The sequence below is a fragment of the Niveibacterium umoris genome (assembly GCF_014197015.1).
Classification (GTDB): Bacteria; Pseudomonadota; Gammaproteobacteria; order Burkholderiales; family Rhodocyclaceae; genus Niveibacterium; species Niveibacterium umoris.
On sequence record NZ_JACIET010000001.1, the window covers coordinates 2,351,647 to 2,409,317 of the forward strand.

Below are 57,671 nucleotides of genomic sequence, written 5' to 3' on the forward strand. Positions count from 1 at the left end.
CGGGCACACTTCACCCGGGTGGCTGGCGACGTACTGCGCGGCCTTGACCTTGCGCAGCAGCTCTTCGGCGTTGCGGCCGATGCCGCCGGCGTTCACTTCGATGATCTGGATCTTCCCCTGCGGGTCGATCACGAAGGTGCCACGCTCGGCGAGGCCGGCCTCTTCGATCAGCACGCCGAAGTTGCGCGACAGCAGGTGGGTCGGGTCACCGATCAGCGGGTACTTGATCTTGCCGATGGTCTCCGACGTGTCGTGCCAGGCCTTGTGCGTGAAGTGCGTGTCGGTCGACACGCCGTAGATCTCCACCCCCAGCTTCTGGAACTCGGCGTAGTTGTCGGCCAGGTCGCCCAGCTCGGTCGGGCACACGAAGGTGAAGTCGGCCGGGTAGAAGAAGAAGACCGACCACTTGGCCTTGGTATCGGCATCCGACACCTCGACGAACTTGCCGTTGTGGAAGGCGGTGGCCTTGAAGGGCTTGATTTCGGTGTTGATGAGGGAAGCGCTCATGGTGTTTCTCCTGTGCTGTTCGAGGTGAAGAGACAAAGTGTTGTGCGACGGAGTGCAGATTAAGGATTCGGACAAAATCAATCCAATTGATCGCACCGATAACATGCATAGCCACAACCTATCGATTACTCGTCAGCTTCCACCCACGCAGCCTGGGTCCAGGGCACCACGCACACCAGCGTCATCGTTCTGTCGCACACGGGCAACATCTCTGCAGCATGCTGCTCGCCTGGAGGATGTTTGATGCGCCTGCTGTTCGCCCTGATCACCCTTTCCGCGTCCGGCTGCGCGCTGGCGCAGGACCCGCTGCATTGCGCTTCGACGATCCGCGAACTGCGTCAGGTCGCGGGCGACCCGGCCTTCCCGCTGCGCTGGGAAGAAACCTCGATGGACGACGGCAAACCGATGATCGTCTCGATCCTCGAGCGCAACGGCCTGCTGATGCTCGAATTCATGAAGACCGGCGAGAGCCTGTGGGCCGAAGGCGCGGGCGTCATCTGCCGTAGCGGCACCGATCTCGAAGCGCGCCTCAGCAAGGACCAGTTCCGCCTGGGGCCCGCCGCCAACTGGCTGGCCCGCCTGGCGTTGTCCGACGGCGGCGCCTTCACCCTGCGCCGCCGCGTCAGCAACCAGCTGCACATCGCCACCCGCGGCTGGAGCGGACGCTTCGTGCCGACGGCAGTCGAGTAACCGAGCTGCGTTACCGGGGTTCAGATCGTGCGAAACGGCGGCGAACCGCCATCGGGCGTTGTGTCGGCGACGGTTTTGACTTGGGGTCCCGTCGAGAGCGCCGAGTGGCGCAGCGGGGTCGGGGGATCGGCGCGGAGCGCCGACGGCGAGGACTGTCTGAGGCCCAAAGGGCCGAGTTCCGCAGCCGTCCGACTTCTCGAGCACGCGAGGGTAGTCAGGTGCGCCGCACCTGACCGCGAACGGCGTAAGCGGGGGTTCGCGGAGCACTGCTCCGCGCCGCTGGAGCGGGCAGTGTGTGCAAACACTGCACGATTTCGGGTCGCCTTTTCTTGGTTACCTCTTTTGGCAAAGCAAAAGAAGTAACACGCCCGCCGGGTGCGGGAACCCGGCCAACGATCCTGCGCGATGGCGTTGCCGATGATAGTGACGTTGGGCTTCGCCGCGCTCAGCCCAACCTACGGCCCTGAATGCAATGAAGCTCAACCTACCGGGCTACGGACGGCACACAAGCGTTGTGTCGGCGATGGTTTTGACTTTGGGTCCCGTCGAGAGCGCCGAGTAGCGGAGCGCGACCGGGAAGAAGGCCGAGGACTGTCTGAGCACCGAGCGCAGCGAGGGCGAGTTCCGCAGGCCCCCGGTCGCGCGAGCAACGCAGGGAAGTCAGGTGCTCCGCACCTGACCGCGAACGCCGGGTCGTCTTTTCTTGGTTACTTCTTTTGACGAAGCAAAAGAAGTAACACGCCCGCCGGGTGCGGGAACCCGGCCAACGCACGGCTGCAAGAACCATACGATGTGGCTTTGGCAATTCGTTGGGCTTCGCAAAGCTCAGCCTAACCCACGGCCCTCACGCCGGTTTCACGCGAGGGCGCCTACTCACCTCGATCTTCGATAAGTCGAATGGAGATGGGAACACTGATACCGACGATTTCTTGTACAACGAAATTTCAAATTCGCGCCCACTTAGGTCTTTAGCAAGAAACTCAATCGATGAGTAGCTTCTGCTAACGCTGAACTTGGCGTCACAAATATCTACAACCAACATTTCATTGCGCTCAGTCCACGCTAATGCACACAACAGAATGTCATTTTTCATTTTTGTCGCACGCAATTCATTGACAAGAATGAAAGGAAGGACAGCCCAAAAAACTTCCGCAATCCAAATTGCACATTCTTTTAGGCTGGCCATGCGCCACCCCTCAAAAAACCCAGCGACAGCGAGAATGAGCCACGAAGTGTAAAGGTGCCGCACAGGTCATTTGCAATTCGCCGTATAAATGGAATTCGGGTCGTCATTTAGTGATTTCACTATTTTTGAGGCCACTGAAGCCGCTTCGCACGAATCGGCCCAAAGGTTCTTTGAGGGTTTAGAGTCAGTTCTCGCATAATTGCATCGCACTCTCTGACAACTCGCAACGCGGCCACGTGTCCCACCAGGTTGGTCCGAGCCTGAAAGCCCAATAGCCACGGTGCAGGTACGCCTTCAGCGGGGCGCTCATGACGCCCCGCCTTTCTTTTGCTGCCCTTGGCAGATCAGCCATCCCCCTTCGGCTTCGTCATCCCCTCCCGAATCAAATTCCCCAGCAGCACATCCACCAGCGTGCCGCCCTGCCCGCTGCCGCCGCCTGCAACGATATCGGGCACCAGCTTCACGCCGGCTTTCGCGAGCGCTTCGGCGACCTGCACCATCGCGTAGTTGCCGGATTCCATCGAGGCGATCTTGAGCTTGATGACTTCGGCTTCGGCGCCACCCACGGCCTGGGTCTTCGCGGCTTCGGCTTCGCCCACGGTGCGCAGCACGGTGGCGTCGGCTTCGGCGTTGATCTTCTTCGACTGGGCCTGGCCTTCGGCTGCCTTCACGGTGGCCTTGGCGTTGAAGTCCGCAATCGTGACCTGCCGCTCGGCGTCCACCACGCGGGCCTGCGTGGCGGCGAGTGCGGTGGCCTGCTCGAGTTCCTGCTTCACGACCTGCGCCTGGCGCTGGGTGTCGTAGGTGACGCGCTCCTGCTCGGCGATCTTGCGGTCGGTGAGCGTCTTCATCAGCTCGTCCGGCGGCACGATGTCGCCAATCAGCGTATCGACCGCGCCGACGTTGTATTCCTTCAGCGCCGCGGCGATTGCCTGACGCGCTTCGTCCTGCCGCTTCGAGCGGTTTTTCAGGAAGTCGATGATGTCCGAACCCTGCGCGGCGTTGCGGAAGTAGTTGCCGATCGTCGGTTCGAGCACCTGAGTAACCAGCGCCGCCATGCCGCCGAAGCGCGCGATGACCTTGGGCGCGTCGTTGCGCGGGATGTGGATGATCTGCGAGACGTCGAGGTTGAACTTGAAGCCGTCCGCCGAACGCACCGTGATCGTCGACAGGTTCGCGTCGAGCTTGTGCGCCTCGGTCTTGCCGGTCGCCCAGTTCAGCACCACGTTCGCGGTCGGCACGTTGCTGACCTTGTGGGTATAGGGGTTGATCGGGTACTTGCCGGGGTCCAGCGGGTCGACCCACACGCCCTTCTCGCCGCGGCTGACGAGGTTGCCGTGGCGGAAGGATTCGCCGGTGACGTCGTGGCCTTCGCGGCCGACATAGGCGATCACCACGCCCACATTGGCGATCGGCACCTCCACCATGTCGACCACTTCCACCGTCGCGAAGCGCGGGTTGATGAAGTAGCGGCCGGCGAGCAGCACTTGCTCCTGCAGGCCCTTGCTACCGCCGTTGTCGACGAAGGCCTGCGGGTTCTGGAACATGTTGTGGCCGGCGACTTCCGGGCCGGCGATTTCGCCGGTGACCAGCGGCTTGCCTTCCTTGGTCGTGATGATGCCGACCTTGTTTTCGGGGATGTCGACCACTTCGGCCAGATGCACCTCGAACAGCGCCGGGTTGATGCGGTACGTCCCCGGCGTAATGACCGACATCTGCGGGCCGCGCTCGCCACCGCCGGCCAGGAAGGCCGCGCCGTCCTGGAAGGAATCACAGACGACCTGCCGCGCAATCACGCGGCCACTGGGCAGCGGTGCGCCATCGAGCGCTTCGACAATACCCAGCTTGCCCTGCGGAATGCTCACCGCCGGCTTGAGGTCGACCTTGAACAGCAGCGTGTTGATCCGGTAGGTGCCAGGCGGAATCAGCGCCATCTGCGGGCCGCGCTCGCCGTTGTTCTGCAGGAAGGCACGCGCATCCTGGTAGGTGTCGCACTCGACCTGCTTGGCGATGATGCGGCCGCTGGGCAGCGGGTTGCCGTCGCAAGCTTCGACCACGCCGACTTCGCCCTGCGGCACGGTGAAGAACTTGACCAGCTCCACCGTGTATTGCCAGGGCCACAGCGCCACATGCAGGCCCGGTGCAAGCGTATCGGCCTGGTAACCGGCCTCGCCGTTGAGCGCGATGATGCGGCCGTCCGGCAGGTTGCGGTTGGCGCCGAACAGCACGAATTTCTTGGTGACCACGCCAAGGCTGTCGTCCGGCACGATGATCACGCCGAACAGCCACAGCACCCACTTGTAGCCGATCGCCACGACGATCAGGCCGATGAGGACGAACAGCCAGGTGGCATGCCCGACCAGGGATTCGAAAAAGTCCATGAGTTCCTGTCTCGCTTGAGTGAGGGGAAGGCAGGATCCTCGGACGATTTACACCCGCACGCCCTGCAGCAGATCAAGCCCGCAGCGAGCATAGGAGCGCCACGCGTTAAGGCATGCCAACAAGCGCACACTGCGCCGCCGGCCCGCGATCGTGCGTCACTCGTCGATGGGGCGATCGACCCGCTCGGCTGATTCCCACAACGACCACGCCACCGAGATACCGGCGGTGATGTTGTTGTGCTGCCGCACCAGCGGGCTGTCTTCAAAGGCAGCGCCGGCTACCGTGCTGCCGCGAACGAAGCTGCCGAACCAGGCCCGCCCCATGCGGCGCGACAGTGTCAGCGTGAGCTGGGCACCGCCGTAGCCGGACTTTGCCGCGTAGGCGGGGCGATCTGGCCGCGCGTATTCCGGGGCCACGTCATACACATAGGCATGGCTGGCGCGGTCGCCGAAGTAAGGCCCGCCGGAGACCGCAAAACGCCAGCCCGGCACCGGCTGATCGAAGATGTCGAAGGCCAGCGTCGGCGTGCTCGCCCAGCCGGCATCCTGTGCGGTGCCGATCGCAACCACCTTGCGGATCGGCAGCCGCGCCATCAGGCGATAGCCGTCTTCCCAACTGCCGGCAATCCGCCACACCAATTGCGGGCCGATCTCGATCGTCGGCTTGAGGTCGGGCATTCCGGCGCGGGCGGCGTTGTCGTTGCTGCGCACCGGCACGCCGGCCGAAAGGCTGATATCGAGTTCCAGCCGATCGGAATCGAACAGCTTGCCGCGCAGGCCATCGCGATCGGCACGCAGGCGATCGCCGCGATACACCACGAAGGGCACCGGCAGCAGATAGGCATGCTGCTCATCCGACCCGCGGTAATCAGGGAGCGTCATCGCGCCGACGCCGAGGCCAAGTTCCCACTTGGGCAGATCGGCGGCGCGTGCAGGCGCGCTCAGCGCCACGGCGAGCGACGCCAGCAAGGGGAAAAGCTTCATGCGCGGCGGCTCCACAAAGGGCGTGATTCTAGGGCCGGTTTGCCGCGCCACGCGCCCCGCTGTTCAGTCAAGCGCCAGCGCCGCCTCGTCGTGACCGAGCAACTGGGCCAGCCCGGCCACCACCAGTTCATGGTCCGCCCGTTGCGGCAGACCCGACACCGTAACGGTGCCGATCATCCCTGCGGCCGCCACGCGGATCGGGAAACAGCCGCCGTGCCAGGCGTAGTCACGCAGCGGCAGGCCCATCTTCTCGTCCAGCCCCTTGCCGTCGCGCCGGCATTCCAGCGATACCGCGTAGGAACTGCGCTGCATCAGCGTGACCACGTTGTGCTTGCGCCGCGCCCAGTCGGCATTGGCCGGCGTGGTGCCCGGCATGGCGTGCAGGAAGACGATGTCCTCCCCACGGCGGATCACGATCGTCACCGCCTGGCCTGCTGCCCTTGCACGTACACGCAGCGCTTCGCCCAACTGCCACGCAAGATCTTCGTCAAACGCGGGGAAGATCAGCGTCTCTTCCTGACGCGCGAGTTTTTCCAGTTCGTGTTCGAAGTCCATGTCTCACCTCAATCCAGACCAACGACAGGCGCGACACGCCCTTCGCGGAAGCTGGCGAGCCCGAGGTCGATGAGTTGCATCACTTTCAGCGCATCGCTGGCCGGCACCGGGTTCGACGCGCCCTGCAGGATCGCGTCGCGCACCGCGGCGTAGTAGCGGCTGTAGTCGCCCCGCTCACCGGCAAATTCGCGGGAAATCAACGCATCGCCTTCGCTGGTCGTGAGCGTGCCGGGGCGCGGGTCGACACCCCAGTCCGCAGCGCCGGGGCGACCACCCAGCTTCAGCGCATCTTCTTGCGGATCGAGGCCGAACTTGCTGAAGCTGCCGCGCGTGCCGTGCAGCGCAAAGCGTGGGCCAAGGTCGCCAACCAGCGCGCTGGCATGCAGGATCACCCGCAGGCCGTCGTAGCGCAGCACGGCGTGGAACCAGTCGTCCGCTGCGGCGCCGTCGCGCTGCTTGGCCAGATCCAGCGAAATGATCTGCGGCGTACCGAACAGTTGCAGCGCCTGATCCAGCAGGTGCGAACCGAGGTCGTACCAGAGGCCGCTGCCGGGTGCGCCGGATTCACGCCATCGCTGACGCACCAGCGGGCGGAAGCGATCAAAGTGCGACTCGAAGTGGGTCAGGCGGCCCAGTTCGCCGCTGGCGAGGATCTGCTTGACGGTCAGGAAGTCGGCGTCCCAGCGCCGGTTGTGGAACACCGATAGCACCCGCCCGGCGGCGTCGGCACGGGCGATCAGGTCACGGGCTTCGGCTGCGTCGAGTGTGAAGGGTTTGTCCACCACGACGTGCTTGCCCGCCGCGAGCGCTTTCACCGCGAGCGGATAGTGCGTCTCGTTCGGCGTCGGGATCACGACCAGATCGATGTCCGGCCGCGCGAAGAGCGCATCGGGCGATTCGCAGGTGTCGACCTGCGGCCACGCGGCCCGCACCTTGGCCGGATCGCTCGAGGATATCGCCGTAAGCGCCAAGCCCGGCACGGATGCGATCAGGGGCGCATGGAAGGTGGCGGTGGCAAAACCAAAACCGACCACGCCAACCTTGAGGGTGGAATTCATGTAGGCACTCCTGGCAAGAACCCGAGGCAAATGCGCACTGGCGGCCCGTGGCGTAAAAGCTCAAGCGGCCAATAACAGGCCATGGGCAAGCGGATCAAGCTGCTGCGACGCAACAATTTGATTTGCCTCTCTACTTTGGATCGAGCGTCGATCTTATACTCCCCATTGCGGTTTACCCTGAATTTTGCCAAGCACTCACCGCCCCTTCCCCCAAGGGCGTGCGCGGCGAAAAGGCCCCCCATGCACGCCCCGATGTACCTTCCCTGGCTGGCCCGCAAGGCCGGCATCAGCGACACCCAGGCGCTGGAGTACTGGCACGAAGCATTGCGCCACGCCACCGAAAGCACCGGCTGGGTCGGCGGATCCGACTACTGGGCGGCTGCCCACGATCGCCTGCTCGAACTGACCGACGCGGCGCGTCGACGCCATTCGACGCCGCACATCGTGCGCATGGTGCGCACCCAGCATCACCTCGCCCAGTTGCCGCTACAGGCGTTTGAAGACCTGCTCGGCGGCCTGCGCGCCAGCTTTCAGCGCCCGGCCTGAGTTCGCACGCCCGCCCGGCAAGCCAGGCCGGGCGTCGTTGTTCCGCACCGCAGCGCACGGGCGGTAGAATGCGTGTTTTCGCCTTTCTGCCGCGAGCGCACGCCCATGCTGGACAACAAGTACGACCACAAACAGGTCGAAAGCACCGCCCAAACCCATTGGGATACCACCCAGGCCTTCGAGGTCTCCCGGGACGATTCGCTCCCGAAGTACTACTGCCTGTCGATGTTCCCCTACCCCTCGGGCAAGCTGCACATGGGGCACGTGCGCAACTACACGATCGGCGATGTGCTGTCGCGCTCGCACAAGATGCGCGGCTACAACGTGCTGCAGCCGATGGGCTGGGACGCCTTCGGCCTGCCGGCCGAGAACGCGGCAATCAAGAACGGCGTGCCGCCGGCCAAGTGGACGCGCGAAAACATCGCCTACATGAAGATGCAGCTCAAGTCGCTCGGTTTCGCGATCGACTGGAGCCGCGAGCTCGCCACCTGCGACGCCAGCTACTACAAATGGAACCAGTGGCTGTTCCTGCGCATGCTCGAAAAGGGCATCGCCTACAAGAAGACCCAGGTCGTGAACTGGGACCCGGTCGACCAGACCGTGCTCGCCAACGAGCAGGTGATCGACGGCCGCGGCTGGCGCACCGGCGCGGTGGTCGAGAAACGCGAGATTCCCGGCTACTACCTCGGCATCACCCAGTACGCCGAAGAACTGCTGGGTGACCTCGATGAGCTGACCGGCTGGCCGGAACGCGTAAAGCTGATGCAGGCCAACTGGATCGGCAAGAGCATCGGCGTGCGCTTTGCATTTCCGCACGAGATTTCGGACGAGTCCGGCCTGATCGGCGACGGCAAGCTGTGGGTCTTCACCACCCGCGCCGACACGATCATGGGCGTGACCTTCTGCGCCGTGGCCGCCGAGCACCCGCTCGCCACCCACGCCGCGCAGAACAACCCCGAACTCGCCGCCTTCATCGACAAGTGCAAGCACGGCTCAGTGATGGAAGCCGACATGGCGACGATGGAGAAGGAAGGCCTGCCGACCGGACTCTTCGTCACCCACCCGCTGACCGGCAAGCAAGTCGAAGTCTGGGTCGGCAACTATGTGCTGATGAGCTACGGCGACGGCGCGGTGATGGGCGTGCCGGCCCACGACGAGCGCGACTTTGCCTTTGCGAAGAAGTACGGCATCGCGATCGAGCAGGTCGTACAGGTCGAGGGCGAACAGTTCTCGCTCGACGCCTGGAAACCCTGGTACGGCGACAAGGAACGCGGCGTCAATGTAAATTCCGGCGTGCTCGACGGGCTCGGCTACGAAGCGGCGGTGAACAAGGTCGCCGAGTTGCTGGAAGCCCGCGGCATCGGCGAGAAGAAGGTGCAGTGGCGACTGCGCGACTGGGGCATCTCGCGCCAGCGCTATTGGGGCTGCCCGATCCCGATCATCCACTGCGATGACTGCGGCTCGGTGCCGGTGCCGGATGATCAGTTGCCGGTCGTGCTGCCGGAAGACTGCGTGCCGGATGGCTCGGGCAATCCGCTCAACAAGCTCGAGAGCTTCCTCGCCTGCAACTGCCCGAAGTGCGGCAAGCCGGCGCGCCGCGAGACGGACACGATGGACACCTTCGTCGATTCGTCCTGGTACTACGCCCGCTATGGCAGCAGCTTCAGCGACACTGCGATGGTGGATGCCGAGACCAACTACTGGATGACCGTCGACCAGTACATCGGCGGCATCGAACACGCGATCCTGCACCTGCTGTATTCGCGTTTCTGGACCAAGGTGATGCGCGACTGCGGCCTGGTGAATTACCGCGAGCCTTTCTCGCGCCTGCTGACGCAAGGCATGGTGCTGAACACCGCGTTCTCCCACAAGCCGGAGAGCGGCGGCAAGAACTACTACTGGGAAGAGGAAGTCGACCTGGTGCGCAATGCGCACGGCCAGATCACCGGCGCCACGCTGAAGAAGGACGGCACGCCGCTGGATTTCGAGATGACCACGATGTCGAAGTCCAAGAGCAACGGCGTCGATCCGCAGGCCATCATCGACCAGTACGGCGCCGACACGGCGCGCTTCTTCATGATGTTCGCCGCGCCGCCCGAGCAAACGCTGGAATGGTCCGATGCCGGCGTTGAAGGCGCCTACCGCTTCCTGCGCCGCGTGTGGGGCTTCGGCCATGTCTTCGCGAGCGAGCTGAAGGCGCAGCTGCCGGCCGAGCGCACGCTCGCCGCGACCAAGCTGCCGGCCGATCTCGCGGCCGTGCGGCGCGAAATCCACCTGCTGCTCAAGCAAGCCAACTACGATTTGGGCAAACAGCAGTTCAACACCGTCGCCTCGGCCACGATGAAGATGCTCAATGCGATCGAGAAGGCCCCGCGTGACACGCCGCTGGCGGCCGAGGTGCTGGAAGAGTGCTTCGGCATCCTGCTGCGCGTACTTTCGCCGATTACCCCGCACGTCACCCACGCGCTGTGGCGCGAACTGGGATTCGGTGACGACATTCTCCACGCCGCCTGGCCGGAACCTCAGGACGAAGCGCTGATCCAGGACGAAATCGAACTGGTGCTGCAGGTGCTGGGCAAGACCCGCGGCAGCATCACGGTGCCCGCATCGGCCGACAAGGCGGCGATCGAGGCCGCTGCGGTCGCGTCGGAAGTCGCGCAGAAGTTCATGGAAGGCAAACCGGCGAAGAAGGTCATCGTCGTGCCGGGTCGCCTGGTGAACATTGTCTGCTGACGTGGGGGTTACGATCAGGATTCGCCGCGCGGAGCCGGGCGACGCCGCCGCGTTCGCCCGCGTGCTGGCGCCGGTCGAGGTCTTCGCCAACACGCTGCAGCAGCCCTACCCCTCGGTCGAACACTGGAAGGCCCGACTGGCAAGCAACGCACCAATCGAAGCGCCATTGATCGCCGAGGTCGACGGCGAGGTCGTCGGCTTCGCCGGCCTGCATCGCGAGACCGGTCCGCGACGTGCCCACGCGGCACACCTCGGCATTACTGTGGATCGCGACTGGCAGGGCAAGGGCATCGGCCGCGCGCTGATGCACGCCTTGCTCGATGTCGCCGATAACTGGCTGGGCTTGCAGCGGATCGAGCTGGGCGTGTTCTCCGACAACGCGCGCGCGATCAAACTCTACGAATCCTGCGGATTCGTGCGCGAAGCGGTGCTGCGCGGCGATGCGCTGCGCAACGGCCAGTTCGCCGACACCGTTGTGATGGCACGCCTGCATCCCAACCCGCCGCAGCTCCCGACCGAGGAAAACACGTGACGCGACTTCGCTCTGCCCTGCTGCTCGGCTGCATCGCACTGTTGAGCGCATGCGGTTTTCACCTGCGCGGTGCGCAACCGCTGCCCTTCAAATCGATTCACCTCGGCGTGTCGGCCTACAGCGAGGCGGGCGCAAACTTGCGCCGCCAGATCGCGGCCAACGGCGGCACACAGGTGATGGAAAAGGCCGATGACGCTGAGGTCAGCCTGATCATCGTCCAGGATGTGAAGGAGCGGATCATCCTGACGCTGAACACCGATGGCCGGGTGCGCGAGTACGAACTGCGCGACCGCATCGTGTTCAAGGTGGTCGACCGCAAGGGCCGCGAGGTAATCCCCGCAACCGAACTGACCGCCAGACGCGAGATCACCTTCAACGATTCGCTGGTGCTGGCCAAGGAACAGGAAGAAGCGCAGTACCACCGCGAAATGGAAAACGATCTGGTGCAGCGCATCCTGCGCCGCATGGCCAGCGCACCCTGGCCGCTGCCCGAAATCCCCGCCACGCAGTCCGCCCCGGCCCGCTGAGCATTTGATGGCGCTGCGTGCGGAACAACTGATCGCGCAACTCGACAAGGGTCTCGCGCCGCTCTACGTCGTGCATGGCGATGAGCCCCTGCTGGTGCTCGAGGCGACCGATGCCATCCGCAGTGCCGCACGCACGCGAGGCATCGACGAACGCGAAGTGCTGGTGGTCACCCATGGTTTCAAGTGGAACACGCTGGAGATGGCCGCGGGCAACTTGTCGCTGTTTGGCTCCAGCAAGCTGATCGACCTGCGCATCCCCACCGGCAAGCCGGGCCGCGAGGGCGGCGAGGCGCTGCAGCGCTATGTCAAGCACCTCGACCCTCAGGGCGTCATCACGCTGATCACCCTGCCGCAACTCGACTGGGCAGCGCGCAAGGCGGCGTGGTTCGTCGCGCTGCTCGAAGCGGCCGTCGAAGTCGAATGCAACGCACCGCCATTCGCCCAACTGCCCGACTGGCTGGCCGGGCGGCTGGCGCGACAGAAGCAGCGCGCACCACAAGAGGCGCTCGAATTCATCGCCCAGCATGTCGAAGGCAATCTGCTGGCGGCGCATCAGGAACTGCAGAAACTCGCGCTGCTGTTCGAGCCGGGCGAACTCACGCTGGCCCAGGTGCAGGATGCGGTGCTGAATGTCGCGCGCTACGACACCGAGAAATTGCGCCTCGCCCTGCTGGAGGGCGACCCCGCACGACTGACGCGGCTGATCGAAGGCCTGCAGGGCGAAGGCGCCGCACCGCCGCTGGTGCTGTGGGCGATGACGGCGGAAATCCGCTCGCTTGCGCTGTTGCGCGCCGGACAGGATAGCGGGCAGCCGCTCGCGGCGCTGTTCAAGCGCGAACGCGTCTTCGATCGTGATAAGCAGGCACTGATCCAGCGCGCATTGCCAAGGCTGTCGCTTGGTGCGCTGCGCGCCGCGCTGATGCACGCCGCCCGCGTCGACCGCATCATCAAGGGCGTCGGCGAAGGCGAGTTGTGGAACGAGTTCCTGCAACTCGCGCTGCGCCTGGCGAACACCCCGAAACGCCGCCGCGCCTGATCCACCCGTGAACCTGCAGGACAAAAAAATGGCGACCTGAGGTCGCCGAGCTTTTGTTATTCACTCCGCCACCGGGGCGGCTGGAGTGTCGATACGCGCAGTCCGTTGTTTGAGGCGAGCGGATCACTTGCTCGCCGTTGTGTGACAGGAACACCCCGGAAGGCCCGGCGGGCGTCATGACAGGGGGAGCAGCCATGCGCAACCCGGTGCGGGGAGGGAGGGATTTCACCGGAGGCCTATTGCGCTCCCGGGTGTCCGTCGGGGTTAACCCTAAGTCACCCCTCGAACAAAAGCAATACAACGCCCATTCAATCTTTTTATGACACCGTAAAGGAAACGCGGCGGCTCCGAAGAGCCGCCGCATCCCAGTCAGTCTCCCCCGAGACTTCCTTACTTTTTCTTCATCGGCGGCAGGTCGGTACAGGTGCCTTCGAAAACCTCTGCCGTCATGCCGATCGACTCACCCAGCGTCGGGTGCGGGTGGATGGTCTTGCCGATATCCACCGCGTCACAACCCATCTCGATCGCCAGCGCGATCTCGCCGATCATGTCGCCCGCGTTGGGGCCGACGATGCTGCCACCGACCACGCGATGTGTCTCTTCGTCGAAGATCAGCTTGGTGAAGCCGTAGTCACAGCCGTTCGCGATGGCGCGACCGGACGCTGCCCACGGGAATTTCGCCACGTTGATCTTGCGGCCGCTCGCCTTCGCTTCGATCTCGGTCACGCCCACCCAGGCCACTTCCGGCTCGGTGTAGGCCACCGACGGAATGATCGTCGCGTCGAAGAAGGACTTCTGGCCGGCTGCCACTTCCGCGGCGACGTGTGCTTCATGCACGCCCTTGTGCGCCAGCATCGGCTGGCCGACGATGTCGCCGATGCCGAAGATGTGCGGCACATTGGTGCGCTGCTGCTTGTCTACCGGGATGAAGCCGCGATCGGTGACATGCACGCCGGCCTTCTCGGCGCCAATCTTCTTGCCGTTCGGGCTGCGGCCCACGGCGGAGAGGATCAGGTCGTACTTCTGCTCGTCGGCCGGAGCGTTCTCGCCTTCGAACTTCACCAGGATGCCATCCGGCCGGCAGGTCACACCCACCGTGCGGGTCTTCAGCATGACCTTGTCGAAGCGGTGCAGGTTCTGTTTTTCCCAGACCTTGACCGCATCGCGGTCGGCACCGGTCATCAGGCCTTCCAGCGCTTCGACCACGTCGATGCGTGCGCCCAGCGCGGAATACACCGTCGCCATTTCAAGGCCGATGATGCCACCGCCGATCACCAGCATGCGCTTCGGAACCTGGCGCAGTTCCAGCGCGCCGGTGGAATCGACAATACGCGGATCGTCCGGCAGGAAGGGCAGCTTCACCGCCTGCGAGCCGGCGGCGATGATCGCCTTCTGGAAGCGGATGACCTTCTTCTCGCCGCTCAGCTCGGAGCCCGAGCCGGTGGTCAGCGCCACTTCAAGGTGGTAGGCGTCGAGGAACTGACCGTAGCCGCGAACGATATCGACCTTGCGCGCCTTGGCCATGCCGGCGAGGCCACCGGTCAGCTTGCCGATGACCTTTTCCTTGTGCGCACGCAGGCGGTTCAGATCCACCGTCGGCTTGTCGAAGGCGACGCCCACGTCGGCAAAGTGCGAGGCCTCCTCGATCACGTTTGCCACGTGCAGCAACGCCTTGGACGGGATACAGCCGACGTTCAGGCACACGCCGCCCAGTGTCGGGTAGCGTTCGACCATCACCGTCTTCATGCCGAGGTCGGCCGAGCGGAAGGCGGCGGAGTAGCCGCCGGGGCCTGCGCCCAGCACCAGCATTTCGCACTCGATATCGACTGCGCCGCTGTAGCTGCCGGCAGGCAGCGGGGCCGCCGGAGCTGCTGCAGGAGCCGGGGCGGCAGAGGGCGCTGCGGGCTTCGGCGCTTCGGCGGCAGCTTGGGAAACTGAGGCAGCAGCAGCCGCTTCCAGCGTCAGCACCACGGCACCTTCGCCTACGCGGTCGCCCACCTTGACCTTGAGCTCCTTGACGACGCCGGCGGCCGGGCTCGGCACATCCATCGTCGCCTTGTCGGATTCGAGCGTCAGCAGCGCGTCTTCGGCCTTGACGGTGTCACCCGGCTTGACCGCGATCTCGATGATCGGCACATCCTTGAAGTCGCCGATGTCCGGCACCTTCACTTCGATAATCTGGCTCATCCTTGAGGTCTCCGGCTCAGAGCAGCACGCGGCGGAAGTCCTGCAGCACGCCGGCGAAGTAAGCATTGAAACGGGCAGCCTCGGCACCGTCGATGACGCGGTGATCCCACGACAGCGACAGCGGCAGCATCAGACGCGGCACAAAGGCCGAGCCGTCCCACACCGGGCGGATCTGCGACTTGCAGACACCCATGATGGCGACTTCCGGCGCGTTGATGATCGGCGTGAAGTAGACGCCACCGATACCGCCCAGCGAGCTGATCGTGAAGCAACCGCCCTGCATCTGGTCCGGCTTGAGCTTGCCGTCGCGCGCGAGCTTCGCCAGTTCGCCCATTTCCTGCGCGATTGCGGAGACGCCCTTCTTGTCCGCATCACGAATCACCGGCACAACCAGGCCGTTCGGCGTGTCGGCAGCGAAACCGATGTGGTAGTACTGCTTGAGCACCAGGTTGTCGCCGTCGAGCGAGGCGTTGAAGGTCGGGAACTTCTTCAGCGCCGCAACCGCCGCCTTGATCATGAACGCGAGCATGGTCAGCTTGACGCCGCTCTTCTCGAGTTCCTTGTTCATCTGCACGCGGAAGGCTTCGAGGTCGGTGATGTCCGCGTCGTCATGGTTGGTGACGTGCGGGATCTGGACCCAGTTGCGGTGCAGGTTGGCGCCAGAGATCTTCTTGATGCGCGACAGCGGCTTGGCATCAACCGGGCCGAACTTGCTGAAGTCGACCTTGGGCCACGGCAGCAGGTTGAGTTCGCCACCACCGGTGACGCCACCGCCGGCAGCGCCCGCCGAACCGGCCGGTACGAGCGCGCCGGTCGAAATCTGGCTGAACACGCCCTTGATGAAGTTCTGCACGTCTTCGTGCAGGACGCGGCCCTTCGGACCGGTGCCCGGCACCTTGGCGATGTCGACGCCCAGTTCGCGTGCAAAGCGGCGCACCGACGGGCTGGCGTGCGCCTTGCCGGCCGGCGCGGTGACCGCGGGCGCAGCGGCCACCGGAGCGGCCACGGCAGGCGCCGGAGCAGCGGCCGGTGCAGGTGCTGCCGCTGCGGGCGCGGCGGCGGCCACCGGCGCCGGAGCGGCAACCGGAGCAGCGCCAGCGGCTTCCACAACCAGGATCAGCGCGCCCTGCGACACGCGGTCGCCGACCTTGACGCGCACTTCCTTGACCACGCCGGCAACCGGCGTCGGCACATCCATCGTCGCCTTGTCCGACTCCAGCGTGACCACGGCCGCATCGGCGGCGACCACATCGCCAACCTTGACGGCGATCTCGATCACCGGCACGTCGGCGAAGTCGCCGATGTCCGGCACGGTCACTTCAACCAGCTCACCACCCGCGGCGGGTGCGGCAGCCGGAGCCGGGGCCGCTGCCAACGGGGCAGGCGCCGGAGCGGCGGGTGCCGGTGCTGCTGCGGGTGCGGCCGGGGCTACTACGGTCGCGGCGGCTTCCAGCACCACGACCAGCGCGCCTTCGGCAACCTTGTCACCGACAGCAACCTTGATTTCCTTGACGACACCGGCGGCCGGGCTTGGCACGTCCATCGTCGCCTTGTCGGACTCCAGTGTGATCAGCGTGGCCTCGGCGGCGACGGTATCGCCGACCTTCACCGCGATCTCGATCACCGGCACGTCCTTGAAGTCACCGATATCGGGGACCTTCACTTCAATCAGTTGGCTCATGTGCGTTCCTCGTCGGGACGCGCTCCCCCACGGCGCTTGCGCGCCGTCGCGGCCGGCTGCAACCGGGCAGCGGCCGCGCGGGGGAGTCGCATCAGGCGGTGATGGGGTTCGGCTTGTTGATGTCGATGCCGTACTTGGCAATCGCTTCGGCAACCTTCTCGCGATCGATCGTGCCTTCGTCGGCCAGTGCCTTCAGCGCAGCAACCGTGACCCAGCGGCGATCCACCTCGAAGTGGTTGCGCAGCGCCTCGCGGGTGTCCGAGCGGCCGAAACCGTCGGTACCCAGCGTGACATAACGACCCGGCACGAAGGGGCGGATCTGCTCGGCGAACAGCTTCACATAGTCGGTCGCGGCGATCACCGGGCCACTGGTGTCTTTGAGCAGGCGCTCGACATGCGACACGCGCGGCGTCTCGATCGGATGCAGCAGGTTCCAGCGCGCCGCATCCTGGCCGTCGCGGGCCAGCAGGTTGAAGCTCGGGCAACCCCAGATGTCGGCTTCGACGCCCCAGTCGGACTTGAGCAGGTCGGCAGCGGCGATGACCTCGCGGAAGATCGTGCCGGAACCGAGCAATTGCACGCGCGGCTGCTTGCCCTTGGTAGCGCCGCCCTCGCGGAACTTGTACATCCCCTTGAGGATGTCGGCCGCGGCACCTTCCGGCATCGCCGGGTGCTCGTAGTTCTCGTTCATCACCGTGATGTAGTAATGAACATCTTCCTGCTCGACATACATGCGGCGCAGGCCGTCCTGCACGATGACCGCGACTTCGTAGGCGAAAGTCGGGTCGTACGAGAGGCAGTTCGGGACCAGGTTGGCGAGGATCAGCGAGTGGCCGTCCTCGTGCTGCAGGCCTTCACCGTTCAGCGTCGTGCGGCCGGCAGTGCCGCCCAGCAGGAAGCCGCGCGCACGCGAGTCGCCCGCCGCCCACACCAGGTCCATCACGCGCTGGTGACCGAACATCGAGTAGTAGATGTAGAACGGGATCATCGGCACGTTGTGCACCGAGTACGAGGTCGCCGCGGCGATCCACGAACTCATCGCTCCGGCTTCGTTGATGCCCTCCTGCAGGATCTGCCCTTCGCGGCTTTCCTTGTAGAACATCAGCTGGTCGTGATCCTGCGGCACGTACTTCTGGCCGAACTGGTTCCAGATGCCGAACTGGCGGAACATGCCCTCCATGCCGAAGGTACGCGACTCGTCGGGCACGATCGGCACGATGTGACGGCCGATGTTCTTGTCCTTGAGCAGGGTGTTCAGGATGCGCACGAAGGCCATCGTGGTCGAGAACTCGCGGCCTTCGCCGGAAGCCTTCAGCTGCGCCTCGAAGGCCTCCAGCCCCGGCGCCTGCAGCGTGTCGCCCTTGGTGCGGCGGCTGGGCAGGTAGCCACCCAGGTCCATGCGACGCTGGCGCATGTAGCTCAGTTCCGGCGAACCTTCTTCGAACTTCACCAGCGGCATTTCGTCGACCTTGTCGTCGGCGACCGGAATGTCGAAGCGATCGCGGAACCGCAACAGCGATTCGTGCGTCATCTTCTTCTGCTGGTGGGTGATGTTCTGCGCTTCGCCCGATGCGCCCATGCCGAAGCCCTTGATGGTCTTGGCGAGGATCAGCGTCGGCTGGCCCTTGTGCTCGGTCGCCGCCTTGTAGGCCGCGAAGACCTTGAAGAGATCGTGGCCGCCGCGGTTCAGGCGCCAGATGTCGTCATCGGTCCAGTCAGCGACCAGCGCCTTGAGTTCCGGCGTGTTGAAGAAGTATTCGCGAACGTAGGCACCGTCCTTCGACTTGAAGGTCTGGTACTCGCCGTCCACCGCCTCGAGCATGCGCTTCTTGAGGATGCCCTTGGTGTCACGCTGCAACAGCGTGTCCCAGTGCGTGCCCCAGATGACCTTGATGACGTTCCAGCCGGCGCCGCGGAACTCGGCTTCGAGTTCCTGGATGATCTTCGCGTTGCCGCGCACCGGACCGTCGAGGCGCTGCAGGTTGCAGTTCACGACGAAGACCAGGTTGTCGAGCTGTTCGCGGCCGGCCACGCCGATCGCGCCCATCGAATCGACCTCGTCCATCTCGCCATCGCCGAGGAAGGCCCAGACCTTGCGGCCTTCAGTCTTCGCCAGGCCGCGGTTGTCGAGGTACTTCATGAAGCGGGCCTGGTAGATGGCCTGCAGCGGCCCGAGGCCCATCGACACGGTCGGGAATTGCCAGAAATCCGGCATCAGCCAAGGGTGCGGGTAGGACGACACGCCCTTGCCGGCGGTTTCCTGGCGGAAGTTGTCGAGTTGCTCGTCGGTCAGTCGGCCGAGCATGTGCGCACGGGCATAGACGCCCGGCACCGAGTGGCCCTGGAAGAAGATCAGGTCGCCGCCATCGGGATTCGAGGGCGACTTCCAGAACCAGTTGAAGCCGACGTCGTACAACGTCGCGGCCGAGGCGTAGGACGCGATGTGGCCACCGACGTTGGTGTCCTTGTTCGCACGCACGACCATCGCCATCGCGTTCCAGCGCAGGAAGGCCTGGATGCGCTGCTCGATGTTCACGTCGCCGGGGTACTTGGGCTGCTGATCCGCCGGGATCGTGTTGATGTAGCCGGTATTGGCGCTGTACGGGATGTCGACACCCTCTTCACGGGCGCCTTCGATCAGGCGTTCGATCAGGTAGTGGGCCCGTTCCGGACCTTCCTGGGCGAGCACGCCGGCAAGCGCTTCCAGCCATTCCTGGGTCTCGAGCGCATCGGTATCGGACTGCAACAGCACGTTGGGCAGAGCGGCCATCAGTGCGTTCTCCTTCCTCGTTTGATTCGGACAACCAAAAAGCCCGCCGCCTCGTCGGGCGGCGGTTGCGAGTTCAGTCCTGAGGCGCAGCCCGGAGGCGCGCCAGCAGTCCTAGCTTAATCCGTGGCGAGAGCGGCAGCCAGCGGCAAAATTCAACGATTTTTCAAAAGATAAAACAGCTTCTCGCATTGTGCAATAGAAAATTGCTCAAACAGGGAAGTCGGGGTTTTCAAACGTTCGTTTGCAAGTCGTTGATGCGACGCAGCATTTTGCGCGCCGTACATCCAAACGGCGTCACGCACTCTCATCTGGTCGGCCGGCAGCGCCGCTCGGATCGCCTATCGACGCGTTACGCATGCCACCCGGCGAAACCCACAAGTCCGTTGTACCCCAAGACCCCCAAAATGCCGCGTCGCACTCGCGTTTCCGCGCGCTCCGACAGGCATTGCCGCAAATTCCCGATGCGCAGATGGCGTCAAGCGACGCCTCCTCCGCTATCCTTCGCCCATCACGGTCGCAGTAACGTGCCGATACGACGGCACGGCAACCGACCCGCCCCGAGCGCCGGCGTATACAACCCAAGATGGCCCTTCGATCCCGATCAGGACAGGACGGCTCAAGCCGCCTGGAACTGTTTTCCACCGCACCCTATGTGGCGGTGGTGGTGTTCGCGCTCGCAATGCTCGCCGTGGTGTGGATGCTGCAGACGCAGGAAGCGCTGGTCGAACGCAACGCGCTGGGCCGCGACGTCCAGTGGGCTGAGCGAACGATGCGCACGCATTTCGTGACCAACGAGGATTTCCTCAACGAATTGGCGCGTGACGTGGCGGCGGGCACCATCGACGGCGAAACCTTCCAGATGCGCACCAACCAGTACCTGGCGAACAACCCGGAACTGCTCAACGTCGTGTGGATCGACGCAGGCGGCAAGGTGCGCTGGTCGGCGCCTTTCGATACCTCCGACTGGTTGCCCGGCGACACCATGACACCGGCGCAGGGCCAGGTCGCCCGCCACGCGCGCGAACTCGGCCGCGCCGCGTATGGCCAGCCCTACCGCGGCGCCGGTGGGTCGGCGCTGGTCGAGATCTTCATTCCGGTTCAACGCGGGCGCTCGCCCTGGGGCATGGTCGCCGCCGTCTATTCGGTCGACGGCCTGCTGCATCACCTGGTGCCCTCGTGGTTTTCCGACAAGTACCGCCTCACGCTGACCGATGGCAATGGCGAGCCGCTCGCCTCGAACGCGACTTCAACCAATGCGACCGACGCAACCCTCTCATCCCTGATCGTCTTCGACCCGCCCGGCAACGGCCTCGCGCTGCGCGCAACAGCCTTCCGCGGCGATGCGGAATTGCCCTCGGCGCTGCCGGTTTCGCTGATCATCGGGCTCTCGGTGCTGGTGTTCTGGAGCCTGTGGGCACAGCGCGGCCACATGCTGCGCCGGATCAAGGTCGAGAAGGATCGCGACCGCATCTTCAACCTCTCGCTCGACGTGCTGTGCACGCTGACGCTGGACGGGCACTACCGGCGCCTCAACCCGGCCTTCGAGCGCATCCTCGGCTACCCGGCAGACGACATGATCGGCCGCAAGCTGGTCGATCTGGTGCACCCCGACGATCTCGAATCCGCGCGCGAGCAGATGCAACTGCTCGCAGAGGGCAAGCCCGCCACCTTCGAAGCGCGCATGGGCTGTTCGGACGGTCGCTACAAATGGCTGGTATGGAGCGCCAACCCGGTGCCCGAAGAGCGGCTGATCTACGCGGTCGCCCACAACGTCACCGATCGCAAGATCGCGGAAGATGCCTGGCGTGCCGAATCTGCCTTCCGGCGCGCGATGGAAGAGTCGGTGCTGACCGGATTGCGCGCCACCGACATGAAGGGCCGGATCATTTATGTGAACCGCGCCTTCTGCGAGCTGACCGGATTCTCGGAATCCGATCTGGTCGGCATCGACGCGCCCTTCCCTTACTGGCCGGAAGACGAAGTCGACCAGAACCAGCACAACCTCGCCCTGTCACTGGTTGGCGCAGCACCGGTCGATGGCTTCGAGCTGCGCATCCGCAAGAAAGACGGCAGTTTTGCACTGGTGCGCCTGATGGTCTCGCCGCTGATCGATGCCTCCGGCAAGCAGACCGGCTGGATGGCGGCGATGAGCGACATCACCGAAGCCAAGCGCATCCACGCCGAACTGGAAGCCGCGCACGAGCGCTTCGTCGCCGTGCTCGATGGCCTGGACACCGCCGTGTATGTGGCCGATGCGCAGAGCGACACGATCCTGTATGCCAACCGCGCGTTCCTGGCGACCTTCGGCGTCGATGCCGTCGGTCGCACGACCCATCGCCTGCCCTTGCCTCAGCCCGAACTCGGCGACTATCCGCTCGACCCGCGCCGGCTGTCGCCCGAGCAGCTTCCGCGCGAGCTCTTCGACGGCGAACTACAGCAACCGCTTTCGGCGCGCTGGTACCACGTGCGAGAACGTGCCGCCCGCTGGGTCGACGGCCGCGTGGTGCGCATGGCCGTGGCCACCGACATCACCGACCGCAAGACGGTCGAAGAACTCAACCGGCAACAGGAAGAGCGGCTGCAACGCACATCGCGCCTGATCACGATGGGCGAAATGGCCTCGACGCTGGCGCATGAACTCAACCAACCGCTCTCGGCGATCGCGAACTACAGTTCAGGTTGCGTGAACCGCCTGCAGAGCGGGCGCTACAAGCCCGACGAGTTGCTCGTCGCCATGCAGAAAGCCGCTCACCAGGCCGATCGCGCCGGCAAGATCATCCGCCGTGTGCGGGATTTCGTGCGCAAGAGCGAGCCGCGACGCGGCGCTGTGAGGCTGATCGACGTCGTTGAAGATGCCCTCGGCTTTGCGGAGATCGACGCACGCAAGCACGGCGCCCGCATCGACAACCGTATCAGCGCCGACCTGCCCGCGATCTACGCCGACCGCATCATGATCGAACAGGTGGTGCTGAACCTGGTGAAGAATGGCATCGAATCGATGAAGGACAGCGAAGAGGATCGCCGCACGCTGACCGTCACCGCGCGCATCGTCGAGAACATGGTCGAGGTCTCGGTGCATGACCACGGCCATGGCATCAGCGCCGAAGACCGCGAGAAACTCTTCAACGCTTTCTACACCACCAAGAGCGACGGCATGGGCATGGGCCTGAACATCTGCCGCTCGATCATCGAATTCCACAACGGGCGCCTGTGGGTGGACAGCAACCCCGAAGGCGGCTCGATCTTCCGATTCACACTCCCGATGGAGAAATCCCTTGAACACCTCGGCGAACCTGCCTGAACAGACCGTCCATATCGTCGACGATGACGAGGCCCTGCGCGATTCCCTGATCTGGTTGCTTGAATCGGAAGGCTATGCGGTTGCCACCTATGCCTCGGCGGAAGAGTTTCTCGCCGCCTGGAGCCCCGCGCTGGCCGGCTGCCTGCTGCTCGATGTCCGCATGCCCGGCATGAGCGGACTCGAGTTGTACGAAAAGCTGGCGGCCCAGCACTCGACGCTGCCGGTCATCTTCATCACCGGCCATGGCGACGTGCCGATGGCGGTGTCGGCGCTCAAGAAAGGCGCCGTCGACTTCATCGAGAAGCCCTTCAACGATCAGGACATGCTGCGCCTGATCGCGAACTGCCTCGAAGCGGAGCGCAGTGAGCGCACCCAGCGGCGGCAAGACGCCGAGACCGCGCGCCGCCTCGACCAGCTGACCACGCGCGAACGCGAGGTGCTCGACCTGATCGTCGCTGGCCGGCTCAACAAGCAGATCGCCGACGACCTGGGCATCAGCATCAAGACCGTTGAGGTGCACCGCGCCCGCGTGATGGAGAAAATGGACGTTTCCAGCCTCGCGGAACTGGTGCAGATGGTGATGAGCGCCGGAAAGTAGCCGCCCGTCACCCACGATGGTAGACTGCCCGGTTTTCCTGAATATTCCGGGACTTAGCCCATGACCGCCCGCATTCTCGATGGCAAGGCAATCGCCGAACAGGTCCGCGAAGACATCGCCCTGAAGGCAGCCCAACTCACCGCGCAAGGCACCCAGCCCTGCCTCGCCGTGATCCTCGTCGGCTCGGACCCCGCCTCGGCGGTGTACGTCCGCAACAAGGTCGCCGCCTGCGAGAAAGCGGGTTTCCGCTCGCTGAAGTTCGAATACGCGGCTGACGCCCAGCCCGAAACGGTGCTGGCCAAGATCGCCGAACTCAATGCCGACGCGAGCGTGCACGGCATCCTGGTGCAACTGCCCCTGCCCAAGCAATTCGATGAAGAGGCCGTGCTCGAAGCGATCGACCCAGCCAAGGATGTCGACGGCTTCCACGCCGAGAACTTCGGCATGCTGCTGCAGGGCCGCGAGAGCTTCTACCCCTGCACCCCGTGGGGCGTGATGAAGATGCTGGAAGTCGGCGGCGTTCAGGTACAGGGCGCCGACGCGGTCGTGATCGGCCGCAGCAACATCGTTGGCAAGCCGATGGCCGTGATGCTGCTCTCCGCCGGCGCCACGGTCACCGTGTGCCATTCCAAGACCAAGGATCTCGCCGGCCATGTGAAGCGCGCCGACATCGTCGTCGCCGCGGTGGGCCGCCCGAACTTCGTCACCGGCGACATGCTCAAGCCCGGCGCGGTGGTGATCGACGTCGGCATCAATCGCCTGCCCTCGGGCAAGCTTTGCGGCGACGTCGATTTCGAATCCGCCAGCCAGGTCGCCTCGCTGATCACGCCGGTGCCCGGCGGCGTCGGCCCGATGACGATCACGATGCTGCTCGGCAACACCCTGCTTGCCGCACAACGCGCGGCCGCCAAGGCCTGAACACCCGCCCCCGCGGACATGCGGATGAGGCGTGACCACGCACGCCCATCCGCGATCTTGCTTCTCTGGAAGAAAAAATGAACGAACAACCCGTTGTCGGCATCGTGATGGGCTCCAACTCGGACTGGCCGACGATGCAGGCCGCCGCCCGCATCCTCAAGGAATTCGGCGTGCCTTTCGAAGCGCGCGTCGTCTCCGCCCACCGCACGCCGGACCTGATGTTCGAATATGCCGAAGCGGCGCGCGACCGCGGCCTGCAGGTGATCATCGCGGGCGCTGGCGGTGCAGCCCATCTGCCGGGCATGCTGGCCGCCAAGACCACCGTGCCGGTGCTCGGCGTGCCGGTGCAAAGCAAGGCGCTCTCGGGCGTTGATTCGCTGCACTCGATCGTGCAGATGCCCAAGGGCATCCCGGTTGCCACCTTCGCGATCGGCGAAGCGGGTGCGGCCAACGCCGGCCTCTTCGCGGTTGCGATGCTGGCCAACGAGAACAGCCGCCTGCGGATCATGCTCGACGCCTTCCGCGCCAAGCAGACGCAGAGCGTGCTGGAAATGAAACTCGACGAAGTCTGAACTTCTCGCCGACGGACTGAGCAGATGAGCGCAATCCTCCCGCCCGCCACCCTGGGCATGCTTGGCGGTGGCCAGCTCGGCCGCTTCTTTGTGCTGGCCGCCCATGAAATGGGCTACAAGGTCTGGGTGCTCGACCCGGATCCCAACAGCCCGGCCGGCGTCGCCGCCGATCGCCACCTGAAAGCGGAGTTCGACGACTACGCCGCGCTGGATCAGCTGGCCGCCGGCTGCGCGGCAATCACCACCGAGTTCGAGAACGTGCCGGCCGGCACCCTCGACTACCTCGCCAAGTTCGTGCCGGTGCGCCCCTCGGCGGACGCCGTTGCGATCTGCCAGAACCGCGTTGCCGAGAAGACCTTTCTCGCGAACAACGGCATCCCGCACGCCCCCTTCGCGCCGATCAATACGGAAGCCGATGTGCGCAACGCGCCGTCCGTGCTCTTCCCCGGCATCCTGAAGGTCGCCCGCTTCGGCTACGACGGCAAGGGCCAGGCGCGCGTCGCGAATCACGACGAAGCGCTCGCCGCCTTCCAGGCCTTCAAGGGCGAAGCCTGCGTGCTGGAGCAGATGCTCAAGCTCGACTACGAAGTGTCGGTGGTGCTGGCGCGCGACGAGCACGGCAAGGTGAAGTGCTTCCCGACCGCTGAGAACGCGCACGCACGCGGCATCCTCGATGTATCGATCGCACCGGCGCGCGCCTCCGGCTGCCAGCGCGATACCGCTGAAGAGCTGGCCGAGCGCATCGCCGAGCAGCTCGACTACATCGGCACCATGGCGGTCGAGTTCTTCGTTTCGCGTGGCGAGCTGTATGTGAACGAGATGGCGCCGCGCCCGCACAACAGCGGCCACTACACGATCGACGCCTGTGTCACCGACCAGTTCGAACAGCAGGTGCGCGCCCTGGTCGGCCTGCCGCTGGGTGACGCTCGCGCGCACAGCGCCGCGGTGATGGTGAACCTGCTTGGCGACATCTGGTACGACCCGACCCAACCCGGCCCGGATTCGCACGGCCACTACCGCGAGCCGGACTGGTCGCAGCTGCTCGCGATCCCGAACCTGAAGCTGCACCTGTACGGCAAGCACCACGCCCGCCCCGGCCGCAAGATGGGCCACTTCACGGTGATCGACGCGGATCCGGCCAAGGCGGTCGCGACTGCCATGGCGGCGCGAACGGCCATCGGCATCCGCGACGAGTAAGCGGGACGCCCGAGCCATGCTGCCCCGCGCGCTCAGCCGGATACTCGCGTGCGCGCTGCTCGCACCGGCAGGCGCATCACTCGCTGCGATGCAACCGAAGGAGGTGAGCATCCCGGCAGGCGGCAATGCGCCGGCCCTGCGCGCCTTCCTGTTCGAGCCGACCGGCGCTGGCGCCCACCCGGCGGTGCTGATGCTGCACGGCTGCGGCGGCGCCTACGCACGGAATGGCGAGCTGAACGCTCGCCACCAGATGTGGGGCGAGGCGCTCGCCGCGCGAGGCTATGTCGCCCTGATGCTCGACAGCTTCAGTACCCGCGGACTGCGCGAAATCTGCACGCAGAAATTCGCCGAACGCAGCATCCACCAGGCAGACCGTGTGGACGATGCAGTCCGCGCGCTGCGCTGGCTGCACGCGCAGCCGGGCATTGGCGGGCACGATGTCGGGCTGATCGGCTGGTCCAACGGCGGCGGCACGGTGCTCGACACCATCACCGCACCGCTTCCGGGTGATACAGGCTTCACGGCAGCGGCCTCGTTCTATCCCGGATGCACGCCGCGCCTTGAACACGCCCACAGCTTCCATCCGACCGCACCGACGCTGCTGCTGATCGGCGAAGCCGATGACTGGACACCCGCCGCGCCTTGCGTGGAACTGGCGAGCCTTCTCAAAGCGCGGGGCGAGCCACTCGATCTCGTGACCTACCCGGACACCTTCCACGACTTCGACAACCCGGCGCTGAAGGCGCCGCATGTCCGCAGCGAAGTCCCCAACGGTGTTCATCCGGGCAAAGGCGTTACCGTGGCGCCCAATCCTGCCGCGCGAGAGGATGCGATGAAGCGCGTTTTCGACTTCTTCGCAATGCACCTGAAATGACCCGCATCCAGCAACCCACCGCCGTCACCATCACCCGTGCCGCAGCACTGCTGCGCGCGGGAGAACTCGTCGCACTGCCGACCGAGACGGTCTACGGCCTTGGCGCGGACGCCTCCAATCCCGACGCCGCGGCGCAGATCTTCGCCGCCAAGGGCCGCCCGGCGGACCATCCGCTGATCGTGCATCTGGCCGACGCGGCGTCACTGCCGGACTGGGCGCGCGACATTCCGAAAGAGGCCATCGCACTCACCCGCGCCTTCTGGCCCGGCCCGCTGACGCTGATCCTGAAAAAGGAAGTCGATGTGCCCGACGTGGTGACCGGCGGGCAGGACACCGTTGGCTTGCGCGTGCCGGACCACCCAGTTGCGCTCGCGCTGCTGCGCGCCTTCGGCGGCGGCATTGCCGCCCCCTCGGCAAACCGTTTCGGCCGCATCAGCCCCACCACTGCACAGCACGTCGATGATGAACTTGGCGAACGGGTGGCGATGATCCTCGACGGCGGCGCCTGCGATGTCGGCATCGAATCGACGATTCTCGATCTCTCGCGTCTCGACGAAGCGGGCGCCGTGATCCTGCGCCCCGGCACCATCGGCCCCGATGCGATCGCCGCGGTGATCGGCCGTCGCCCGACCATGCGCGCACCGGCCATGCCACATGCAGGGGATGCGCCACGCGTGTCCGGTTCGCTCGCCGCACACTATGCGCCGCGCACGCCGCTCTCGCTGGTTGCCGCGGAAGCGCTGGAAGCGGCGCTTGCCGCCACCGGCCCCGACACCGCCGTGATCGCCCGTCGCCAAGCAAGCACAACGCCTCACCGCTCCTGGATCGAGGCCCCGGAAAACGCCGCCGGCTACGCCCACGACCTGTATGCCAACCTGCGTGCGCTAGACGCCATCGGCGCCACGCAAATCCTCGTCGAAGCCCCACCTGCACAAGCCGGCTGGGAAGCCGTCATCGACCGCCTCGGTCGCGCCGCTGTCGGCTCCGGCGAAGACGACGAGACCTGAATCGCCGCGTGCCCGCAAGTACAGGTGCGCGGCACGCAGCCGACCGCCTACAATGCGGGACTTTCCATACTCCGCCGCATGGCCTGATGACCTGGGCCAGGCCATGATCGATGTGTGATGTTTCTGCGAACACGAACCACCCCGCCACCCTGGGCGACGGCGCCGCTCATCTGACACTTGAGCCGCAGCAATCAAGCGGCGTTTCTCGCCGCGGGGCCTGAGCGATGCGCATCCTGGTGCACTCCCATGTGGGTGAAGCCGCGCTCGCCAACAGTCTGGGCAAACCGGAATACAGCTACTTCTTCGTCTTGAAGCGCTTCCTGCCGGTGCTCGAAAGCCTCGGCGAAGTGGTGCGCATCGACGACCCGGAACGCGAAGTCGACGCACACTATCGTGCCGCGCGTGCGCAAGGCGAAGCGTGCATATTCCTGTCCTTCTCGCCGCCGAACAAGGCGCCAACCGGGTTGTCGTGCCCCACCCTGACGATATTCGCCTGGGAGTTCGACACGCTGCCCAACGAGGCGTGGGACGGCAACCCGAAAGAAGACTGGCGCACGGTGCTGCGTGACCACCGCCGCGCCATCGTGTTGTCGACCCAGACTCGTGACGTCGTGCGCCGCGAACTGGGCGACGATTTCGCGGTAGCGGCCATTCCTGTCCCGGTCTTCAACCGCTTCGAACGCGCGCCGCGGGGCGTGCCCGAAGGCGAGCGCACGCTGCGCATCCGCGGTCGGATCATCGATAGTCGCGACTACGAGATCACGCCCGAACACTTTGCCAGCCGCGCGCCGATGGAACGCTTCTGCACCGAAGCGTGGTCCGGCGAACGGATCGAGTTGCACTTCGCGCGCGGCCAGGACGCATGTGGCTTCCTCGGTGGCTTCTATGCGCCCGAGCCATGGGGCACCTGGTCACGCATCGCCGCGCCATGGATCATGCTGCCCTTTGCGCTGGAAGGCATCGTTCGCTTTTCGATCTGCGCCGGAGGGTATGGCTACAACGCAAACCGGAAGATCGGGCTGCATATCGGCAACCAGACACACGAACTCACCTTGGGCACCGATTTCACGCCGGTCGCCTTCGATTTCTTCCTCGATGCTCGTACGAACCTGATCCGTTTCAGTGATCTCGACACCCGATCGATCCCGGGTGCCGCGGATCCGCGCACCATGGGTCTGGGCCTGCGCTGGATCGGACTGGAGCGTCTGGATGGCCGCAACGATGCGCCGCCCAGCGGGCCGCCAACACTCGATACCACGCTCAACGGCGTGGTCTACACCTCGGTGTTGAATCCGGCTGACGGTCGCAAGAACTGGGGCGACATCGTCAAAGCCTTCTGCCTGGCGTTCCGCGAAGAACCGGACGCAACGCTGGTGCTGAAGATGACACATCACAGCATCGCGGCGTTCCTCGGACGCCTGCAGGATCTGCTGCACCGGGTGGGCCCTACGAAATGCCGCGTGCTCGCCTTGCACGGCTACCTCGACGACGCAGAGCTTGGGCAGTTGATGGATGCCACCACCTACTACGTGAATGCCTCGCACGGCGAGGGCCTGTGCATGCCGCTGATGGAATTCATGAGCGCAGGCGTGCCAGCCGTGGCGCCCTGCAATACCGCGATGGCCGACTACGTCACGCCGGCATCCACCTTCATCGTTCGATCCTCGCTCGAGCCAACGGTGTGGCCACACGATCCGCGCGATCTGTTCCGGACCTGTTACTACCGGATCGACCAAGAATCGCTGACGAATGCTTTTCTGGAAAGTTTCAAGGTCGCCCGCTCGCAACCACAGCGCTACCGTGCGATGAGCCAAGCCGCCTGCGACGCACAGCGCCGCTTCAGCGCAGACGAAGTGGTCCGCCAGGCGCTGCACACCTTCCTGCAAAGGGAGTGCGGTGAATGAGCGCCAGCAAGCTGGTATTCCTGGTACACGCACCACAGCGCGGCGCCACCATCGAAAACGAAATGGGGCGCGCCGACTACAGCTACTACTTCGTGATGCGGCATTTCGTTCCGCTGCTGGAGCGACTCGGACAGGTCGAGCAGATTGACGACCCGGCTACCCAGGCGGACCCGCGCCATGACCAGATCACGGCAAACGGGGGGCAGGCCGTTTTACTGCTGTTCATGCCGCCCCATCGCGTACCAACAGGTATCCGCTGCCCGACGCTGCCGGTTTTCGCCTGGGAGTACAGCACGATACCGAACGAATCGTGGGGGGCGGATCCGCGCCAGAACTGGGCGGAGGTGTTGCGCTCGCTGCGCGGCTCGATCACGCATTCGCAGTTTGCGCTGGCGGCCGTACGCGCAGCGTTGGGTCAGGAGCACGCGTCCTGCTCGCTGCCCGCACCGGTGTGGGATGCGTTTCTTGGGCGCGGAGCCCCCGGTTCGTTGCCGCGGCTCGACGAGTGGTATCTGGACGTGGACGGCGTGGTGCTTGATTCCCGGTCGCTGGCACTGGAGCGACAGGGCGACGCAGCGTCACCGTCTTTCACGAAGTCCCCCTGCCGTGTGAGCCTGAGCGGCGTCGTTTACACCTCGGTGTTCAATCCGAACGACCAGCGAAAGAACTGGCACGACCTGCTGACCGCGTTTGTGTGGGCGTTCCGCGACGAACCGCAGGCCACGCTCTTGCTGAAGCTGGTGCACCACGATGCGGCCTTCGCCTGCGGGATGGTGCTTCATGAAATGCGCAAGCTCGCCCCCTACCAATGCCGGGTTGTCGCGCTCCACGGTTTTCTGGATGACGGCAACTATGCCCGGATGGTCCGTGGCACCCATTTCGTCGTCAACAGTTCGCGGGGCGAAGGGCAATGCCTGCCGCTGATGGAGTTCATGTCAGCCGGCAAGCCGGCCGTCGCGCCCGCCCACACTGCAATGACGGAGTACGTGAGCCCAAGAAACAGCTTCGTCGTGCGTGCAACGCCGGAGTGGTCGCATTGGCCGCACGATCCGCGCATGGTCATGCGCTGTCATCGCTACCGGATTGATTGGGAATCGCTGCGTGACGCCTACCTGGCTAGCTGGCATCTCGCCCAGCAACAGCCTAGGCACTATGCCGCGATGTCAAGGAACGCGAGCAAGGCACTCGCACGCTATTGCGCCAGCGAGGTCGTGGTCGCCAACCTGCACGACTACCTGCGCGGCATCGGTTTTGCCCCCGCCGCGCTGCCGGTAGTCACCCGCATTCGCCACCGGATCGCTCGCATGCGCAACCTTGCAATGCGCGCCCTGCGCGGCCTGCGTTCCACATGAAGGCGCGCATCGACGACATCGAGGTCCTGCGTGGTATCGCGATCCTCTGCGTGCTGGTGCAACACATCCCGGATATTTTCCCGTGGTCCGTTTCCCCCTCTGACCCGCCGCGCCTGGGTTGGTGGGTCGGCGTCGACATCTTCTTTGCGGTGTCGGGCTACGTCATCGCTCGCCAGCTCTTGCCCGCACTGGCCGCTGCCGCAAACCCTGAGGCGCGCTGGTCGGTCATCCGCGCATTCTGGATCCGCCGCGCCTGGCGACTGCTCCCGGCAGCGTGGCTGTGGCTTGCGCTGATCCTCATGGCGGTCTGCCTTTTCAATGAAAGCGGCGTGTTCGGCGACTTGCAGACCAACCTGGAAGCCACTGCCGCCGGGGTGTTCCAGTATGCGAATGTGCGCCTCGACCGCGTTTTCGGCGTCAAGCCCTATGGCGTCAGCTTTCCCTACTGGAGCCTGTCGCTCGAAGAACAGTTCTACCTCGTTCTTCCCTTGCTGGTTCTGCTATGCGGGCGGCGCCTGCTGTGGTTGCTTCTGCTGATCGTGCTGGTGCGATTCGCCATTGGCAACCTTGGCTCAGCGTTCCGTGTCGAGGGGCTGGCGCTGGGCGTGCTGGTCGCGATCGCGCAGCAGCACAATCGCCTGGCGGTTCCTGACTGGTTCGGGCGCTTGCCGCCATGGGTCAGGCTGGCGCTCATCCCGGCAGTCCTGTGGCCGATGCTGCTTCTCGGGAAAGTCACAGGCAGCAGCCCGCCACCCACCCAAGGCATCATTGCGTTGTTCGCCACCGCGCTGCTGGTGATCGCGGCCCAGGATCGAGGCCTTTTGCGCTTGCCTCGCCCATTGCACGGCGTCGTCCTGTGGTTCGGCAGCCGTTCTTATTCGCTCTACCTCGCGCAGATCCCGATCTTCTGGGCGACGCGCGAGTTGTGGTTCCGCGCCGGGGTAACGTCACCCGGCAACGGCGACGCGCTGCGCTTTGGCATGACCGCATGCGTCTTGCTGATCGTGGCCGTGGAACTGAGCTGGCGCTTTGTCGAACAGCCGCTGCGGCGTTACGGCGCGGCGCTGGCCAGTCGGCACCTCGCTCCCTTCAAGGCCTGAGGCGGCACGGTGGCACGACTCAACGCGGACATCGAACGGCTGCGGGGCATTTCGATCCTGTTGGTCTTCGCGCAGCACCTGCCGCACCACCTCTTTGCCTGGAAGCCCTCTGCGCTGACGGTTGGCGGCTACGGGTTCTGGGTCGGCGTCGACATCTTCTTCGCCATTTCAGGCTTTGTCATCGCGCGCAGTCTGCTCCCGGATCTGGCGGGGTTCAAAGACCGGGCAAACCTTACCCGCACGCTGCTGGCGTTCTGGCTGCGCCGGGCGTGGCGCTTATGGCCCGCTGCCTGGCTATGGCTGCTTTTGCCATTGGCTGCTGCCGCGCTGTACAACCGCAGCGGCGTCTTCGGCAGCGTGACGGCCAATCTGAAAGCCACTGCCGCCGGCGTTCTGCAGATCGCCAATTTCCGCCTGGCCGACACTTTCTTGCGCAGCGAGTACGGCGTCACCGAGCACTACTGGAGCCTCTCACTGGAGGAGCAGTTCTACCTCGCGCTGCCGCTTGCGGCCTTGCTGTTTCGCAGCAAGCTCTGGCTCGCCCTTGCTGCGCTCTGCGCCGTCCGCGTCGCAGGTGGAGAATTGGCCTCGGTGTTCCGCATCGAAGGCATCGCGATCGGCGTACTCGTTGCCATCGCCATCGATCACCCCGTCGTTCGTCGCTTCAGGCTCAACGCACTTGGCCATCCCTGGCTGCGCTATCTGGTGCTCGGCTGCGTGCTCGGCGCGATGGTATTGCTTGGCGGCGTGGCAAGGCCGTATCTGGCGCAACCACAGCCCGTCATCACGCTGCTATGCGGGGCGCTCGTCTTCGTAGCCGCCTTCGACCAGAACTGCTGGCGCCTCCCGAACGTGGTCGATCGAATGACGCTGTGGGCGGGCAGTCGCTCCTACGCCCTCTATCTCGTCCATCTTCCGGTCTTCTACGCAGTACGCGAAACGCTGTTCCGGTTGGGCGTCAAACAGGATGCTTCGGCCCGCTACCTCCTCTCTGCGCTCGCCGCGGCAGCGACATGGTGCGCAGCAGAGGCAACCTGGCGATGGGTCGAACAGCCCGCACGCAGCCATGGCCGCCGCGTCGCGGCACGCATCGGGACAAAGCAGCGTAGGCCCGGGTAGCCCTGAGCAGTCAGTCCGAAGCGCGAATCCGCTCGATGTGCACTTCGGGCGCCAGCAACGCGACGCCAACGAAATCCGGATGCGCGCGATTCATCACATGAAACACCAGCGCGTGATCGCACCACTCGCAACTCTCGTCGAGATGTGAATCGCCGACAGTGAGCGCGGTGCTCAGCGAATAGCTGCCCTTTCCGAGGTTCATGTTCAAGCGGATCCTCACATCGAAGCGCTCGCCGGCATGCACGTCGGCAATGGCTTGCCCGAGGCGGAAGGTGTTGATGCCATACACCGCCTGACCAAGCCGGTCCTTGATCAGGAATCCCAGCACGAGTTGCTCGAAGTCGCGGCGGGCCTCCACCGAAATCAGCAGCTCGACAGGCGCCCCGGTTTCGACGCCCTCGGTGGGCCGGCCCTCAGCATCGAGCAAGCGGATATCGACGACCTCGGCATCGCCCGAACCAGACCGCGTACGGACATGACCACTCTCGAGCTTTTCCTGCTTGATCAGCGCGTGGTCGATATCGGTCAGCAGCGCATGGTAGAAATCCAGCACCTCTTGCGGCGTACCGAACAGGGCCTGACGCCCTGCGTGGAGTAGCAATGCACGGTCACAGATGGTCTGGATCGCATAGCGGTCGTGCGACACCACAAGGAGCGTTGTCCCCTGTTCGCGGAACTCCCGGATGCGCGAAAAGCTCTTGTGCTGGAAGTAGCTATCGCCCACCGAGAGCGCCTCATCGACGATCAGGATGTCGGGCCTTCGTGCAGTCGCTACGCTGAACGCCAGGCGCATCTGCATACCGCTGGAATAGATGCGAAAGGGCTGGTCGATGTAGTCGCCGATCTCTGCGAAGGCCTCGATCTGCGGCATCAGCGCGTTGATTTCGTCGACCGTAAGGCCCATCAACTGTCCGGCCATGACGACGTTCTGCCGACCGGTGAAATCGTTGTGGAAGCCCATGCCCAGTTCGAGCAAGGCAGCCACCCGCCCACCGACTTCGACGCCTCCCGCGGTGGCGTGAGTGAGACCGGATATCAGCTTCAGCAGCGTGCTCTTGCCGGCACCGTTGAGCCCGACGATGCCAAGCGATTCTCCCGCCTGGATCTCGAAGTTGATGTCCTGCAATACCCAGCGCAGATCGTGCAGCTTCCCGCTCGCTGGCAACACCCACTCAGCGAGACGACTCCAGCGGGTGCGGTATTGCTTGTAGGCCTTGCCGAGGCCGCGGACCCGAACGTGTCCCATCAGAGTTCATCCACCATTTCACCGACGCGCTTGCGAAAGATCATCAGCGCAATGCCGCACAACACGAGGGCTGCGATCAGCACCGGTGCAAGCCCAAGCCAGTCGGGCGAATCGCCGACCACCAGCACCCCTTGGCATGCGCCGATCAGCCAGGTCATCGGATTGAGCAGAACCCACTTGCGCGCCCAGTCCGGAAGGATCGCGAGCGGATAGACGATTGGCGTGAACCAGAACCAGAACTGAAGGAACACGCCGACAAACTGACCGACATCTCGAAAGAACACGTTTAGCACGCCGAACGTAACACCGAGGCCAGTGGCCAGCAGCACGATCGTCGCGAACACAGGGATCAGCGTGAAGAACACCCAGCCCGGGAAGTTTCCGGTCAGCAAGAGGAACGCGGTGAACAGCCCGAAAATGATGGCGAAGTTCAGGAGTGCGGTGCTCAGCACGATAGCGGGCAGACAGATGCGCGGGAAATTGAGTTTCTTGATCAGGTTTGCATGTTCAAGAAACACCGACGTGGCACGCGCAACAACTTCGGAAAACAGGCCCCAGGTCAGCACGCCAGCACACAGAAAGATGCTGTAGCCAAAACTGTTGGAGACGCCCGGCAGCCGCGACTGCATCACCTGCGAAAAGATCACCGTATAGACGATGATCATCGCGAGCGGGTTGAGCACCGCCCAGCCGGCGCCGAGCAGCGAGTTCAGATACTTCGCCTGGAACTCGCGTTTGACGCTGCCGAAGACGAAGCCACGATAGGCCCACAGGGTGCGCAGCAGGTTGCTCATGGTTTTCTCGCCACGATGAGTTGGCTCTTCGGCAACGCGTTGTCGAGTACAGCCTTGATCTGACCGCCCTGTTCGGTATCCAGCAACAAGCCCCAGGTGCGCGTCCAGCTTTCAAGCAGCGGATGCCAGGGTGGGGAAAGATCCTGCTTGCAGGTCCAGAAAAAGCACCACCACATCGTCCAGTAGAACCCGTACAGCTTGCGATGCTCGATGACCAAGCCGGCATCGACCACCAGTCGTTCGAAAGCCTCGCGCGAAAACACGCGGACATGGTTGGGCGGCTCGAAGTAGCTGGGCGCGGCGATCGTCTGCTGCAGCGCTTCGCTACTGGCATCCGGTACCGACAGCAGATACCGCGCGCCCGGCCGCCCGACCCGAACCAGCTCCGCCATGAACCGTGTCGGATCAGGGACATGCTCGAGCACTTCGGTTGCGACGACGCGCGTCACAGAGGCGGAATCCAGCGGCAACGGGTCGGTGTCAGTGACGATCGCCCGCACATTGCGCGCGCCCACCGCGCGCAGACGCGACTCGGCCTTCTCGACGTTCTCCGCCAGCAGATCCGCGACGATCATCGAGCCGGCACGATTCGCAAAGAACGATGACAGAGGCGTATCGCCGCACCCTACATCCAGCACGACATCGTCACCACTTGCATCATAGCCCGGCAGCAGTTCGCCGGTCTCATGGTTGAACCATCCGCTCAGCGCCCCATCGCGTGCAACGGTGCGTTCCGGCTCAAGCGGCCCTGTTGCCGTCGGCGGCTCTGCTGCGCCTTCCACGCTCGGCATTGGCGACTCGGATCGCGGGCTCAGGACTTGCAGCAGTTTGCGAAGCATCATTCCTCGGATCAGCGCACGGCGACGCCCCCAAACGGAGACGTACGGAAAAGCAGGGATTCTAATGTATCCTCCCGGCCAGCCCCCCGCGCTCGGCACTCACGCCGAGCAAGACGTCTTGTGACGTATCGCATTTACATCTGATCCGCATGAACCTGATCCGCCGCATCACGAATCGCGTGCTCCGTTCCGCCCGTTACCGCATCAAGCAGACGCCACGTCTGGAACGCCTCGCGCGCGCGATCCTGAACCGCGTCCGCGGTACGGTTGCGCCGGTGCGCGCGCCGGAGCCGACGCCTTGCATCGCCCCGCCGCCAGCCTCGCCGCTCGGGCCGGTTGCCGCTGGCGTGCTGGCCGATCTGGATGCCGCACGGAACGCGCACGCGAGGCCTGCGCCGTGAAGATCCTGCTCGATCTGCAAGGCTGCCAGTCAGCGAGCCGGATGCGCGGCATCGGGCGCTACTGCATGGCACTCGCTGAAGGCATCATCCGAAATGCCGGCCCCCATGAGGTATGGCTGCTGCTGGGCGACATGATCCCTGAGACGGTGATGCCGCTGCGCGCGCATTTCTCCGCGCTGCTTCCCGCCGATCGCATCGTCGTCTTTCCGGCCCCCACGCCGGTGGCCGAGGGCGACCCGGCCAATCACGCGCGTGCGCGTGCGGCGGAATTGATCCGCGAGTACGCGATCGCCGCGATCGCCCCAGACGTGGTGCATGTCGGGAGTCTCTTCGAGGGCTTCGGGGACGACGTCGTGAGTTCGATCGGCACCCTCGCCTGCACGGTGCCCACTGCAGTCACCCTCTACGATCTGATTCCGCTGCGAAATCCGGATGCTTACCTGAACGATCCGGTGTACCGGGCCCATTACCTTCGCAAGATCGAGTCGCTGAAGCGTGCCGACGCGCTGCTCGCGATTTCCGCGTCAGCCGCGGCCGAGACGATCGAATCGCTCGATCTGCCGGCCAGCAAGGTGACGAATATTTCTGCGGCAATCGATCCGCGCTTCCGTCGCGGCGAAACATTGCCACAAGCATTCGACGCGCTGCGCAGTCGCATCGGGCTGACTCGCCCATTCGTCATGCACATCGGCGTGATCGAGCCACGCAAGAACTTCGAAGGCCTGATCCGCGCCTGGGCGCAGCTTCCGAAAGCGCTGCGGCTGACCCACCAGTTGCTCTTGCTCGCGCAGGGGCCCGACAGTGAGCGGCTGCGCTTGCGCGAACTGGCCTCACGAGCAGGGCTGGCCACCGACGAACTGGTGCTGACCGGCCATGTCAACGACGACGACCTGCTGGCGCTCTACCGGAACTGCCGACTCCTCGCCTTCCCGTCGCTGCATGAGGGCTTCGGCCTGCCGGTGCTGGAGGCGATGGCGTGCGGGGCCGTGGTGGTGACCTCCAGCACCAGCAGCCTGCCCGAGGTCATCGACTTTGCCGATGCCTTGTTCGACCCCAAGAGCGATGCGGATATCGCACGCGCGCTCGAGCGGGGCCTCACCGACACAGATTTCCGCGAGGCGTTCTCGAAGCACGCATTGCAGCAGTGCGCACGCTTTTCGTGGGACGAGACGGCGCTTCGCGCCATTGCCGCTTTCGAGCGGATTGCTGCCCGCGCTTCGCACACAACGGCAAGCAGCGCATATCCGCAATTGATCGAAGCCCTCGCCGCACTGCCGCTGGCTGAGCGTCAATGGCCGACCATCGCCCAAGCCATTGCCGACAACCTTCCCCCGCCGCCCACCCGCCGTCTGCTGGTCGATATCTCAGAGCTCGCCGAGCGTGATGCCGGCACAGGCATCCAGCGCGTGGTACGGGCGGTACTCCTGCACCTGCTTGAAACGCCACCACCTGAGTACGACGTCGAGCCGGTGCGTTTTGACCGCAGCTGCGGCCGTTACCGACTGGCCCGACGCTATCTGGCGCGGCTGCGTCGCGTGCCCGGCGCATCGATCGTCGAAGACCCTCTGCTCGAAACATGGCGTGGGGACGTATTCCTTGGCCTCGACCTGATTGCCGACCGCCTGCCGCAAGCGATGCCATGGCTTGCCCGCCAGCGCAGACGCGGCATGCAGCTAGCCTTTGTCGCCTACGACACCTTGCCGCTGCGACATCCGGAGTGGTGGCCGCAGGGCACCGGCGCGATGTTCGAACGCTGGGCAGAATTGCTCGGGCGCGAGGCCGATGTCGTGCTTGGCATCTCTCGCGCGGTGCGGGACGACTTTGCCGCTTGGCTCGCAGAGCACGGCATCGATCGCACGCCCAGGCTGGGCTGGTTCCATCTTGGCGCCGACGTGCGCAGTTCGGCGCCCAGCGGCGGCATGCCAGACGATGCTGCGGCGACGCTCGCCGCGATCGCTCGCGCGCCGGCCTTCCTGATGGTCGGCACACTGGAGCCGCGCAAAGGACACCGTCAGGCGCTTGAAGCCTTTGAACAACTGTGGCGCGACGGCGTCTGCGCGAACCTGGTCATCGTCGGCAAGGCAGGGTGGATGGTCGATGACTTGATCGCACGCTTGCGCCAGCACCCCGACCGCGGCACGCGCTTGTTCTGGATGGAAGGCGCCAGCGACGAGTATCTCGAGGCCCTGTACCGGGCATCAACCGTGCTGCTCGCCCCGTCGGAAGGTGAAGGTTTCGGCCTGCCGCTGATCGAAGGTGCGCTGCACGGCTTGCCCATCATCGCCCGCGACCTGCCGGTCTTCCGGGAAATCGCCGGCGGACATGCCAGCTATTTCTCGGGCGACGACGCGCACTCGCTGGCCATGTCGATTCGCGACTGGCTGCAACAGGGCCCCGCAGCACCAAGGTCCCACGGTATCCAATGCCTGACCTGGGCGCAAAGCACCGCGCAACTTGTTGCGGCGCTGCTGCCGCCCGCCCCCAGTGCACACTCTCAAGGCCACACCATGCTCAAGCAGAACGGCGACAGTCCGGCGTCGGCAGCGCCGTCGGCACAATCACTCCCAGCAGGGACTGCCACCACTTCGCTCCCGGCGCAGGTCGACCCCCGCATGGTCGGGCTGGTCGATGCCGTACGGGCTGGCTGGTACCGGCAAGACACCCACGAATTGCTGGAGGGGTTCCCGATCTCCGCGGACGACACCGTGCTCGATGTCGGCTGTGGCGCGGGCATGGCGACGATCTTCGCTGCCCAGCGTGGCGCATCGGTGATCTTCGCCGACGTCGACCAGGCTGCCATCTCTGCGCTTGAAGCGCGGATGCCGGCGTCTGGCGCGCGTGCTTGGCGCGGCATCGCAACTGACTCGAATCCGCTACCGCTGGATGACGGCATCGCGACGCGCGTCATCGCCATGGAGATGCTGGAGCATGTGGCCGACCCGAAGATCGTGATGCGCGAATTCGCGCGGGTGGCGGCGCCGGGCGCGCTGCTGCTGTTCGCGGTACCGGACGCAGCGAGCGAAGCCCTGCAGCGCACGGTCGCGCCTGACGCCTACTTCCGGTTTCCCAACCACATCCGCGTGCTTTCCGAGGGCGACTTCGAAAGCCTGGTAACCGAAGCCGGGCTCATCATCGAACGGCGCCACAGCTACAGCTTCTACTGGAACATGGCGATGGCGCTGTTCTGGCTGTCAGGCAAGGGTTCGTCGTTCCCGGATGGCGCACCGTCGATGGGTTTTCTGGAACCGCCCTTCCCGCCCATCGTCGAAACGTGGGCACGCTTATGGGAAATGGTGCTTGCTCACCCGGAAGGCGAAGCGCTTCGCGCACGGCTTGATCAGGTCATGCCGAAAACCCGGATCCTGATTGCACGCAAACCCCGGCAATAGGGGGCGGGGTGGAAGGCCGGCGAAGAGTGCCTCAGCGCACTGAAACCGGCACGCCCGCCTTTGCGGCCTGATGCACGACTTGCCTGTAGATCTGCATGTATCGGCTGGTCATGTTCTCCGAAGTAAATAGGCGCTCGAACCGCGCCGCGGCGCTCTGCCCCATGGTGCGCGCGCGCTCCGGCTTTTGCCACAGGTCCAGCATCGCAGCGCGGAAGGCGTCCGGGTCGCTTGGCGGCACGACATGCCCAGTCTCGCCGTTGATATTGATGTAGCTGGTTCCGGTCCCGATCTCGCTCGAAATGAGCGGCTTGCCATACATCGCGCCTTCAAGCAGCGAAATGCCGAAAGCCTCGGAACGCAAATGCGACGGGAAGACCATCGCATAACACAGGCGGATCAGCGCCACCTTGTCCACCTCGGAAACCGGCCCGAGAAAGTGAACGTTGCTCAACCCGAGTTGCGCTACCTGCGCGCGCAGTTCGGCCTCTACCGGGCCTGCACCGACGATCACCACCGGCAGATCCGTCCCCTTCGCGGCCTCGATCAGAATGTGCAGGCCCTTGTAGTAGCGCAACACCCCGACGAAAAGGAAGAAGCGCCGCCCAACGCGGGCCTCCCATTCGGCCATCTGTTCGGATGTCGGATCGGGATAGGCGGCACGGTCGAGGCCATAGGGCACGACGTCGATCTTGTCTTGCGGCAGGCGCGCGAGAACCTCGCTGGTTCGCAGGTAGTTCGGCGAAGCGACCACGATGCGGCTGACGCTGCCGAGGAATCGCCGCATGAGGGGGCTGTAGAGCTTGAGCCAGTGCTTCTGGCGAATGATGTCGGAGTGGTAGCTGACGACCGTCGGTTTATCCACGCGCGTGAGGAAATGCGCCAGGTCCATGAACGGCCACGGGAAGTGGTAATGGATGACGTCCGCGTGTCTTGCGAGCTCTGCGAGGCGTCGAAGCGCCGACGCGGAGAACCCTGTAGATGCGATTTCGAAATCCAGCCGTGCGCGATGCACGCGATGCCCGTCGTAGTCCACATCCTCGCCATGGCGACTGAGGGTCAGCACCTCGCTCTGTATGCCGTGACGTTTGCTCGACGTGCACAACTGCCACATCACCTGCTCGATGCCGCCCCAGGATTCACTGCGATAGGTCTTGTAGAAATGCAGCACCTTCATGCCCGCGCCCCCCGGCTTGTGGCGACATGCTGCAAGCATGCCAGTGTCTGGTCCACGGTTCGATCCCAGGTAAACCCGGTTGCCTGCCGCAATCCTGCCTCCCGCATCTGCATGCGTTGGTGCGCATTCTCAAGCAGTTCGGCAATCGCGCCCCGCCAGCCCGCAACATCGTCCGGATCGAGCAGTCGTGCGGCACCTTGCGTCACCTCAGGCAGCGAAGACGTGTTGGCGGCAATCACAGGAACACCACTCGCCATGGCTTCAATCACCGGCAAACCGAATCCTTCATAGCGCGAGGGGTAAACGAAGAGACGGGCTGCAGCAGTGAGGGCCGGCATCATGGCTTCATCCACATAGCCCAGGTAACGCGCCCATCCTTCGCTCGCCGCACGTGCGATGCGGGCATGGACCGCTTCGCTGTGCCAACCCTCATAGCCGGCAAAGACAAGTGGAAAACGTCGGCGCAGCGTCGGAGCGAGTCCATCATAGGCGTCGAGCAACACCTCAAGGTTCTTCCGTGGTTCGATCGTCCCGATGTACAGCACGAAGGCATCGACCTCCAGATTCAGCGATGCGAGATAGGCGTGCGCCTGCCGACGCTGCCCAGGTCGGTAATGACCACTCGCACCGAGCGGAATCGTCGCTACCTGCGTGGGCGACCAGGCGAATCGGTCGATCAGATCGCGCCGCACGTGCTCCGAATCGGTAATCAGGAACTGCGCATGGCGCAGCGCATTCTCGATCCCCCGATTCACATGGCGCACGCGCTCTGGCGGGTGATATTCGGGATACAGGTAGGTCGACAGATCGTGGATCGTCGCAACCGAAACACCGGCGAACGGCGGCACGACATAGGCGGGTCCATGGAAAACATGGTCCTCGAATCCCCGCAGGCGCATTCGCGCCACCAGAGGTAGCGCGCGTCGGTAGGCGCTACCTGCGAGCCGCAAGGCCGCGACGCGCCGACGCAACGCCGGGCCCGCCATCGACCCTTGAAGCCGGCGCTCGAGATCGCGCACCCAGCGCCCGGCTGCGTAGAGCTTCAAGCGATTGGACGGAAGCCGGGCCGCATAGCCTTGTGCAAGCTCCCACGCATAGCGTCCAACCCCGGTAAGCGGCGGTCGCACCGCGTCGACATCGAATATCAGCTTCAAAGGCGTCACCCGCCGGATAGCCCCGGCCCCGGCGCGCTGCAAGTCGGAACGCCGGGGCGCTCCGCACCTGCCTGCGCGGAATTTCATCGAGCCGCCGGGGGGAGCGGCACTGCTGGTATTGAGATCCGGCTTACTGTTCGCGGCCGACACGTCGCAGATCGGCCTCGACCATCATGCCGATCAACTCGACGAGGCTAGTCCTGGGTTTCCAGCCTAGCACGCGCTCGGCCTTTGCAGGATTGCCAAGCAGGATATCAACCTCGGCAGGGCGGAAGAATGCGGGATCGACAACGACGTGATCCTGGTAATTGAGACCCACCGCTTCGAACGCGATCTTGCACATGTCGCGCACTGTTGTCGTGACGCCGGTCGCGACGACATAGTCAGCCGGTTTCGCCTGCTGCAGCATCAGCCACATCGCTTCGACGTAGTCGCCGGCAAAGCCCCAGTCACGCTTGGCGTCGATGTTCCCGAGGCGCAGTTCGCGTTGCTTGCCGAGCTTGATGCGGGCCACGGCGTCGGTCACCTTGCGGGTGACGAATTCGATCCCACGCAGCGGCGACTCGTGGTTGAAAAGAATGCCGCTGGACGCGTGCAGGCCGAAACTTTCGCGGTAGTTCACCGTGATCCAGTGTCCGTAGAGCTTGGCGACACCGTAGGGGCTGCGCGGATAGAACGGGGTGTTTTCATCCTGGCGCTCGGCCTGGATCAAACCGAACATCTCGCTGGTGGAGGCCTGGTAGAAACGCGCATCGGGTTTGAATTGGCGAATCGCTTCCAGGAGCCCGGTGACGCCCAGCGCATCGACCGTACCAGTCAGAAGCGGCTGATCCCAGGAACTGGCGACAAAGCTCTGCGCCCCCAGGTTGTAGACCTCGTCGGCCTGCGACTTGACCAGCGCTCGCTGCAGCGAAGCCGCATCGGCGAGATCTCCTTCGATGAAGCGGATGTCCCCGTCGATGCCCAGCTCGCGCAGCCGCCACTTCGTGTCGGTACTGCGGCGTGCAAGCAATCCGTGGACTTCGTAGCCCTTGCCAAGCAGCAGCTGCGCAAGGTAGGCGCCATCCTGCCCGGTCACTCCGGTGACCAAAGCCCGTTTCGTCATTTCAGCTGGCTCTCCCAATAATCGAGGATGTCCTCAAGGGTGCGGTCGAACTCGATCGCTGCCCGCCATCCCGTGTCGTTCTGCAGCCGGCTGCAATCAGCCTGCACCCGACGTTGTTCTGCCCGCCGCAGGCGGGCGCTCTCCTGGACGATGTCGGCGCGCACGCCGGCGAGCGACAGCAGCCGCTCGATCACGCTGCGAACTGTGCGCTCGACCCCCGAACATACGTTGTAGATTTCGCCGCGCCGCCCCTTTTCGAGCAAGGCGAAATAGGCCGACACGATGTCGCGCACATCACAGAAATCACGCGTCACGTCGATGTCGCCGACGTGCAGCACCGGCTCGCGCTTGCCTTGCCTGATTTCGATGATCTGGCGGGCGAAGTCGGCGACCACGAAACGCTCGCTCTGGCCTGGCCCGATGTGGTTGAAGGGGCGCGCGATGACGACATCGAGCCCCTCGGTGATGTTCCACTGCCAGCAAAGCAGCTCTGCCGCGACCTTGCTCACCGCATAGGGGTTACGGGGGCGTGCCGGGCGGGATTCGCGCACCGGAAGCTCGGTCGGATCCAGCAGACCATAGACATCGCCGCTGCTGACGAAGAGCAGACGCCCCTCAAAGCCGGCGTCGCGACATGCCTGCAGCACCGACAGCGTGCCCATCAGATTGGTATCGAGGGTGTCGCGCGGGTCGGCAAACGAGGCCGGCACGTGACTCTGAGCCGCCAGATGAACAATGGCGTCTGGCCGCGCCGCCTGCAGGAACGTCGCCACCGCATCGCGATCCCGCACGTCCAGATCGCTGGACAGCACCTTGATGCCGCCGCGCGCCTGTGCGTGCGCAGCAATGTGCGGCGCAACAAAGCCCCCTCGCCCGGTCACCCAAACGCCTTGCATCCAGCATATCCCTTCGGCTCGAAACGCCGCGATGCTAACACCAAACGGGGGGGGTGCCGGCATACGGATACGTATGGAAAAAACCACCGGAATCGTATCTGCCTCGGCAGTTTTCTTGCCCGCACCTGCGCACCGCGCGCGTCACGGCATGTCGGCGACCAGGCCGTTTGCGCTCTGCGGCAAGGCAGGCGCCGCGCAAATCCTTGCTACGGCAGCGGCGCCTTGCAAGGTGTGGCCTATCCCTTGAGCGTTCCCGCCATCGCCTCGAAGCGTCCATCGCGAAACTCTGCCAAGGTGGCTTCGATTTCGTCACGCGTATTCATGACGAAGGGGCCGTATTGCACGATCGGCTCGCCGAGTGGCCTTCCGGCCACCAGGATCAGTCGCGCATCGCGGCACGCCTGCACGACCACGCCATCGCTATCGGGCTCGTTGGTCAGGATCGCCATGCGCCGTTCCGCAATGCCTTCCTGTTGCGCCCCCAGCGCAACTTCGCCGCGATAGACGTACGCAAATGCGTTGTGCCCCGGCGGCAACGCCTGTTCGAAACGGGCACCAGCCGGCAGCTGGACATCCAGATAAAGCGGCTCGGTATCAGGCCGCTGCATCGCACCGGCAACACCATGACTCGCCCCCGCGATCACCCGCACCCGAGCCCCGCTGTCGGTGACGAACTCCGGTACGTCGGCTGCCGGGATATCGCGATACCAGGGCGCCGCCATCTTCGTCGCCGCGGGCAAGTTCAGCCAGAGCTGGAAGCCTTCCATACGCCCCGCTTCCTGCTCCGGCATTTCGGAGTGGATGACGCCGCGGGCCGCGCTCATCCACTGCACGCCACCGTCCTCGATCAGCCCTTCGTTGCCGGCGCTATCGCGGTGTCGCATACGACCTGCGAGCATGTAGGTCACCGTCTCGAACCCCCGGTGCGGATGCGGCGGAAAACCTGCGATGTAGTCGGATGCCGAATCGCTACCGAAGGCGTCGAGCATCAGGAAGGGATCGAGCCGGCGCTGCAGCGGCTGGGTAAGCACGCGGGTGAGTTTGACGCCGGCGCCGTCGGAGGTCGCCATGCCGGCGACCTGCCGCTCTACCTTGCGTGATCGGGTGACTTGCCAGGTGGATTCCATTTCATGCCCTTTCGGTTACTGCGAGCGTCTTCACGTTCCGGCGATCAGACGAGCGCCGCGATTTCACCTTCCGCCTGTTCGAATGCGTTCGCGATGGCTTCGGCACCCATCGCCAAGCCTTCAGCGTAGACGGTTCGGACATCGGTCATGCCGAGAAAGCCCAACACCGTGCGCAGGTAAGGCACAAGCGTATCCATCGGCGTATCGCGGTAGCGGCCGCCGCGCGTGAGCGCGAGATACACCGTCTTGCCGGTCAGCAGCCCTTGCGGCCCGTTTTCGGTGTAGCGGAAGGTGACGCGGGCGCGCGAAATCGCGTCGATCCAGTTCTTCAGCTGGGCCGGAACACCGAGGTTGTACATCGGCACACCGAGTACCAGCACATCCGCCGCCAGCACTTCGGCAATCAGCGCATCATCGATCGCAACGCGAGCCGCCTGGGCCGGAGTGCGCGCCGCCTCGGGCGTAAAGAGCGCGCCGAGCGCCGCCTCATCCAGCGTTTGAAGCGGCTGCAGCGCGAGGTCGCGGACCACGCGATTCGCGTCTGGGCGTTGCGCGAGCAGGCGCTCGGCGATCAGATTGGCAAGTCGGGTCGATTCGGACCCTTGGGTCTTGGCGCTGGAATTGATCTGCAGGATGTTCATGGTGTTCTCCGTCGGTAAGGCCGCGCGATGCGGCATTCGATGGATGAAGTCTATTTGCGCGCCAGAAGCACCAGAAGCCATCATTTCTCACAACACTATTCCACCAATGCAACAATTGGCGGATGATTCCACGCATGGACGCAAGCCAGCCCCAAGCGACTCAAGCCTTTCACGCAGCGCGCCGATACTCAGTCACGGACGCCGCCTCCGGGCAACTCACAGTAGCCCGGACGGCGATGCGTCGCCCGAACACCCTCAAGCCGCTCGGAGAACGAATCGATGAAAACACGTCTTGCACTCTTGGCCGCAGCATCCCTGTGGTCGTTTGCCGCTCAGGCCGACACGCTTGTCGTTGGTGTCGAGGACATCAATTACTACCCGTTCTACAAAACCGAAAACGGCAACTACGCCGGTTTTGCGCGCGAATTGCTTGATGCCTTTGCCGCCAAGTACAAGCACACGATCACCTACAAGCCGATGGATATTCCGAGCCTGTTCAACGCCCTGCTGGACGGCAAGGACATTGACGCCAAGTTCCCCGACAACGCCCACTGGAACAAGGAAAAGCGCACCGGCAAGACCATCACCTATAGCGCTCCGGTGGTGAACGTCACCGAAGGCCTCATGGTTCCGCCTGATGCCGTCGGCAAGGGGATGGATGCGGTCAAGAAAGTCGGCACGGTACGTGGCTTCACCCCCTGGCCGCTGCAGGACGCGATCAAGAGCAAGGCGATTACGATGACCGAGGCCAACTCCTTTTCGACCCTGGTGAAGATGGGCACGATCAAGCAGGTCGACGCGATCTACATCAGCCCGACAATCGGCAATTACCAACTGACGGAAGTCTTCAAGTCGCCCGGCCTTCTGAAGTACGACAAATCGCTGCCCAACACCCAGTCCGGGTATTCGCTCTCATCGACCAAGAACCCTGCGCTGGTGGCGCAATTCGACGAGTTCCTGAAGCAGGAAAAAGACCTCGTCGCCAAGCTGCGGGCCAAGTACGCGATCACCGAGTAGCACCGCCCAACGCGGTCTGCCCACGCGCAGCATGACCCGCAGCGGCAGACCGCTCCGCAGTTGTCGCGAAGCCGGCATGTACGTCGTGGCTGCGTGCCACAGGCTGCGGCGATTGATCCACGCGAAAACAGGTGTCCGACACCGAGAAAACAGGCTTGATGCTCCCAGACGCCAATGACCTCCTGCTGTTCGCGCGCGTCGCCGAATGTGGCAGTTTCAGCCGTGCCGCCGAACGCGTCGGCTTGCCGAAATCAACGGTGTCGCGGCGGATTTCAGCGCTCGAAACGCTGCTCGGCGAACGCGTGCTGACGCGCACGACGCGCCGCCTCGCTCTGACCGATTTCGGCATGGACTTGCTCGACCATGCACGCCGTCTAGCCGAGGAAGTCGACGCGGCCGGCGCCATGGCGGAGCATCGACAGAGCGAGCCGAGCGGGCGACTGCGAGTATCGATGCCGGCCGATTTCGCCGCCCTGCTGCTCGACGAAACGCTGGTTGCGTTCGCGGCGCGCTTTCCGGCCATCGCGCTGGATCTTGATCTTTCACCCCGGCGGGTTGATCTGATCGGCGAGAACTTCGACCTCGCGATCCGTATGGGCGACTTGCCGAGCGACGCAACGCTGGTGGCGCGCCGCGTCATCGATGTTCGGCCGGCACTCTTCGCGGCCCCGGCCTACATCGCACGCATGGGCACCCCGGATAATCCGTCAGCCCTCGCGCAGCATCAGGCCGTCCGCCTGTTGATGCAGAGCGGCGACGCCGCCCGTTGGACGCTGGAGCGCGGCGCCGAGCGCTGGGAGGGCGAGCCGCCCGGCCAGATCGCCGCCAACTCGATGGGGCTGCTGATCGGTCTGGCCGTCAAGGGCGCCGGCATTGCGTTGCTCTCCCAGCAATTCGTTGCCGGTCATGTGGCGCGGGGCGAGTTGGTACGCGTACTCCCCGAATGGGCGCCGCCGCCGATCACCGCCTGGACGGTGATGCCAAGCAGGCGCCTGACACCCGCAAAGACCCGCGCCTTCCTTCAAGCTATCGATGACACCCTTGCGCGCTTGCCGCCTTGCGAGCCGGGTGCTTCATCGCGCTGTCTTTAGCGCGTCCGGCAAAGCAAACGCCCTGCCGAAGCAGGGCGCTTGCACCGGGGTTCGGCCGCACGGGCCGAGAGCGAAGATGACTACTTGATCGCCTTGAGCACGAGCACCTGCTGCGTGCCCATGTGCAACTCCAGCCCCGGCTTTTCGCCTTTCTTGACCTTCTTCGGCTGCACGTCGAGCTTGCCGTCGAGCGGGAAAAGCGGCTGCCATTGCTCCGGCTTGAAATCGGCCGGCAGATCCAGCTTGCCTTCCCGGTAGGCGTAATTCATCAGCACCAGCAACTTGGTGCCTTCGTACTCGCGCTCGAAAGCGAAGATCTGCTCATCCTGCCCCGAGATCGGCTTGAAGCTGCCGATCGAGAGCGCCGGCTCGCTGTTGCGCAGGCCGATCATCGCGCGATACCAGTTCAGCAGCGAATTCGGATCCTTCTGCTCGGCAGCGACGTTGTTGGTCTTCCAGTTCTGCACAACCGCGCGGAAGGCCGAATCCGAATCGGTGAAGCCGCCCAGCGGCTTGTCGCCATCCCAGGCCATCGGGCCGCGGATCTTCTGGTCGTCGTGGTAGCTCTGCTCCGAGAGACCCAGCCCGATTTCTTCGCCATAGTAGATGAAGGGCATGCCAGGCAAGGTCAGTAGCGTCGCCGCCGCCATCTTGTAGCTCTTGACGTCGCCATTGAACTGGCGCCACGGCCGCGCGCCGGCAAACCAGTCGTGGTTGGACAGGATCGTTCCCATGCGCGCGACCGGGAAGGTCTGCAGCGTGTAGAGCAGATCCGGCATCACGCGGCCCATCTTCACGCTATGCACGATGTGCTTCTGCAGGCCGAAAGCGAACGCGCTGCCGCAGGATGTCGCTTGCGCGAAGGGCACCGGATCGCTGGGCGCCTCGCACACCATGTAGCGCTTGCCGTACTGGTCGAGCAGCTTGCGCACATCGTTCATCAGCACATGATTTTCCGGCTGGTTGTCCCAGGCAATGGAACTGTTCTCGAACAGCACGCCGACCGCATCGAAGCGGAAGCCATCCACCCCGCGATTAAGCCAGAAGCGCAGGTTGTTCATGTGGAAGTCGACGACGTCAGGCTTGCGCAGGTTGAAGTCCGGCATGCCGGCGTCGAAGGCGGCGTAATACCAGGAATCGCCCATCTCGCGCCACGGATCGCCGGAGAAGGTGGTCCAACCTTCCGGATGCTTGTCGGCCCACACATACCAGTCGCGATACGGCGACTTGCGCTTGCCGGCGCTGTCGAAGAGCTTGTGGTCTGCGGAGCTGTGGTTCATCACATAGTCGACGATGATGCCGATGCCACGTTTATGTGCTTCGGCGATCAGCTCGTCGAAGTCGGCCAGGGTGCCGTAGTCAGGCTCGATCTGGCGGTAGTTCTCGACCGCGTAACCGTGGTCGTGGTCGCTGCTCTGGAACACCGGCATCAGCCAGATGCCATGAATGCCAAGCGATTGCAGGTAATCGAGGCGTTGCGTGAGGCCCTTGATGTCGCCGATGCCGTCTCCGTTGCTGTCCTGGTAGGCGCGCACCAGGATCTCGGTGAAGACACCGCGCTTGTACCAGTCCGGGGCCAGGCCACTGTCGACCGGCGCAAACGGCACCGGCCCGACATCCGAGAAACCTGGGACGGTCGGCGGCACCGGGATGCCGGTCGCGGGCTTCGCCGCTGCCGGCGCGGGCGCTGGCGCAGCTGGAGCTGGGGTGACCGGGGCTGCGGCGGCCGGCGCATTCTTGGCCTTTTGCTTCGCCAACTGCTCTTCGAGCGCCTTGAGTTCCGGCGTGGTCTGCGCAAACGCGGGCCACGCGGCAAAGCCGCTGAGCGCGAGGCAGGAAACCAGAATCCGACGCTTGAGCTCACTTCTCATGCTTGATCACCCCTCATAAAAGACGTTTTGGCGCCCATAAGGCGCACCATCAGATTCTAGGATGGGAAGGGCCGGAGCCACCCGACCGATTTTGCTGTTTGTCTCAAATCCAGCCGAGCTTTCGACACTTCTCAGGCTCGGGCAGAATGGCGAGCTTTGCACACATTCCGCTGGTCGCACGCATGGAACTGGACATACTGATCGTTGGCGCCGGCCTCGCCGGGGGCAGCCTCGCCTGCGCACTCGCCGCCAGTCCGCTGCGCATCGGCATGCTCGAAACCCGCGCGCCGCGACGCCCGGAGGGCTGGGATGCCCGCGTTTATGCGGTCAGCCCGACCAACGTCGAATTCCTCAACCGCATCCGTGCCTGGCCCCATCTGGACCACGACCGGATCGGTCGTGTCGAGCAGATGCAGGTGTTTGGCGATGACGGCGGCGAACTGGGTTTCTCGGCCTACGACGCCGGCCTGGACGCGCTGGCGTGGATCCTCGAAGCCTCCCCGCTCGCCTGCGAGTTGTGGGAGACCCTGCGTCGCCAGCCGAACCTGACCCTGCTGTGCCCGGCCCGGCCGGCCGCGCTGAGTATCGAAGCAGATGCCGCAACCGTGACGCTCGAAGACGGCAGGCAGATCCGCGCACGACTCATCGTCGCCGCCGATGGCGCCGATTCCTGGGTGCGCGCGGCGGCACAGCTTGCGGTGCACACGACGGCCTATGGCGAACTCGGGGTGGTGGCGAACTTCGGCTGCGAGTTGCCGCACCGCGATACGGCATTCCAATGGTTTCGGGACGATGGAATCCTCGCGTGGCTGCCGCTGCCCGAGAACCGAATTTCGATCGTGTGGTCAACGCCGGAGGCGCACGCGCGCGATCTTCTTGCGATGCCCGGCGAAGCGTTCTGCGAAAAGGTGGCTGCTGCCGGCAAGCACCGCCTCGGCAAGCTGACCCTGCTGACACCGCCCGCAGGATTCCCGCTCAGGCTGATGCAAGTGCCGCAGGTGGTGGCGCCGCGGGTCGCGCTGATCGGCGACGCGGCGCACGCCATTCACCCGCTTTCGGGCCATGGCATCAACCTGGGTTTCCAGGATGCGCGCGTGCTTGCCGACCTGCTGTGTGCGCTGCCCTCGCATCGCGATTGCGGAGAGCTTGTAACGCTGCGTCGCTATGCCCGGGCGCGAAACGAGGAAGTCCGACTGATGCAGGGTGTGACGCACGCATTGAACCGGCTCTTCCGCCCCCGTAACCCCTTGCTCGTTGCCTTGCGCAATCGAGGCATGCAACTGACCGATCACATCCCCTTGGTACGCAGCGCACTGGTGCGCTATGCCGCAGGCCTGATCTAACCACTGGAGTCTTTGATGAAGTTTGCCCTCTCGGCCGTGGCCCTCGCCGCCGCCTTCTGCTCGACCGCGTACGCGGGCGAAGCTGAGATCCGCAAGGCGGTCGCCGAATTCGTTGGACAGGAGGCGGTGCTGTCGATCACCCGCACCAATTACGGCGGCCTTTACGAGGTGGTCATGGATTCCGGCGAGCTGGTCTACACCGACGATCAGGGCTCGTTCATCCTCGACGGCCAGTTGATTGACCTGAAACGCAAGGTGAACGTCACATCCGAACGCCAGGCCGCGCTCAACAAGGTCAACATCGGCGATCTGCCGCTCGACCAGGCGATCAAGACGGTGCGCGGTAACGGCAAGCGCACGCTGGTGACGTTTGAAGATCCGAACTGCGGCTACTGCAAGAAATTCGTCAGCGAAGCCCAGCAGCTCAAGGATGTGACGATCTACACCTTCCTCTACCCCATCCTCTCGCCGGACTCGACCGAAAAATCGAAGGCGATCTGGTGTGCCAAGGATCGCGCAGTGACCTGGCGCGACTGGATGATCGACGGAAAACTCGCCAAAGGCGCGGAGTGTTCGACGCCGATCGACAAGAATGTTGCGCTGGGCCGCAAGCTCCGCATCAACGGTACGCCAACGATGTTCCTCGCGGACGGCTCGCGCGTCGGCGGCTTCCTGCCGCTCCCGAAGCTGGAAGAAGCCATCGCTCAGGCCGAGAAGAACAAGCCGGCGCGTTCGAAATAATCGCCACGACGCGGCGCGCTTGATTTGCGCGCCTCAAGAATCCGCCCGCGCGACCGTAGTCAGGGAACACACTGCCTCAAAGCCAGCTTGTTCCCTGATCAGGATTCCCGATGGGTGTATCCCCGGAAGATCCCTCGTCTCGCCAACACACAGCACCTCGCCGGGTGCGCTGGTGGCGCTCGTCGGGTGTGCGGCTGACGCTGGCTTGCCTTGGAATCCTGCTGGCCTTCGCGACCGCACTGGCGGTCAACTCCACACGGCTGATCCAGGCAGCACTCGATCGCGACTTGCGCCAGCAAACCGCGCAGATGTCACGCCTGATCAACCTGACCATCGCTCCCTACGCGGGCGAAGGCCGCCTCGACCTGCTGCAGGACTATTTGCGGGAGCTCCTCGCAGAAGGCGACGAGGGGGCGGGACTCACCTACCTTGTGGTGCTTGGCCCAAGCGGCGATCGCATCATTGGCGCAGGCAATACGCCGCCCGGCGCGCTACCGGAAGCATCGGGCGACGTGCGTCGCGCGGTCAAACTAGGGATCCTGCATGTCCGTCAGCCGCTGTTGCTGCCGGCGAACGAAATCGGGACATTGCAATACGGACTCAGCCTCGGCGGCTTCAGGCGCCTGGTTAACGGATTGCTGCATGACGGCGCCCTGATTCTTGCCATCAGCTTCCTCCTCGCGTCGGTTTTTTTCTGGCTCACCGGTTTCCGGCTCTCACGCCGGCTTGGCAGCCTCGTGCGCGCCGCGCAAGGGATTGCTGATGGTCACTTCGAACGTCGAGTCGGCGTCCGCGGCCACGATGAATACGCGGAACTTGCCGCCGCCTTCAACACGATGGCCACCGCAGTGGGCGACCGCATCACGGCGCTCGAGGCGTCACAGCGCGAAGTCCGCGAACTGAACGAGACCCTGGAACAACGCGTCGAGCGGCGCACACAAGAACTCGCCGAACGCAACAGCCTGCTGCAGGAAACCGTGGAAACGCTGAATCACACGCGCCAGCGACTGATCCGCACCGAGAAACTCGCCGGGCTAGGCAAGGTGGTCGTCGGCGTTGCCCACGAACTCAACACCCCTATCGGCAACGCCACGGTGATTGCGTCTGCGCTGGAAGACCGCACCGTGCGCCTGCGCAGCGGACTCGAGCACGGCATCAAACGCTCGCAACTCGCCGAATACCTGGACACCGCGGCGCAAAGCGCACGGCAACTGGTCGGGAACCTCGAGCGCGCGGCCAATCTCGTGGTGCGATTCCGTGACACCGCGGCAGACCGTCAGCAGGCGGAGCGTCGCAGCTTCGACGCAGAGGATTTGCTGCGGGATGTCGCGGTGCTGGCGCGAATCCGCGCAGAGCGGAATGACGTTCACACCGAGGTTCGCGCAGCCGGCCCGATCATCGTGGACAGTTATCCCGCGCTGTGGGAGAAGATGTTGCTGCACTGCCTTGCAAACTGCTACCAGCATGCATTCGCGCAAGACAGGCCCGGCACCATCCAGATAAACGCGGATGCAGACGCACTCCGCCTGACAATCCAGATTCGCGACGACGGCGTCGGCATTTCGGAAGAAAACCTCGAACGCGTCTTCGATCCGTTCTTCACCACCGCACTCGGACAAGGCGGCAGCGGCCTCGGCCTGCACGCGGTCTACAACATCGTAACTGGCGCGCTGGGCGGCGATATCGCCCTTGCCAGCGATCCGGGCAAGGGCACCTGCATCACGATCGAATTGCCCCGGGTCACGCCCGAGTAACTGCTACTCGATCAAGCGTAGCCAGTCGCGTCAAACGCTTCGTCAGCGTCAGCAAAATCGCGCCGACTCTGCAGAACGACGGTTTCCGGCTCCGAGTCCGTCCAGGCTTCAGAAGAAAAAGCGGGCGCCTGATCAGCGGGACGTTCATCCGTACGATGAACCATTTGACGATAGAAGAAAGCAGCTGCACCAAAGGGCATGATTGACCACCAGAAACAACATTAGAAATCACTGCATTGGTGCGCAGTCTATGACCCGATTCCTTTGCCGCTCATGACGATGATCAACTGGCCCCTGTCTGGTGCATCTTCATGCACCAGACAAGGACGCTGGAATTTCCATTCGTATAGCGTCCCGCCCTCTTGGTTTTCGTCTTTTGCACCTTCATTGGCACGGTTGCGCCTTTGGTAGGGCACGCCGACATTGGTTTGTTCCAATAAAGGCAAGGCGCAAACAGTCCCAGAGCATCCGTGCGGGCTTCCGCGCCATAGCTCTATCTGGCCGATCGGGTTGCGCCGCCCGATTGAACCCGCTTGCGCCTCGCCTCGGCCATTACCTGTCGTTGAGGGCTTTGCCGAATTGATCCGCCTTGGTTCGTGCAAGATGGCCGGTTTGTGGCGACCAACTTCGATCTTTGAGGACCTCCACCGAGGAGCGAACCTGTATCAGAGAGCAGCAGGTCTGCACCAGCGCAGCCCGATAGCGTTTCGAGATTCGGATTCGCCCGGAGCGCTTGCTTTGCCCGGCTAGCAATCTCCATGGCACGCCTCGGGCTTCACAGAGCAACTACGCATCCGCGTCCATCGCGCCCTTGGCGGTTCTTTAGCGGATGGCTACGCACGTCGGCGACTGGGCTTGAGCCGTCAAACGTGACGGGGTGGTCGCGTCGATCGTGATCGTCCGCCACGCCCATTCGCCCGAGACACGCAAACCGCGTCAAGCGCTCGCCGGAACGCCCTCAAAGAGCAACCCGCCGGGGATCGTGCACACCACGCTGGCCACCTCGCCCCGCCGCCAGAAGATGCTCTGGGATGCTTCGCGAGAAAGGGAGTCTCCCGCCATGCGCACCCGTGCTCCCGATGCTTCGACGACGGTGATCTCGACCGGGCCTGCGGATGGGGTGCCAAGGCGGAACACGAACGGCACCTGCGCAAGCGTGAACGCGAGTTCCCCAGCAGCGAGGGGCAGGTTCTGCTGGCAACCACGCACGTCGAGGTAACTGAAGCTGCGCTCTGTCGCGTTGAACTCCGCCGCCATCAGCAGTCGCGGAACGATTCTGATCTGCCCCTCGCGAACCAGCACACCCAGTTCGCCGAAACGCGCGATGACCTCCTCCTTGACTTGCCCGGTCATCCCCGGCTGTTGCGCGCCGCTATGCCCCGGCGTGTGCGAGTAAGGGTCGCACGGGAAGGCGCCGTATTCCGCCGGCGTCTTGTTGAACCCGAGTCCTTCACGAACACGGTAGTAGTGCTCGCCAAGGCGTCGGATGACGGCACCTGCCTCGCCGCGCTCGACCGCAGCGAAGAAGCATTCCTGCACGCCCAGCAGGAGCTTGGAGACCATGTGCCAGTAAATGCAGCCCAAGCCCTCGAAGCCGAACATGGTTCCGGAGCGCCCGGTGAAGCGGTGATGCTGGAATACCTCTTCATACAGGGCGAGGGTCTGTGCATGCGTTTCGGGCGTGTATTCGCCATATTCCCGGCCACGCCGTTCAAGGACCGGGGCGAGCTCACCGGCATTGGCGAACGTGGCCGCGAAACGGAACGCGCCGGTGCGATCCGGCTCGATGATCGAGACGTCCCCCCTGGCCGCCATTGCTCGCAACAGCGCGATCTGGGCGACCCGCGCAGCCGGCACCTGGTTCTTGGCCAGAAAACCGGGGAGTTGTCTGTCCGGGTAGAGCATGAAGCTCCGCTGATCTTCGCGATAGATTGCAGACGCGAACAGCACATCGAGCAGGTCCGCTGACTCGCTAGCCGTCAGCGCACCGGACGAGAGCACGGCAACCTGCCCCTCCAGCATCGGATAGAGGTGATCTACCCGAACACCGTCCTGTCCGGAGATCATCAGGTTGTAGGCGTGGTACAGGCCATCGCCCTGCCGGTTCTGCGCAATCGAGCCGTCGAGTACCGGACATGCCGCCTTCAGGCTACGCAGAATGTCGGCGCCGGCCACCATGCGGAAGGCACCTGTCCGCGGCTGCGCATAGACCCGCTCGCGGTAGTGCGCGGCGGCACGACCAAGGGCCTCGAACAGGCGGGTGCGTCCGGCGTCGCCGCGCATACTGTCCGGCCCGAACTGCTCGAAGGCCGCACGTGTATCCCGCAGCCAATCCTCAAGTTCGGCGCTCAGCACGAAGGCGCCCGGTGTCGTCTCAAACAGGCGGATCAGGAAGTCGACATACCGCCGCGCGTGGTAGAGCGTGACCATCGACAGACCGGCGCCAACCAGGGCGTTGTTGGCGTCGTTCCATTCGGGGCGCTGGGTGTTGAGCCAGATGCCGCCGCCCGGCACCAGATTGCCGAGTTTCGCGAGCAGTGGCACCAGGAGTTTCTCCGCCAGCGTGACCAGACGGACCTCGCCGCTCTCGTCCAGTACGAGCCGCCCGTCGCTCCCAAGCGCACTGCACCGTTGCGAAATCAGCGCCTCGTCAGCGGTGGAGAAACTCACCGTGTGCTTCGGGTCGGCCAGCAGCGCATCGAAACCGGCAATCCGGTAGGGCACGTTGGCATAACTGAAGACCGGGTCGGTCAGCAAGGCCCGCAGCGCCGCGGGGTCGTGGCGATCGCACAGTTCGAGCAAGCGCAGCAGGTAAATGAGCTGGTGATCGCCCCAGTACCCGATATTGGCCCACGGGTCTTCCGGATCCTCGACCTCCCAGTCAACGCCGTCTTCCGAGATCCGGTAGGGGTTGTAGCCGTCCAGGGTTGAGGCATTGACGAACTTGGCGATAACGCCGGTGACAAAGCCGGGAAAGGACAGCAGGAGCGCCTCCCAGTTCTGGAAGATGTCGCGCCAGTTGCCCTGGTAGGCGCGGCTCAGGCGACCATCGGCATTGCGCCCACGAATGGTGAAGTGGTTCCACGGGCGGCTCGGATCCCCATGTCGCCGCCCGAAGACCAGTGGCAGATACTCCATCGCGAGACGGCGCAATTGCGGATCGCCACGCCCACCGATCGCTTGAGCCAGCTGCGGAAGCGTCATGCTCGCAGGCAGGGCGAGCATCCAGTCGGCGTGCCGCGCCCAGACCACGCGATTGCGCAAACGCAGGTTTTGGAGGTAATCGTCGCGATCGATCCGGTAGTGGTCGTCGAACACGCCGCCGCGCATCACATTGAACAAGGTGTTCGCGACATGGTGGCAAGCGATCCGCTCGTCGGCGACCGCCTGGAAGGCGTCGGATGAAGCCAGAAGCCGACGTAGCGCCGCTTCATCGGCCTCTTGTGCGGCGTCAAGCTTGGCGGCGAGAGCGACCGGCGCATGCAAGGCGGCGCAGCGTTCGACGACCTCACGCTGGGTCAGCGGTGAATCAAGAACAATGCGCCATTGCCGCGACGCATCCGCCGCCACCGTCAACCGGGTATGCAGCAGGAAGGCCCCAGCCACACCGCGGCGCAGCGGCACCGGCCCTTTGCTGGTCCGATTGCGCAGCGCATCGAAGTCGCTCGCGGCGAGGTAGATCGCGGCCCCTTCAAGACCCACCGCATATACAGCGGTGGCACGCAAGGATTCTGCCGGCTCGGCGCGATCGCTGATGCGTGCGTACAAGGAAT

Annotated in this window: 44 protein-coding genes (2 of these 44 only partly in view); 24 read left to right on the plus strand and 20 right to left on the minus strand. The window is 64.4% G+C overall.

All coding sequences use genetic code 11. The annotated features are described in order from the left end of the window. Positions 1 to 507, minus strand: partial view of an alkyl hydroperoxide reductase subunit C gene (gene ahpC, locus GGR36_RS10645; RefSeq protein WP_183634567.1) — the 5' portion only. 63 nt of this gene lie to the left of the window's left edge; the window shows 507 of its 570 coding nt (coding positions 1-507); its start codon is at positions 505 to 507; the stop codon falls past the left edge of the window. Positions 508 to 750: 243 nt separating this feature from the next. On the opposite strand from ahpC, the gene GGR36_RS10650 reads away from it, so the two are divergent. Continuing rightward, on the plus strand, positions 751 to 1,197 hold the full coding sequence (locus tag GGR36_RS10650) for a hypothetical protein (protein WP_183634568.1): 447 nt from the start codon (positions 751 to 753) through the stop codon (positions 1,195 to 1,197). A gap of 844 nt (positions 1,198 to 2,041) precedes the next feature. On the opposite strand, the gene GGR36_RS10655 is transcribed toward GGR36_RS10650, so the two are convergent. The 5 genes from GGR36_RS10655 to GGR36_RS10675 all read right to left on the minus strand — a co-directional run bounded on the left by GGR36_RS10655 (position 2,042) and on the right by GGR36_RS10675 (position 7,361). Beyond that, a complete protein-coding gene (locus GGR36_RS10655) occupies positions 2,042 to 2,383 on the minus strand; it encodes a hypothetical protein (RefSeq protein ID WP_183634569.1) in 342 nt (113 codons plus the stop codon). A 344-nt stretch (positions 2,384 to 2,727) separates the two neighbouring features. Further along, positions 2,728 to 4,764: an SPFH domain-containing protein gene (locus tag GGR36_RS10660; RefSeq protein WP_183634570.1), complete on the minus strand. Its 2,037-nt coding sequence runs from the start codon at positions 4,762 to 4,764 to the stop codon at positions 2,728 to 2,730. 156 nt (positions 4,765 to 4,920) lie between these two features. Continuing rightward, positions 4,921 to 5,748 carry a MipA/OmpV family protein gene (locus GGR36_RS10665; protein ID WP_183634571.1) on the minus strand — a complete coding sequence of 276 codons (828 nt, stop codon included), beginning with the start codon at positions 5,746 to 5,748 and terminating at the stop codon, positions 4,921 to 4,923. Positions 5,749 to 5,811: 63 nt separating this feature from the next. Next, a complete protein-coding gene (locus GGR36_RS10670) occupies positions 5,812 to 6,303 on the minus strand; it encodes a heme-degrading domain-containing protein (protein ID WP_183634572.1) in 492 nt (163 codons plus the stop codon). A gap of 8 nt (positions 6,304 to 6,311) precedes the next feature. After that, complete coding sequence (locus GGR36_RS10675) at positions 6,312 to 7,361, minus strand: oxidoreductase (protein WP_183634573.1); 1,050 nt, start codon at positions 7,359 to 7,361, stop codon at positions 6,312 to 6,314. Between the two features lie 240 nt (positions 7,362 to 7,601). On the opposite strand from GGR36_RS10675, the gene GGR36_RS10680 reads away from it, so the two are divergent. From GGR36_RS10680 to holA, 5 genes are all read left to right on the plus strand, one after another. Beyond that, positions 7,602 to 7,907 (plus strand): hypothetical protein, encoded by a 306-nt coding sequence (locus tag GGR36_RS10680; RefSeq protein WP_183634574.1) that lies wholly within the window; start codon positions 7,602 to 7,604, stop codon positions 7,905 to 7,907. Positions 7,908 to 8,015: 108 nt separating this feature from the next. After that, positions 8,016 to 10,640, plus strand: a complete 2,625-nt coding sequence (gene leuS, locus GGR36_RS10685) for a leucine--tRNA ligase (RefSeq protein ID WP_420847491.1) — start codon at positions 8,016 to 8,018, stop codon at positions 10,638 to 10,640. 1 nt (position 10,641) lies between these two features. Continuing rightward, positions 10,642 to 11,172, plus strand: a complete 531-nt coding sequence (locus GGR36_RS10690) for a GNAT family N-acetyltransferase (protein ID WP_207064246.1) — start codon at positions 10,642 to 10,644, stop codon at positions 11,170 to 11,172. Further along, positions 11,169 to 11,699 (plus strand): LPS assembly lipoprotein LptE, encoded by a 531-nt coding sequence (locus tag GGR36_RS10695; RefSeq protein WP_183634578.1) that lies wholly within the window; start codon positions 11,169 to 11,171, stop codon positions 11,697 to 11,699. Before GGR36_RS10690 ends, GGR36_RS10695 begins: the two co-directional genes overlap by 4 nt. 7 nt (positions 11,700 to 11,706) lie before the next feature. After that, entirely contained in the window at positions 11,707 to 12,735 is a 1,029-nt protein-coding gene (holA, locus tag GGR36_RS10700; RefSeq protein WP_183634580.1) for a DNA polymerase III subunit delta, read from the plus strand. 390 nt (positions 12,736 to 13,125) lie between these two features. On the opposite strand, the gene lpdA is transcribed toward holA, so the two are convergent. The 3 genes from lpdA to aceE form a co-directional block, all read right to left on the minus strand. Next, on the minus strand, positions 13,126 to 14,922 hold the full coding sequence (gene lpdA / locus GGR36_RS10705; protein ID WP_183634581.1) for a dihydrolipoyl dehydrogenase: 1,797 nt from the start codon (positions 14,920 to 14,922) through the stop codon (positions 13,126 to 13,128). Between the two features lie 16 nt (positions 14,923 to 14,938). Beyond that, complete coding sequence (gene aceF, locus GGR36_RS10710) at positions 14,939 to 16,603, minus strand: dihydrolipoyllysine-residue acetyltransferase (RefSeq protein ID WP_183634582.1); 1,665 nt, start codon at positions 16,601 to 16,603, stop codon at positions 14,939 to 14,941. A 91-nt stretch (positions 16,604 to 16,694) separates the two neighbouring features. Then, a complete protein-coding gene (gene aceE, locus GGR36_RS10715) occupies positions 16,695 to 19,373 on the minus strand; it encodes a pyruvate dehydrogenase (acetyl-transferring), homodimeric type (protein WP_183634583.1) in 2,679 nt (892 codons plus the stop codon). Positions 19,374 to 19,956: 583 nt separating this feature from the next. Between aceE and GGR36_RS10720 the strand changes: the two genes are divergently transcribed. The 11 genes from GGR36_RS10720 to GGR36_RS10770 all read left to right on the plus strand — a co-directional run bounded on the left by GGR36_RS10720 (position 19,957) and on the right by GGR36_RS10770 (position 33,315). Continuing rightward, positions 19,957 to 22,674 carry a PAS domain S-box protein gene (locus GGR36_RS10720; RefSeq protein ID WP_183634584.1) on the plus strand — a complete coding sequence of 906 codons (2,718 nt, stop codon included), beginning with the start codon at positions 19,957 to 19,959 and terminating at the stop codon, positions 22,672 to 22,674. Further along, the gene (fixJ, locus tag GGR36_RS10725; protein ID WP_183634586.1) at positions 22,649 to 23,272 is read left to right on the plus strand and encodes a response regulator FixJ; all 624 of its coding nucleotides are present in this window, start codon (positions 22,649 to 22,651) and stop codon (positions 23,270 to 23,272) included. The genes GGR36_RS10720 and fixJ overlap by 26 nt, the downstream gene beginning before the upstream one ends. A gap of 60 nt (positions 23,273 to 23,332) precedes the next feature. After that, on the plus strand, positions 23,333 to 24,190 hold the full coding sequence (gene folD, locus GGR36_RS10730; protein WP_172203170.1) for a bifunctional methylenetetrahydrofolate dehydrogenase/methenyltetrahydrofolate cyclohydrolase FolD: 858 nt from the start codon (positions 23,333 to 23,335) through the stop codon (positions 24,188 to 24,190). Between the two features lie 77 nt (positions 24,191 to 24,267). Further along, positions 24,268 to 24,762: a 5-(carboxyamino)imidazole ribonucleotide mutase gene (gene purE, locus GGR36_RS10735; RefSeq protein ID WP_183634587.1), complete on the plus strand. Its 495-nt coding sequence runs from the start codon at positions 24,268 to 24,270 to the stop codon at positions 24,760 to 24,762. Between the two features lie 24 nt (positions 24,763 to 24,786). Continuing rightward, on the plus strand, positions 24,787 to 25,959 hold the full coding sequence (locus tag GGR36_RS10740; protein WP_183634588.1) for a 5-(carboxyamino)imidazole ribonucleotide synthase: 1,173 nt from the start codon (positions 24,787 to 24,789) through the stop codon (positions 25,957 to 25,959). Between the two features lie 16 nt (positions 25,960 to 25,975). Then, positions 25,976 to 26,833, plus strand: coding sequence for a dienelactone hydrolase family protein (locus GGR36_RS10745; protein WP_183634589.1), 858 nt, complete (start codon positions 25,976 to 25,978; stop codon positions 26,831 to 26,833). Beyond that, positions 26,830 to 27,840, plus strand: a complete 1,011-nt coding sequence (locus tag GGR36_RS10750) for an L-threonylcarbamoyladenylate synthase (protein ID WP_183634590.1) — start codon at positions 26,830 to 26,832, stop codon at positions 27,838 to 27,840. The genes GGR36_RS10745 and GGR36_RS10750 overlap by 4 nt, the downstream gene beginning before the upstream one ends. A gap of 224 nt (positions 27,841 to 28,064) precedes the next feature. Further along, on the plus strand, positions 28,065 to 29,744 hold the full coding sequence (locus tag GGR36_RS10755) for a DUF7024 domain-containing protein (RefSeq protein WP_183634591.1): 1,680 nt from the start codon (positions 28,065 to 28,067) through the stop codon (positions 29,742 to 29,744). After that, positions 29,741 to 31,096 carry a glycosyltransferase gene (locus GGR36_RS10760; protein ID WP_183634592.1) on the plus strand — a complete coding sequence of 452 codons (1,356 nt, stop codon included), beginning with the start codon at positions 29,741 to 29,743 and terminating at the stop codon, positions 31,094 to 31,096. Before GGR36_RS10755 ends, GGR36_RS10760 begins: the two co-directional genes overlap by 4 nt. Further along, positions 31,093 to 32,196: an acyltransferase family protein gene (locus tag GGR36_RS10765; RefSeq protein ID WP_183634593.1), complete on the plus strand. Its 1,104-nt coding sequence runs from the start codon at positions 31,093 to 31,095 to the stop codon at positions 32,194 to 32,196. Before GGR36_RS10760 ends, GGR36_RS10765 begins: the two co-directional genes overlap by 4 nt. A gap of 9 nt (positions 32,197 to 32,205) precedes the next feature. Next, complete coding sequence (locus GGR36_RS10770; protein ID WP_183634594.1) at positions 32,206 to 33,315, plus strand: acyltransferase family protein; 1,110 nt, start codon at positions 32,206 to 32,208, stop codon at positions 33,313 to 33,315. 10 nt (positions 33,316 to 33,325) lie between these two features. On the opposite strand, the gene GGR36_RS10775 is transcribed toward GGR36_RS10770, so the two are convergent. The 3 genes from GGR36_RS10775 to GGR36_RS10785 are packed head-to-tail and all read right to left on the minus strand — an operon-like array spanning position 33,326 to position 36,197. Next, positions 33,326 to 34,561, minus strand: a complete 1,236-nt coding sequence (locus GGR36_RS10775) for an ABC transporter ATP-binding protein (protein ID WP_183634595.1) — start codon at positions 34,559 to 34,561, stop codon at positions 33,326 to 33,328. Beyond that, positions 34,561 to 35,355, minus strand: coding sequence for an ABC transporter permease (locus tag GGR36_RS10780; RefSeq protein ID WP_183634596.1), 795 nt, complete (start codon positions 35,353 to 35,355; stop codon positions 34,561 to 34,563). The genes GGR36_RS10775 and GGR36_RS10780 overlap by 1 nt, the downstream gene beginning before the upstream one ends. Next, complete coding sequence (locus GGR36_RS10785) at positions 35,352 to 36,197, minus strand: class I SAM-dependent methyltransferase (RefSeq protein WP_221229522.1); 846 nt, start codon at positions 36,195 to 36,197, stop codon at positions 35,352 to 35,354. Before GGR36_RS10785 ends, GGR36_RS10780 begins: the two co-directional genes overlap by 4 nt. Positions 36,198 to 36,343: 146 nt before the next feature. On the opposite strand from GGR36_RS10785, the gene GGR36_RS10790 reads away from it, so the two are divergent. Together GGR36_RS10790 and GGR36_RS10795 are read left to right on the plus strand one after the other, a co-directional pair. Beyond that, entirely contained in the window at positions 36,344 to 36,595 is a 252-nt protein-coding gene (locus GGR36_RS10790; protein WP_183634597.1) for a hypothetical protein, read from the plus strand. Next, positions 36,592 to 39,984 (plus strand): glycosyltransferase, encoded by a 3,393-nt coding sequence (locus GGR36_RS10795; RefSeq protein WP_183634598.1) that lies wholly within the window; start codon positions 36,592 to 36,594, stop codon positions 39,982 to 39,984. The genes GGR36_RS10790 and GGR36_RS10795 overlap by 4 nt, the downstream gene beginning before the upstream one ends. Before the next feature lie 31 nt (positions 39,985 to 40,015). Here GGR36_RS10795 and GGR36_RS10800 read toward each other — a convergent pair whose 3' ends face one another. The 6 genes from GGR36_RS10800 to GGR36_RS10825 all read right to left on the minus strand — a co-directional run bounded on the left by GGR36_RS10800 (position 40,016) and on the right by GGR36_RS10825 (position 46,081). Beyond that, positions 40,016 to 41,158, minus strand: coding sequence for a glycosyltransferase family 4 protein (locus tag GGR36_RS10800; protein WP_183634599.1), 1,143 nt, complete (start codon positions 41,156 to 41,158; stop codon positions 40,016 to 40,018). Continuing rightward, positions 41,155 to 42,312 carry a glycosyltransferase family 4 protein gene (locus tag GGR36_RS10805; protein WP_183634600.1) on the minus strand — a complete coding sequence of 386 codons (1,158 nt, stop codon included), beginning with the start codon at positions 42,310 to 42,312 and terminating at the stop codon, positions 41,155 to 41,157. Before GGR36_RS10805 ends, GGR36_RS10800 begins: the two co-directional genes overlap by 4 nt. A gap of 130 nt (positions 42,313 to 42,442) precedes the next feature. Then, on the minus strand, positions 42,443 to 43,417 hold the full coding sequence (locus tag GGR36_RS10810; protein WP_183634601.1) for a GDP-mannose 4,6-dehydratase: 975 nt from the start codon (positions 43,415 to 43,417) through the stop codon (positions 42,443 to 42,445). Beyond that, complete coding sequence (locus GGR36_RS10815; RefSeq protein WP_183634602.1) at positions 43,414 to 44,313, minus strand: GDP-mannose 4,6-dehydratase; 900 nt, start codon at positions 44,311 to 44,313, stop codon at positions 43,414 to 43,416. The genes GGR36_RS10810 and GGR36_RS10815 overlap by 4 nt, the downstream gene beginning before the upstream one ends. 236 nt (positions 44,314 to 44,549) lie before the next feature. Then, positions 44,550 to 45,440 carry a pirin family protein gene (locus tag GGR36_RS10820; RefSeq protein ID WP_183634603.1) on the minus strand — a complete coding sequence of 297 codons (891 nt, stop codon included), beginning with the start codon at positions 45,438 to 45,440 and terminating at the stop codon, positions 44,550 to 44,552. A gap of 44 nt (positions 45,441 to 45,484) precedes the next feature. After that, on the minus strand, positions 45,485 to 46,081 hold the full coding sequence (locus GGR36_RS10825; protein ID WP_183634604.1) for an FMN-dependent NADH-azoreductase: 597 nt from the start codon (positions 46,079 to 46,081) through the stop codon (positions 45,485 to 45,487). Between the two features lie 279 nt (positions 46,082 to 46,360). On the opposite strand from GGR36_RS10825, the gene GGR36_RS10830 reads away from it, so the two are divergent. Together GGR36_RS10830 and GGR36_RS10835 are read left to right on the plus strand one after the other, a co-directional pair. Further along, complete coding sequence (locus GGR36_RS10830; RefSeq protein ID WP_183634605.1) at positions 46,361 to 47,098, plus strand: transporter substrate-binding domain-containing protein; 738 nt, start codon at positions 46,361 to 46,363, stop codon at positions 47,096 to 47,098. Between the two features lie 158 nt (positions 47,099 to 47,256). Next, entirely contained in the window at positions 47,257 to 48,189 is a 933-nt protein-coding gene (locus GGR36_RS10835) for a LysR family transcriptional regulator (RefSeq protein WP_183634606.1), read from the plus strand. 80 nt (positions 48,190 to 48,269) lie between these two features. Here GGR36_RS10835 and GGR36_RS10840 read toward each other — a convergent pair whose 3' ends face one another. Continuing rightward, positions 48,270 to 50,060, minus strand: coding sequence for an alpha-amylase family glycosyl hydrolase (locus GGR36_RS10840; protein WP_183634607.1), 1,791 nt, complete (start codon positions 50,058 to 50,060; stop codon positions 48,270 to 48,272). 182 nt (positions 50,061 to 50,242) lie between these two features. Here GGR36_RS10840 and GGR36_RS10845 point away from each other — a divergent pair, with 182 nt between their 5' ends. The 3 genes from GGR36_RS10845 (at position 50,243) to GGR36_RS10855 (ending at position 53,898) form a co-directional block, all read left to right on the plus strand. Next, complete coding sequence (locus GGR36_RS10845; RefSeq protein ID WP_183634980.1) at positions 50,243 to 51,403, plus strand: UbiH/UbiF family hydroxylase; 1,161 nt, start codon at positions 50,243 to 50,245, stop codon at positions 51,401 to 51,403. A gap of 15 nt (positions 51,404 to 51,418) precedes the next feature. Continuing rightward, entirely contained in the window at positions 51,419 to 52,144 is a 726-nt protein-coding gene (locus GGR36_RS10850; RefSeq protein WP_183634608.1) for a DsbC family protein, read from the plus strand. Between the two features lie 110 nt (positions 52,145 to 52,254). Then, complete coding sequence (locus GGR36_RS10855) at positions 52,255 to 53,898, plus strand: sensor histidine kinase (RefSeq protein WP_183634609.1); 1,644 nt, start codon at positions 52,255 to 52,257, stop codon at positions 53,896 to 53,898. A gap of 936 nt (positions 53,899 to 54,834) precedes the next feature. Here GGR36_RS10855 and GGR36_RS10860 read toward each other — a convergent pair. After that, positions 54,835 to 57,671, minus strand: the 3' portion of a protein-coding gene (locus GGR36_RS10860) for a hypothetical protein (protein WP_183634610.1). 598 nt of this gene lie beyond the right edge of the window; 2,837 of the gene's 3,435 nt are visible here — the last part of the coding sequence; its start codon lies beyond the right edge, outside the window; it ends in the stop codon at positions 54,835 to 54,837.

Excerpts from the sequence above, each read along its gene's own strand:
- GGR36_RS10650 (WP_183634568.1), top strand. The coding sequence starts at position 751 with ATGCGCCTGCTGTTCGCCCTGATCACCCTTTCCGCGTCCGGCTGCGCG.
- GGR36_RS10655 (WP_183634569.1), bottom strand. The coding sequence starts at position 2,383 with ATGGCCAGCCTAAAAGAATGTGCAATTTGGATTGCGGAAGTTTTTTGG.
- GGR36_RS10660 (WP_183634570.1), bottom strand. The coding sequence starts at position 4,764 with ATGGACTTTTTCGAATCCCTGGTCGGGCATGCCACCTGGCTGTTCGTC.
- GGR36_RS10665 (WP_183634571.1), bottom strand. The coding sequence starts at position 5,748 with ATGAAGCTTTTCCCCTTGCTGGCGTCGCTCGCCGTGGCGCTGAGCGCG.
- GGR36_RS10670 (WP_183634572.1), bottom strand. The coding sequence starts at position 6,303 with ATGGACTTCGAACACGAACTGGAAAAACTCGCGCGTCAGGAAGAGACG.
- GGR36_RS10675 (WP_183634573.1), bottom strand. The coding sequence starts at position 7,361 with ATGAATTCCACCCTCAAGGTTGGCGTGGTCGGTTTTGGTTTTGCCACC.
- GGR36_RS10680 (WP_183634574.1), top strand. The coding sequence starts at position 7,602 with ATGCACGCCCCGATGTACCTTCCCTGGCTGGCCCGCAAGGCCGGCATC.
- holA (WP_183634580.1), top strand. The coding sequence starts at position 11,707 with ATGGCGCTGCGTGCGGAACAACTGATCGCGCAACTCGACAAGGGTCTC.
- lpdA (WP_183634581.1), bottom strand. The coding sequence starts at position 14,922 with ATGAGCCAGATTATCGAAGTGAAGGTGCCGGACATCGGCGACTTCAAG.
- aceF (WP_183634582.1), bottom strand. The coding sequence starts at position 16,603 with ATGAGCCAACTGATTGAAGTGAAGGTCCCCGATATCGGTGACTTCAAG.
- aceE (WP_183634583.1), bottom strand. The coding sequence starts at position 19,373 with ATGGCCGCTCTGCCCAACGTGCTGTTGCAGTCCGATACCGATGCGCTC.
- GGR36_RS10720 (WP_183634584.1), top strand. The coding sequence starts at position 19,957 with ATGGCCCTTCGATCCCGATCAGGACAGGACGGCTCAAGCCGCCTGGAA.
- folD (WP_172203170.1), top strand. The coding sequence starts at position 23,333 with ATGACCGCCCGCATTCTCGATGGCAAGGCAATCGCCGAACAGGTCCGC.
- purE (WP_183634587.1), top strand. The coding sequence starts at position 24,268 with ATGAACGAACAACCCGTTGTCGGCATCGTGATGGGCTCCAACTCGGAC.
- GGR36_RS10740 (WP_183634588.1), top strand. The coding sequence starts at position 24,787 with ATGAGCGCAATCCTCCCGCCCGCCACCCTGGGCATGCTTGGCGGTGGC.
- GGR36_RS10745 (WP_183634589.1), top strand. The coding sequence starts at position 25,976 with ATGCTGCCCCGCGCGCTCAGCCGGATACTCGCGTGCGCGCTGCTCGCA.
- GGR36_RS10750 (WP_183634590.1), top strand. The coding sequence starts at position 26,830 with ATGACCCGCATCCAGCAACCCACCGCCGTCACCATCACCCGTGCCGCA.
- GGR36_RS10755 (WP_183634591.1), top strand. The coding sequence starts at position 28,065 with ATGCGCATCCTGGTGCACTCCCATGTGGGTGAAGCCGCGCTCGCCAAC.
- GGR36_RS10760 (WP_183634592.1), top strand. The coding sequence starts at position 29,741 with ATGAGCGCCAGCAAGCTGGTATTCCTGGTACACGCACCACAGCGCGGC.
- GGR36_RS10765 (WP_183634593.1), top strand. The coding sequence starts at position 31,093 with ATGAAGGCGCGCATCGACGACATCGAGGTCCTGCGTGGTATCGCGATC.
- GGR36_RS10775 (WP_183634595.1), bottom strand. The coding sequence starts at position 34,561 with ATGGGACACGTTCGGGTCCGCGGCCTCGGCAAGGCCTACAAGCAATAC.
- GGR36_RS10780 (WP_183634596.1), bottom strand. The coding sequence starts at position 35,355 with ATGAGCAACCTGCTGCGCACCCTGTGGGCCTATCGTGGCTTCGTCTTC.
- GGR36_RS10785 (WP_221229522.1), bottom strand. The coding sequence starts at position 36,197 with ATGATGCTTCGCAAACTGCTGCAAGTCCTGAGCCCGCGATCCGAGTCG.
- GGR36_RS10790 (WP_183634597.1), top strand. The coding sequence starts at position 36,344 with ATGAACCTGATCCGCCGCATCACGAATCGCGTGCTCCGTTCCGCCCGT.
- GGR36_RS10800 (WP_183634599.1), bottom strand. The coding sequence starts at position 41,158 with ATGAAGGTGCTGCATTTCTACAAGACCTATCGCAGTGAATCCTGGGGC.
- GGR36_RS10810 (WP_183634601.1), bottom strand. The coding sequence starts at position 43,417 with ATGACGAAACGGGCTTTGGTCACCGGAGTGACCGGGCAGGATGGCGCC.
- GGR36_RS10815 (WP_183634602.1), bottom strand. The coding sequence starts at position 44,313 with ATGCAAGGCGTTTGGGTGACCGGGCGAGGGGGCTTTGTTGCGCCGCAC.
- GGR36_RS10820 (WP_183634603.1), bottom strand. The coding sequence starts at position 45,440 with ATGGAATCCACCTGGCAAGTCACCCGATCACGCAAGGTAGAGCGGCAG.
- GGR36_RS10825 (WP_183634604.1), bottom strand. The coding sequence starts at position 46,081 with ATGAACATCCTGCAGATCAATTCCAGCGCCAAGACCCAAGGGTCCGAA.
- GGR36_RS10830 (WP_183634605.1), top strand. The coding sequence starts at position 46,361 with ATGAAAACACGTCTTGCACTCTTGGCCGCAGCATCCCTGTGGTCGTTT.
- GGR36_RS10835 (WP_183634606.1), top strand. The coding sequence starts at position 47,257 with ATGCTCCCAGACGCCAATGACCTCCTGCTGTTCGCGCGCGTCGCCGAA.
- GGR36_RS10840 (WP_183634607.1), bottom strand. The coding sequence starts at position 50,060 with ATGAGAAGTGAGCTCAAGCGTCGGATTCTGGTTTCCTGCCTCGCGCTC.
- GGR36_RS10845 (WP_183634980.1), top strand. The coding sequence starts at position 50,243 with ATGGAACTGGACATACTGATCGTTGGCGCCGGCCTCGCCGGGGGCAGC.
- GGR36_RS10850 (WP_183634608.1), top strand. The coding sequence starts at position 51,419 with ATGAAGTTTGCCCTCTCGGCCGTGGCCCTCGCCGCCGCCTTCTGCTCG.
- GGR36_RS10855 (WP_183634609.1), top strand. The coding sequence starts at position 52,255 with ATGGGTGTATCCCCGGAAGATCCCTCGTCTCGCCAACACACAGCACCT.